Annotated in this window: 39 protein-coding genes (1 of these 39 running past the window's edge); 15 read left to right on the top strand and 24 right to left on the bottom strand. The window is 49.5% G+C overall.

The window, feature by feature from the left end:
- Together LQZ19_RS11265 and efp are read left to right on the top strand one after the other, a co-directional pair.
- The coding region (locus LQZ19_RS11265; protein ID WP_411047763.1) for a hypothetical protein at positions 1–211 on the top strand (211 nt) is incomplete at its 5' end.
- A gap of 104 nt (positions 212–315) precedes the next feature.
- Entirely contained in the window at positions 316–879 is a 564-nt protein-coding gene (efp, locus tag LQZ19_RS11260) for an elongation factor P (RefSeq protein WP_411047762.1), read from the top strand.
- Positions 880–936: 57 nt separating this feature from the next.
- Here the strand turns inward: efp and LQZ19_RS11255 are convergent, their stop codons facing one another.
- From LQZ19_RS11255 to LQZ19_RS11220, 8 genes are all read right to left on the bottom strand, one after another.
- On the bottom strand, positions 937–1,344 hold the full coding sequence (locus tag LQZ19_RS11255; protein WP_411047761.1) for an FMN-binding protein: 408 nt from the start codon (positions 1,342–1,344) through the stop codon (positions 937–939).
- Complete coding sequence (locus LQZ19_RS11250) at positions 1,341–2,036, bottom strand: ABC transporter ATP-binding protein (protein WP_411047760.1); 696 nt, start codon at positions 2,034–2,036, stop codon at positions 1,341–1,343. The genes LQZ19_RS11255 and LQZ19_RS11250 overlap by 4 nt, the downstream gene beginning before the upstream one ends.
- Positions 2,037–2,060: 24 nt before the next feature.
- A complete protein-coding gene (locus tag LQZ19_RS11245) occupies positions 2,061–3,203 on the bottom strand; it encodes an ABC transporter permease (RefSeq protein ID WP_411047759.1) in 1,143 nt (380 codons plus the stop codon).
- The gene (locus tag LQZ19_RS11240) at positions 3,193–4,479 is read right to left on the bottom strand and encodes an ABC transporter permease (protein ID WP_411047758.1); all 1,287 of its coding nucleotides are present in this window, start codon (positions 4,477–4,479) and stop codon (positions 3,193–3,195) included. Before LQZ19_RS11240 ends, LQZ19_RS11245 begins: the two co-directional genes overlap by 11 nt.
- A 1-nt stretch (position 4,480) precedes the next feature.
- The gene (locus LQZ19_RS11235; RefSeq protein ID WP_411047757.1) at positions 4,481–5,731 is read right to left on the bottom strand and encodes a Fe-S-containing protein; all 1,251 of its coding nucleotides are present in this window, start codon (positions 5,729–5,731) and stop codon (positions 4,481–4,483) included.
- A 103-nt stretch (positions 5,732–5,834) separates the two neighbouring features.
- On the bottom strand, positions 5,835–6,416 hold the full coding sequence (locus tag LQZ19_RS11230; RefSeq protein WP_411047756.1) for an iron transporter: 582 nt from the start codon (positions 6,414–6,416) through the stop codon (positions 5,835–5,837).
- 63 nt (positions 6,417–6,479) lie between these two features.
- Positions 6,480–7,682 (bottom strand): FTR1 family iron permease, encoded by a 1,203-nt coding sequence (locus LQZ19_RS11225; protein WP_411047755.1) that lies wholly within the window; start codon positions 7,680–7,682, stop codon positions 6,480–6,482.
- A gap of 147 nt (positions 7,683–7,829) precedes the next feature.
- The gene (locus tag LQZ19_RS11220) at positions 7,830–9,062 is read right to left on the bottom strand and encodes a cation:dicarboxylate symporter family transporter (protein ID WP_411047754.1); all 1,233 of its coding nucleotides are present in this window, start codon (positions 9,060–9,062) and stop codon (positions 7,830–7,832) included.
- Between the two features lie 86 nt (positions 9,063–9,148).
- Between LQZ19_RS11220 and pyrE the strand changes: the two genes are divergently transcribed.
- Both pyrE and LQZ19_RS11210 read left to right on the top strand, forming a co-directional pair.
- Entirely contained in the window at positions 9,149–9,736 is a 588-nt protein-coding gene (gene pyrE, locus LQZ19_RS11215; RefSeq protein ID WP_411047753.1) for an orotate phosphoribosyltransferase, read from the top strand.
- A 68-nt stretch (positions 9,737–9,804) separates the two neighbouring features.
- A complete protein-coding gene (locus tag LQZ19_RS11210) occupies positions 9,805–10,590 on the top strand; it encodes an HAD family hydrolase (RefSeq protein ID WP_411047752.1) in 786 nt (261 codons plus the stop codon).
- On the opposite strand, the gene LQZ19_RS11205 is transcribed toward LQZ19_RS11210, so the two are convergent.
- The 3 genes from LQZ19_RS11205 to LQZ19_RS11195 all read right to left on the bottom strand — a co-directional run bounded on the left by LQZ19_RS11205 (position 10,559) and on the right by LQZ19_RS11195 (position 27,596).
- The gene (locus LQZ19_RS11205; protein WP_411047751.1) at positions 10,559–25,342 is read right to left on the bottom strand and encodes an OmpL47-type beta-barrel domain-containing protein; all 14,784 of its coding nucleotides are present in this window, start codon (positions 25,340–25,342) and stop codon (positions 10,559–10,561) included. The two genes, LQZ19_RS11210 and LQZ19_RS11205, sit on opposite strands and share 32 nt — an antisense overlap.
- Before the next feature lie 3 nt (positions 25,343–25,345).
- The gene (locus tag LQZ19_RS11200; protein ID WP_411047750.1) at positions 25,346–26,812 is read right to left on the bottom strand and encodes a hypothetical protein; all 1,467 of its coding nucleotides are present in this window, start codon (positions 26,810–26,812) and stop codon (positions 25,346–25,348) included.
- 343 nt (positions 26,813–27,155) lie between these two features.
- Positions 27,156–27,596, bottom strand: coding sequence for a prepilin peptidase (locus LQZ19_RS11195; RefSeq protein ID WP_411047749.1), 441 nt, complete (start codon positions 27,594–27,596; stop codon positions 27,156–27,158).
- A gap of 173 nt (positions 27,597–27,769) precedes the next feature.
- Here LQZ19_RS11195 and LQZ19_RS11190 point away from each other — a divergent pair, with 173 nt between their 5' ends.
- The 10 genes from LQZ19_RS11190 to LQZ19_RS11145 all read left to right on the top strand — a co-directional run bounded on the left by LQZ19_RS11190 (position 27,770) and on the right by LQZ19_RS11145 (position 37,200).
- Positions 27,770–29,746 carry a type II secretion system protein GspD gene (locus tag LQZ19_RS11190; RefSeq protein WP_411047748.1) on the top strand — a complete coding sequence of 659 codons (1,977 nt, stop codon included), beginning with the start codon at positions 27,770–27,772 and terminating at the stop codon, positions 29,744–29,746.
- On the top strand, positions 29,743–31,248 hold the full coding sequence (locus LQZ19_RS11185) for a GspE/PulE family protein (protein ID WP_411047747.1): 1,506 nt from the start codon (positions 29,743–29,745) through the stop codon (positions 31,246–31,248). Before LQZ19_RS11190 ends, LQZ19_RS11185 begins: the two co-directional genes overlap by 4 nt.
- A complete protein-coding gene (locus tag LQZ19_RS11180) occupies positions 31,232–32,275 on the top strand; it encodes a type II secretion system F family protein (protein WP_411047746.1) in 1,044 nt (347 codons plus the stop codon). Before LQZ19_RS11185 ends, LQZ19_RS11180 begins: the two co-directional genes overlap by 17 nt.
- A 14-nt stretch (positions 32,276–32,289) precedes the next feature.
- Positions 32,290–32,733: a type II secretion system major pseudopilin GspG gene (gspG, locus tag LQZ19_RS11175; protein ID WP_411047745.1), complete on the top strand. Its 444-nt coding sequence runs from the start codon at positions 32,290–32,292 to the stop codon at positions 32,731–32,733.
- A 164-nt stretch (positions 32,734–32,897) separates the two neighbouring features.
- On the top strand, positions 32,898–33,407 hold the full coding sequence (locus tag LQZ19_RS11170; RefSeq protein WP_411047744.1) for a PulJ/GspJ family protein: 510 nt from the start codon (positions 32,898–32,900) through the stop codon (positions 33,405–33,407).
- On the top strand, positions 33,404–34,441 hold the full coding sequence (locus tag LQZ19_RS11165) for a hypothetical protein (protein WP_411047743.1): 1,038 nt from the start codon (positions 33,404–33,406) through the stop codon (positions 34,439–34,441). Before LQZ19_RS11170 ends, LQZ19_RS11165 begins: the two co-directional genes overlap by 4 nt.
- Positions 34,441–35,574: a PilN domain-containing protein gene (locus tag LQZ19_RS11160; protein ID WP_411047742.1), complete on the top strand. Its 1,134-nt coding sequence runs from the start codon at positions 34,441–34,443 to the stop codon at positions 35,572–35,574. Before LQZ19_RS11165 ends, LQZ19_RS11160 begins: the two co-directional genes overlap by 1 nt.
- 103 nt (positions 35,575–35,677) lie before the next feature.
- Positions 35,678–36,064, top strand: a complete 387-nt coding sequence (locus LQZ19_RS11155) for a hypothetical protein (protein ID WP_411047741.1) — start codon at positions 35,678–35,680, stop codon at positions 36,062–36,064.
- Positions 36,054–36,530: a hypothetical protein gene (locus tag LQZ19_RS11150; RefSeq protein ID WP_411047740.1), complete on the top strand. Its 477-nt coding sequence runs from the start codon at positions 36,054–36,056 to the stop codon at positions 36,528–36,530. Before LQZ19_RS11155 ends, LQZ19_RS11150 begins: the two co-directional genes overlap by 11 nt.
- Before the next feature lies 1 nt (position 36,531).
- Positions 36,532–37,200 (top strand): tetratricopeptide repeat protein, encoded by a 669-nt coding sequence (locus LQZ19_RS11145; RefSeq protein WP_411047739.1) that lies wholly within the window; start codon positions 36,532–36,534, stop codon positions 37,198–37,200.
- A 9-nt stretch (positions 37,201–37,209) separates the two neighbouring features.
- Here the strand turns inward: LQZ19_RS11145 and LQZ19_RS11140 are convergent, their stop codons facing one another.
- The 9 genes from LQZ19_RS11140 to LQZ19_RS11100 form a co-directional block, all read right to left on the bottom strand.
- Positions 37,210–37,590: a PG0541 family transporter-associated protein gene (locus LQZ19_RS11140; RefSeq protein WP_411047738.1), complete on the bottom strand. Its 381-nt coding sequence runs from the start codon at positions 37,588–37,590 to the stop codon at positions 37,210–37,212.
- A complete protein-coding gene (locus LQZ19_RS11135; RefSeq protein ID WP_486401705.1) occupies positions 37,587–40,844 on the bottom strand; it encodes an efflux RND transporter permease subunit in 3,258 nt (1,085 codons plus the stop codon). Before LQZ19_RS11135 ends, LQZ19_RS11140 begins: the two co-directional genes overlap by 4 nt.
- A 17-nt stretch (positions 40,845–40,861) precedes the next feature.
- A complete protein-coding gene (locus LQZ19_RS11130) occupies positions 40,862–41,833 on the bottom strand; it encodes an efflux RND transporter periplasmic adaptor subunit (RefSeq protein WP_411047736.1) in 972 nt (323 codons plus the stop codon).
- Positions 41,830–43,263, bottom strand: a complete 1,434-nt coding sequence (locus tag LQZ19_RS11125; RefSeq protein WP_411047735.1) for a TolC family protein — start codon at positions 43,261–43,263, stop codon at positions 41,830–41,832. The genes LQZ19_RS11130 and LQZ19_RS11125 overlap by 4 nt, the downstream gene beginning before the upstream one ends.
- Before the next feature lie 152 nt (positions 43,264–43,415).
- Positions 43,416–44,621: a TetR/AcrR family transcriptional regulator gene (locus LQZ19_RS11120; protein ID WP_411047734.1), complete on the bottom strand. Its 1,206-nt coding sequence runs from the start codon at positions 44,619–44,621 to the stop codon at positions 43,416–43,418.
- Between the two features lie 295 nt (positions 44,622–44,916).
- Positions 44,917–45,402, bottom strand: a complete 486-nt coding sequence (locus LQZ19_RS11115; RefSeq protein WP_411047733.1) for a cob(I)yrinic acid a,c-diamide adenosyltransferase — start codon at positions 45,400–45,402, stop codon at positions 44,917–44,919.
- A gap of 15 nt (positions 45,403–45,417) precedes the next feature.
- Complete coding sequence (locus LQZ19_RS11110) at positions 45,418–46,275, bottom strand: class II fructose-bisphosphate aldolase (RefSeq protein WP_411047732.1); 858 nt, start codon at positions 46,273–46,275, stop codon at positions 45,418–45,420.
- 22 nt (positions 46,276–46,297) lie between these two features.
- Complete coding sequence (locus LQZ19_RS11105) at positions 46,298–47,482, bottom strand: ADP-dependent glucokinase/phosphofructokinase (protein WP_411047731.1); 1,185 nt, start codon at positions 47,480–47,482, stop codon at positions 46,298–46,300.
- Positions 47,483–47,508: 26 nt separating this feature from the next.
- A complete protein-coding gene (locus LQZ19_RS11100; RefSeq protein WP_411047730.1) occupies positions 47,509–48,189 on the bottom strand; it encodes an RluA family pseudouridine synthase in 681 nt (226 codons plus the stop codon).
- 94 nt (positions 48,190–48,283) lie between these two features.
- On the opposite strand from LQZ19_RS11100, the gene LQZ19_RS11095 reads away from it, so the two are divergent.
- The gene (locus tag LQZ19_RS11095) at positions 48,284–49,369 is read left to right on the top strand and encodes an Ldh family oxidoreductase (RefSeq protein WP_411047729.1); all 1,086 of its coding nucleotides are present in this window, start codon (positions 48,284–48,286) and stop codon (positions 49,367–49,369) included.
- 12 nt (positions 49,370–49,381) lie between these two features.
- On the opposite strand, the gene LQZ19_RS11090 is transcribed toward LQZ19_RS11095, so the two are convergent.
- The 4 genes in view from LQZ19_RS11090 to LQZ19_RS11075 are tightly spaced (at most 15 nt apart) and all read right to left on the bottom strand, a layout consistent with a single transcriptional unit that may run on beyond the window.
- A complete protein-coding gene (locus LQZ19_RS11090; protein ID WP_411047728.1) occupies positions 49,382–50,218 on the bottom strand; it encodes an L-ribulose-5-phosphate 3-epimerase in 837 nt (278 codons plus the stop codon).
- Complete coding sequence (locus LQZ19_RS11085; protein WP_411047727.1) at positions 50,215–50,928, bottom strand: L-ribulose-5-phosphate 4-epimerase; 714 nt, start codon at positions 50,926–50,928, stop codon at positions 50,215–50,217. Before LQZ19_RS11085 ends, LQZ19_RS11090 begins: the two co-directional genes overlap by 4 nt.
- 15 nt (positions 50,929–50,943) lie before the next feature.
- Positions 50,944–52,449: an FGGY-family carbohydrate kinase gene (locus LQZ19_RS11080; RefSeq protein WP_411047726.1), complete on the bottom strand. Its 1,506-nt coding sequence runs from the start codon at positions 52,447–52,449 to the stop codon at positions 50,944–50,946.
- 11 nt (positions 52,450–52,460) lie between these two features.
- Positions 52,461–52,531, bottom strand: partial view of an alcohol dehydrogenase catalytic domain-containing protein gene (locus LQZ19_RS11075; RefSeq protein WP_411047725.1) — the 3' end only. It continues 1,006 nt past the right edge of the window; the window shows 71 of its 1,077 coding nt (coding positions 1,007–1,077); its start codon lies beyond the right edge, outside the window; it ends in the stop codon at positions 52,461–52,463.

Below are 52,531 nucleotides of genomic sequence, written 5' to 3'. Positions count from 1 at the left end.
CACGGAATACGATGTTAAGGCCTTCCTACACCTCCCTTTCCCGTACGTGCCGATAAAGGCGGGCGTGGTGAGGGGTGCGTCCGGCTTCATGTATATGGAATTCTCTGCTTGCGGAGACCCGAAGGGGCTCCGCAAGCAGGCTCTACATGCACATGAAGCCGGGCGTACCCCTCCCCACGCCCGGTTTGCCGACAAATCCCGGGAAAAATAGGGAGATACGCACGAAGAGGGCTAACATCAATATTCCCCTTCCCTAGACGAAGTTCCCCAAAACCTATACAATACTAGAAATTAAGAGATTTAAGCGAGGATTTTATGATACGAGGCGGAGATATAGTCAAAGGCAGCTGTTTGCTCCAAAAGGGCCAGCCTTTTCTGGTGGTGGAACGGGAATTTCATACCCCGGGGAAGGGAACCGCCATTGCGCGGGTAAAAATGAAGAGTATTAAGGACGGTTCGGTACTGACCATGACTATCCCTACCCAGCAGGAGGTTGAGGATGCCACGGTAGATACCCACACCTGCCAGTTTCAATACGCGGATCAGGACAATTTTCACTTTATGGATAACGAGCACTTCGACCAGTTTGAGGTACCTATCAGCAGTATGGAGGACAAGAAACCCTACCTCAAGGACGGGGATTCTTACGAGCTTACGGTCTGGGAAGGCAATGTTATTGATATCAAGATCCCCTATAAGGTGGTCTTTACCGTGGCGGAATCGGAAAATTACGTCAAAGGCGATACCGTATCCGGAGCTACCAAACCCGTCATTACCGAGACCGGTTTGACCGTCCGGGTGCCCCTGTTTATTAAGCAGGGTGAAAAAATCCTGGTCAATACCGAAACCAACGAATACGTGGAACGGGTGAATAGTTAAGGCGCTTGTTGAAGTTTGAAGCCTGGGGAACCAGGAATCTTAGTTTGGGGTATATAATTATTTTCCCGCTTCATTCAGGGCATTTTCCGCCGCTTCAATAAATTGATTGTAGGCAATGGTAGCTCCGCTCACCGCGTCCAGATGCTTCAAGCTCTGCTTTTCCAAAAATTGCAGCCTATATTGTTCCATGGCCCTAATCGCAAGCTGGGCCTTGTCATAAAAATCTTGGCTTGATATTTCCCCGTTGACCTTTCCGTAGTTTTCATCCTTTATGCTCCCATCCTTTTGGCGGGTAATAAATACACAATCAGTAACCTTGCTATCTTTCAGGGTAAGGGCGATCTCTCCCCAGGCGCCGGTATCATCCACCCCGCTCTTCCCACGGTAAGTCCCGTCTTTATACACAGTCTTACCACAGGCAAAAAACAGTAAAGCTGCGGCACAAAGTACAAAAATCTTTTTCATAATAAAATCTCCTTCTTAGCGCTCCCCTCTTTCTCATTATCAACAACCCTGGCGACCCTTCCATGTTCCAGTACCACCGTGCGCTGCGCGTCCTCGGCAACCTCGGGATCGTGGGTAACCACAATCAGGGTACTGCCCTCCCGGTGAAGGGTCTGGAAAATTTCCAGGACCAGGGATTCGTTGGCTTCGTCCAAATTGCCCGTGGGTTCATCGGCCAGGATCAACATGGGGTAGTTGATTAACGCCCGGGCTATGCAGACCCGCTGCTGTTCTCCCCCGGAAAGCTGGCTGGGAAGGTGCCTGGCACGATCCGCCAAGCCGACCCGGTCCAGGGCTTCCAGGGCTTCCTTTTCATCGGGCATGGAGTGGTAGTACTGGGCAACCATGATATTTTCCAGGGCGGAGAGGTACTTTACCAGGTGGAACTGCTGGAAGATCAATCCTATCTTATCCCGCCGGGTAGTGGTAAGGTTTTTGGAACTCTCCTTAGCAATATTAATACCGTCCAGGATAACCTCCCCCGTGGAGGGCTTATCCATGCACCCTATGATATTCATCATGGTGGTTTTTCCGGAACCCGAGGGGCCCATAATGGCAAGCCATTCCCCCTTCCGTACTGTCAGGTTGACATCCTTCAGGGCTTTGAGGTTCCCGTAAATTTTTGAAACATCCCGTAACTCAAGTAAATCCACTTATATTCCTCCAATGTTTTAGCCTCATTCGCCTCGTAATACTATTGCGGGGTCAACTTCGGTGGCGCTCCGTACCGGAATTAGACAGGCCAGACCGGTGATAAAAACTGACACAATAATGGTGAAGGGCGTCATCTGGGGTATAAAACTGATAGGCCGGTTAAATACATTCATTGCCACCGCCTGGGCAAAGATAAAGCCGAAGCCGGCTCCCAAAAGGCCGCCCGCAGCGCCCAGAAACGCCCCCTCCCCCAGAAATTCCAGAACCAGGGCAGAATTTGCCGCGCCCAGGGCTTTCCGCAGCCCTATTTCCTGACGGCGTTCGGCTACCACAGCCATCATGGTGGTGGCCACACAGATCATGGTAAGCAGTAATACTATCAGGGTGACCAGGTATACCAGACCCTGGAGTTTGGTAAGTACCGCTCCCTCGGACTGGGTAACCCGCTTAACCAGCCGGGCTTCAACACCGGGAACACCGGCGCTTATCCGGTCCGCCAGAGCCTGGAGATCCTCACCGGAGGAACTGACACTACATTCCACCACATCAATCCTGCCCTGCTCGGCCATCATGTCTTCAAAATCAGGCAGGGACATAAAGATAAAAGCTTCCTCGGTCCCGCCGGTTTGGACTATACCGGAGACGGTAAATTCCCGGTTTATCCCCTGCCCGCGGCTATCGGTTCCGGTAATAGTAAAGGAACTTCCCTGAACAAGGCGGATCATCTCGGACACCTGCTGTCCAATCAGGGCTTCTCCTCCCCGCTCCGGCCACCGGCCGGATATGAACCAGTAGGGGCTTGCCTTACGGGCTTCGTTCAGATCCGTCCCTGCGGCCATGAAGGGCTGCTCATTGATCTTCACCATCCGGTAGCTGTAGGGGGCAGCTCCAATAAGCTCCCCCGCAGGGAGATATGCCACAGCGGCGCCCACGGTTTCCATGGTCAACACCGCCTCGGTTCCTCCGGGAACAATAACCATATTGGCCCCATAGGAGCGGAATTCCCGGCCCATTTGCCGGGGGATATCGTAGTAAACAGTGATAAGCCCTGACAGTATCGTTGCGCCTATGGCTATGGCCAGCAATGCTACCAACATCCGGGATCTGCGCCGGATAATGGAACTAACCACCATTTTGATAAAGAAACGCTGCCTTCTACCTGCCATGGAGAACCTCCGCAGGGCGCAGGGACAGCAGCAGCCGTATTGAGGGGATACTCCCCGCCAGGGTGACCAGGAGCACCAAAACCGCTACCAGGGGTATCACCATGGGTTTTATATCTATTGACTGGCTAAACACGGACTGGCCGATGATCTGGGCAAAACCAAGCCCGGCAAAATAACCCGCCGCCCCGCCTATTATTCCGGTAATAATGATCTCCGTCAGTATCAGGGCTGTTACCGGGCCGTTGTAAGCTCCCACCGCTTTGAGGAGGCCTATTTCATTGGCCCGTTCCATAACACTGGTGGTAACCAGGTTGGAAATGCCCAGAGCTGAACCGGCCATGCTCAGTATCGTAATAAGGAGCATCAGCAGCTGGGTCTTTTTCAGGATAGCCCCTTCGGATTCCGCCACCATACGTATGGGCTTGGACACCGCATCATTGATCACCTCGTCGATCTGGTAACAGATGGCGCTGACGTAGGCGGTACAATACCAGGTCTCCCATTCTTTGATAGAAAGACTGTTTGGATCCTGTCCTGCCCGGCGGGAAAGCTCGTTATCCGGGGTAGTAAGGGCGCTGACTTCAACACTGCTCACCAGGCCGGGCCTGCCCGCCAGTTCCTGTGCGGCGGCCAGGGTGGTGTAGATCCATCCGTCTTCGTCCCCCCCGGCGTTAAATATCCCCCGTACCAGAAATGTTTCGGCCCGGTTCAGCCCCCTGAGGGTGATGGTATCCCCCAGAGCGATATTATAGCGATGAGCCGCCAGACGTCCTACCATAACCGAGCCGTCATCCCCATCGTTGAGCCAGCCGCCGCTGCCCGTATCCCACCAGGCCTTCATGTTCCGCACCCCCGTATCCAGGGATTCCCCGGTGGGAAGATCCAGGTGATGACCAAACCAGGTTCCTACAACCTTAACGTCATCAGTATTGCTGTTGACCTTCACCCTGGTATTGAGATAAGGGGCAAAATCGACAATATTAAAGGCCCAGAATATGGTTTTTATATTGCCCAGTTCCGCTTCCTGTAAATACTTATCCGATACTCCGCTGCCATCGCTGACCCCGTAGAGATCGTCCAGCAAAGATGCGCCCCTGGGAACCACGTTGATATTTGCGCCGTAGGTCTTGAGTTCCTGGTTTACCTTGTCCCCCACATCAAGCATCACATTCAGCATTGCTGTGGCAAGAGACGCTCCCAGGGCAATCGTAAAGGCTACCATCAGCATTTTCCCTTTCTGCCGGAAAATTGCTCTCCGTACCATTCTCCAAAACATACTATTTGAACCGCCCTTTTTCGTTTTCCAAATCCCCGGTACGAACCACCATTGATCCCCCGCGAATGGCGTAGGCGAGGGGTACCGGATTACAGCCTCCCTTAAAACCAATGGTAGAAATATTCATCACCACATCACAGAGCCGGCAGATAACCTGGTTCTTCCGTTCATAATACCCCGTGGCGCCGCATATATCACAGGCGTCAAGGCCGACCCCATAGGTAATCTCGTTTTTCCGTATTACGATGAACCGTACCTCGGTATTATCCGATGCGGTAAGCGCAAAACGATGAAGATGCCCGTCATTGACCTGTTCAATAGGGATGATAATCTCATCCCCTACTATGCTCATAGGTTCCGCAGGAGAGAGGGTCACCCCCCGCTCCGCATAAGATTTGATCGCAGTAAGGGTAATCAGGGAAACCCCAAACCCCAAGGCCACCGCGAAACTCCAACGCCGGTTCCGGCGCATGGCAGCCCGGATCTTCCGGTGTTCCGCAGGGTTATTATACTTTTGGCTGGAATGAAAACTCGCCGCAAACAGGATGACAGGCAGGAGAAAACCTATCGCCATGATCAAATAAAGAAAAAACACATTATTGTTAATCACCACAACAATTATTCTGAATAACCAGCGGACCATGGGTATGACACGCCGGGCAAAAAGAAACTGTATAATCGACGCTAACTGATTTACCATATTGACCCCAAGGCCGATGGTAAGGAATAGGCTTAAAAGTTTGTCCGGCAGGGACATACAGACGTTAAAAAGAGCAAGGGCGGTAACTAAAACAACTCCAAGACCCGCAAGGAACCCTATGGTTTTAAAAAGAAAATCCGTACTAAAGATACTTTCCCCCGCCAAAAGGAATTCCGTTGGGTACAGAAATATTGTGGGCAGGACGTAAAAAAACAGTGCCGCGGTAAGGATGGCGCTTGCATAATCCAGAGCCCGGCGGTGCAGTTTTGGCAAACGTTTTTCCAACGCTCCCCAGTGGAGCAGGATAAGGATGATCCCCGTCAATATGGCGATGGACAAAGCCCAGGTATTAAAAAAACCCCGGTTAATGAGGGCGGTGGTACGCCGCAGAACCGCAAGGATCGCCGATGCGCTTACCCCGGCTATACTTCCGGCGGCCAACCACTTCTTCCGGTTGGGATCTCCCCTTTTGAAAATAACCGCAAACAACAAAGCCGTAAGAACTGCCGTTACCAGCAAAGTCTGCACAACCTGAATGAGATACCTAAACATGCAACCCCTTTTTTTCCCCGCGAATGCTCAAACGGCAAAGGACTTTAGCGGTGATATGGTATCACCTCCTAAAGTCCTCTGCAAATACCCTAAAACAATTCTACTACCACTGTGGCCCCGTATAGGCTACATTCCATTCCGCCACAAGGGGTTCGCCCCAGAAACGGCCGGGTACACCGGTGGTCTTGTCAACGTGGAGTACAAAGCCCTGGGCTTCGGGGTTCTGGATGAGGAATCGGACCTTATACTCGCCAATGCCGTTCAGCTTAATATTGGCGCCGTAGTGGGGGCCGTCGCTGGCGTTCATGGGCATAAATGTCCCTTCGCTTTTCCAACCATTGGCCTGGGAAATCTCATACCGGACCGTAAGGTTGGGAACAAAGTCGCCAACCCCATAGCCCAATTCGTTTTCCAGGGCGGAGATATCCGCTTCAATGTGTATATCCGACTGGGACGCAGGAAGTCCCGCAGAAGCCGGGAGCATATCCACAGGCTGGAAATACACACCCGCCACATTGAGAGGCCCTAATTCGTGATCATCCCCCAAAGGGAATTCTTCAAAACCGGCGACCTCGCCGGGGGCAACCGTGCTGGCAGGCTTTTTTCCCTGCTGACCGCCGCCGGCAAAGGCAAAGGCGGTACAGCCCGCAATCAAAAGAAGTACCATCAGTTTTCTGATATTCATGTACTCTCCTCCTAAATTCTCTCTCTCATGGCCTAACGGCCCGAGTTAATACCATTGTTAATCCTAGACCGCAGCCGATGGACGGAAACGCTTGTTCCGCTTGAGCTGTACCACAAAGGTTATGATGGTAGCGGCGAGCAGCAGTATCTGTGGGATAAGGGTTTCCAGGTTAGGATAGATACCCAGGATATCCACGGTGCCCACAAAGGAAACCGGGGTGACCCCGATAAGATTCCCCTCCTGAAGTTCCTTGATGCCGTTACCGAGAAAGGTGACCGACATGAGGAAGAGCAGTACGCTGGTACCCAGGAAAAAGGGCTTCAGGGGCAGCCGGAAACTTACCACCCGGATGAGGATGTAGATCACCACCAGGAGCACGGCTCCGATACCCAGACCGAGCCATACCATGTTGATGTAGCTTTGGGTTTGGGCCAGCAGCGCCTGGTAAAAGAGAATAGTCTCAGCCCCTTCCCGAAAAACCGCAAGAAATGCCGCAAAGGCCAGGGAGAACATACTTCCCTTGGTAATGGAACTTTGAACCTTTCCTTCTATGTAGGAAGACCATGCCTCGGATTCCGCCTTAGACACCATCCAGTTACTTACATAGAAAAGGACTACAACCGCCACCAGCATAGTGGCCCCCTCCAGTATCTCCTGGCCCTGGCCGCTGGCGTTACCCGTAAGGGCGTTAAGGATAAAGGCCATTACCACGCTGAGACCCAGAGCCAGGATTGCCCCCCAGTAGACCGGCTTGGTACTTTTTTTGTTTCCGCTTTTTAAAAGGTAGGCCACAATGGCCCCCACCACCAGGATCGCTTCGAAGCCCTCCCGAACTATGATTAGCAGGGAACCCAGGAACACACCCAGAGCGCTCTCCTCCTTACCGTCCAATTGGTTGGCATCCTCCCTGAGGTACTGCACCAAAAGGTCCAGAGCCTGCTTCACCTCATTATTTGGGGCATGGTTGGTCATGGCTTTTTTGATAAAACTGAACTGGTACTCCACCTTGGCAGCCCGGGCCCCGGAAATATAGGCCATCACGGTCTTTTCAAACCCGAGTTTTTCATAATATCCAAAATAGGCCGTATCCACCTGTTCCTTGGCAGTTTCAGAATCCCCGGTCAGGTAGGTTTCATAGGATTGGTTTATCACGTCCCGCATGTTATCCACTATTTCATTCCAGGATGCAAAGGCCGCAAACGCAGGGGAAGACACCAAACTTATCATAAGCACTACCAAGATAGACAGAACTAACTTTTTATGCAAAACCATGCTCCTTTTGATAGATAACTCTTACACTGTTAGTTAATACTAATTAAATGAAAGATAGCAGAGACTAACTTTCATGTCAAGAGATTTCCGAAGAAAAATTTAAAAAAAATGTATAACGCCGGTTTAGCGTATGTTTTGGTCCTAGATAAAGTGCCGGGGTTCCCGATCCTCCTGGAAACCGCTGCCCCGGGCCAGGGCGAAACTGGCAAAACAGCTTATCATCACATCCAGGAAGGCGCCGATGGCAATAAGGTAGAAGGCCATGGGTTTGAGGATGAGGTAACCCGCTTCATAGCCCCGGCCGTAATCAAGACAGAGCGCCGCCAGGGCGGTATAGGCGGCATCCCCGGAGTGGCGGGCCAGGAGGAAGGATATTAACACCGCCCGGATGCCTATGGAAACCACATCCATCAGGGTAATCCCCAAACTGGAATAGGATTTGATGATCACAATAAATGCAGCGGCAGCTACCATGGCGCTGCCCGCACGGCCAAAGGCGGCAAAGAGGGTCACCGTAACGGTATTAGAACGGCGGCGGGCGCCAAGATTTTCCTTAACATGCCTGATAATCACCGGGATGGAAAAGTTGATATCCCCGGAAAAAAACGAAGCCAGAGCGGGACCCAGAGAACCGTAGAGCTGAACCCAGGGATTAACCTTTGGTTTGATAAAGTAGAGAAACAGGGGCAGGATGATAAAGCCTAAAGCCACGCTGAAAACAGCCAGGAGCAGGATGAGATCCTTAAAAACATCGGCCTGGAGGAGTCCGTGAAACCGGATCGCCCAATAGGCTGCAAGGACAATGATAATCAACCCCAGAATTTCCGAAAAAAAGGACGCCACATGATAAAAAATCCGCGACAGGGAATCGAGCAGGGAAATCACCGGTTTGGTATAATTCCGGTCATAGGAAAGGCCCATGCCAAGGAAAAAGGCAAAGACACAGAGGGGTAACAGGTAGACCCCGTCGGAAAACAGGGCGGAAAACATGTTTGAGGGGAAGAGTTCCAGGGCCGCTTCGGACACATTAAGGGAAATAAGCTCTACCTGCTCATCAATCTGAATCGGGATCCGGTCCGGGGGGAAAATCATGGTTACCATGATCCCCGAGGCAACTACAAAAACGGCGCTTCCCAGGATCAGCAGGAAGGAACGGAGGATAAGACGCCAGAACTGGCCATCCTGACGGAGCTCGTAAATCGCTATGGTAAGGGAAAAAATGAGGATAGGAACCGTGCCGTACCGGCCTATCCTGATAGCTATCCTTTCGAGCCAACTCAAAATTGAAAGGATACGTTGATTGTCATTAGGCAGGAGGTATCCAAGGAGGACTCCCAGGAGGGAGCCGATTAACAGTTTAAGCCAAACCTTCATTGATAGATCATACTTGAAGGCTTCACCTGCGTCAATTGTGTCAATTAAGCTTGCGGCGGAAGCCCCTTCCCGAGTATATTTTACCTATGAAAGATACCATCACCTTACTAAAAGAGTCCGAAGCCATGTTGGAGGGGCATTTTCTCCTCTCCTCGGGCCGTCATTCGGACCGGTATTTCCAGTGCGCCCGGCTCTTGCAGTACCCGGATCGGGCGGCGGAAGCTCTGGCGGGGGTAGTGGAACGGTTAAAAGCGGATATCAGGGCGGGGAAACTTGCCGTGGATGCCATTGTGGGTCCCGCCATGGGGGGAATCATCGTAGCCTACGAACTTGCCCGCCAACTGGGGCTGCCGGGCTTCTTTACCGAGCGGGACGATACCGGCGCCATGACCCTTCGCCGGGGTTTTGAGATTAAGCGCGGCGCAAGGGTGCTTATCGCCGAAGATGTGGTTACCACCGGAAAATCCTCCGGGGAAAGCGCCGCGGTTCTGGAAGCGCTGGGGGCAAAAATAAGTGGCTTAGCCTGTGTGGTGGACCGCCGGGCTGCGGGGGTCCCGGTTTCCTGGCCCCTCTACGCAGCCTGTACGGTTGAGGTGGGAAACTGGGAACAGGATAACTGTGAACTCTGTAAAAAGGGCATACCGGCGGTAAAACCGGGGTCCCGAAAACTATAGGAACCAATGCCGGAGCCAAGGGCATTTATCTTAAAAAGAATATTATTAAATAAAATGGAAGGATATGTATGAAAAATTCGTTAAAGGCTATTTTCCTGGATATAGATGAAACCCTGGTTACCAATGAAACCGGCCCTTTCCCGGAGGATGTAGAACAGATTGAGGAAGCCCACCGCCGGGGCCATAAAATATTTCTCAGCACCGGCCGGGGCCTGGCCCATATTCCCGGGATATTAAAGGATGCTCCCTGGATAGACGGCATCATCGCCGGCGCCGGCGCCCAGGTGGTAATCGGAGACCGGACCATTTATCACAAGTGGATACCCCAGGAACTTCTTCCCGCCATATGCGCTCTCTATTTTCAATTAAATAAATTCTGTGTATTTGAAGGGGCAAACGGGGTTTACGGGATCAAACTTCCGGAGCACTACAATACGGATGAAAAAATATTTTCCGTAACTAAGAAAGACGATTTTCTTACTAAATACTCCGATGCAATAATATCAAAATTAACCATTGAAGGCGAAATAAGCGAAAAGGAACGGAATTTTTTAAGTGAGTATTTCCAGCTTAATACCTTTCCTCCGGTTTACTTTGAGGGGATAATCCTTGGGGAAAGTAAATCAAAGGGGATGTCCATAGTCCTTGAGACCCTGGACATCCCCCGTGAAAACAGCATAGCCATCGGCGACAGCAGAAACGATATCGACATAATCTGCGCCGCCGGCCTGGGTATCGCCATGGGCAATGCCTGTGCGGAGCTGAAAGCAGTCGCCGGAGAAATCACCGGCGACTGCGGAAAGGGCGGTGTCGGTCAGGCCATTAAAAAGTTTGTCCTGGAACAGCAATTGTAAAATCCGTTGAAATGTCGTACACCTTTTCTATCCGGTATTCTACCTCGCCATCCGGTGTGTAGAGTTCCAGCCTGAAACGTAATGGAACTGAAACATCCTTTTCAATAGCTTCTTCGCCGGAATCCGGTGGCGCCTCGTAATGGTTCCCTTCCAGGGGCATCCAGCCGTCACCGGCGTTTACAAACCACCTTTTGCGCAGAGGCATGCGGCGGCTGTACTGCCAAGGCTGAACCAGAGCCTCCAGAGTAAAGATCTTCGCGGGAAGTGCCGCGGTTTCCGGATAAATCAGTATATCTGCGCCTATGCTTCCCTTCTCCTGCACCATGATAAGGGGCTGAACAATACCAATGGGGGCGCCGGATATTTCTACCCAGCCGGAAGGACCATAGCGTCTCATATAGACTGCAGCGCCGCCGGGATAGTACTGCCGGTTGATATCCACCCTATCCTCCACAAAAGCCCAAGATCCGGGAACCGCAGTATTCTGAGGCAGGAAAAGATAGACCACCGCATTTCGCTTTACCTGGAAACGGATCCGGGCGCTTTCGTCAAGTTCCGCATCCCCCTCTTTCCAGAGTATATATTCTGCTCCCAAGGTATAGGAGGGAAGTTTTGTTATAACCCCGTCATCAACGGCGTCTATCAGGGGCATTCCGTTCCGGGCATGGCTCATCACCGTTCTGGGCATACCGTTTATCAAGGGCGAATCAATAAGAACTACCTCGCTGATATTCGCCGCGATCACCACGCTGCTGGTTTGCCAGGGGCCAATGTTTCCCGCACGGTCCCCTGCCCGGTAGCTGACTTGATAGGTCCCGGGTTCCGTAAACACCAGCGGTTCCCGGTACTGTTCCGTACCGCCGCTGTTGATCCGGTATTCAATAAACGCTGTACCCGACAAGAGATCCCGGGCAGTAATAGTCAGTTTGGCCATAGCCTGATCATAAACCACCAAAGCCTCCGCATAGGGCGGTTCAAGATCAATTCTAATATCCCGCCGCTGTATTTCCTCCCGGTTTCCCGCTTTATCCAGAGCATACCAGGAGAAGTGGTGTATCCCCTGATCCGCCAGATATATTGGTCCCGAGTAGGCTGAAACCGAAGTCCAAATCCAATCAATTCCGGACATATCATCCAGGGTATCCAAGGTGATCGTAAGGGCTTGATTATACCAGCCGCTTTCCGGCTCTTCGGGGGACAGGGTAAGAACGCTTTCCGGCAATCCCGTATCAACCTTAAACTGACGCTGAACTTCCGCTCCCCTAAGGCCGCGGCTGTCCACACCATAGGCGATGATACGATGCTCCCCGTCTTCCGGCAAAAACTGCTCCGGCGCCTTCTCCCATGGTCCGTCATTAAGCTGCATCAGGGTCCTGGCGACATAGGTTTCCCGGTCGGCGCCGGTAATTTCAATCTCCGGTGTCCGGGTGTACCAGCCATCGAAACCCAAATCCCCGCCGTTCTCAATCCGTATTGTCGTTACCGGCCCATAAACATTGGCAGGGCCATTAAAGGCCCGGATGGTACCATCCGTGTCCGCCGCAAAAATACGTTCATGATAGAGAGCAAAATTGTTATACCGCTTCTCGTCCTGCCAAATCACACCGCCCGTATACCGGTTCAAAACCATTAGACCATCCCGGCCGGCAATTACCGTTTTCTCCAAACCGTTTGCAGGAACAGCGCCGTCTATCCGGCGTGTCCATTGGAGTTTCAGATCCTCCCGGTCATAGGACAGGAGAATTCCCTTATCCAATACCGATACCCCTTCATCGGTCAAGGATATTATGACCCCTGAATGATGGGTATAAGAAATCCGCCGTGTTTCCGCCATTTCCCTGTCAAAGAGGACTAGAGAATTTTCGGTGATCACCGCACCGCCGCAGATATCCGCAGCCGCGACGAGGATCTTCTCACCCGCATCCCAGGGTTTACCGGCGCCGTAAAGGGGAACCAGTTTAGTATCGTCTATGGCGTAGGCGGTACCGTATCGCCATAGTATCGGAATCTTAGTTTCTGTAGTCTTTTTCTGTTCTTCAATTAAAGTTCCCCGTTCTGCGTTCCTAAAGAAGCGCCGATCCTTTGTTTCTTCAATAATAGTAGTACCATCGGTACTAATTGCCTGAATCTCCTCCCGTGACCAAAGCAATGCGCCGCTATGGAAATTCCGGACTTCAAGAAGTCCCTCCTCTGTTAAGGCATAGAGCCTACTGCCTGCGTAGAGTACTTTTTTATAGGCGCCCTGTATGTTCCAAACCAGGCCGCCGTCTCCTGCCATTAGGGCGGTAAGATTTTTATGGCCAAGAACAATAATTTTATTCTCCGCTCCCAGGAGCTGTATAACCGTATCCTTCCCTTCATAGATCCAGGCGGTATCATCATTGGCGGGAAGATCCGTTCTTACCGACGATATCTGTCCTCCGTCTTTCCCTTCCTGCCCCCAAACCTCTTCCCATATCTTTATGGTAAAAGAGCGTCCATCCTTCCAGCCCATCCTATCCCGTGCCTCAATATCTACCCGATATTGACCCTGTTCCAGGGGCCGTCCGCTTATTATTCCCCGGGAAGTCATGGTAAGTCCCGGAGGTAAGCCGCCCTGTTTCACTTGATACTCAACTTCTCCCCCGGCATTCCGGCTTGCAAGTTCGCCGTAATAGCTGACCTCCACTAACCCATCGGGAAGCCGTGTAGTAGTAATGCTGAACGAGCTGCCGATATGTACCGCTATTTCCGCCGTGGATTCAAAACCACGGCTTGTACCATGGATGACAATATTCCAAACACCATTTCCCGCAAACGGTTCCGTCCGGATACGCAAATTTACCCGGGCATTGGGTTTCAGCTCTTCCCTGTCAAGGGACGCAGTAAAGGGCGCGCCGGGCTCGCAGGTGACGCTTAGCTTAACCGTATCCGTGTATCCCGTTATCGCAATGGGGAGAATTTTTTCTTCCCCGGCATTTAATTCCAGCCGTTCAGTGCCGGGATGCATATCAAAGCCCCTATCCTTTACCGTAAAGGTAAGGGCATTACTTTCACCCCCCGAAGAACGTACATGAATTTTACCGCTTAATCCGTCGTCGGGAACAACAAAAATCAATTCCCCATCGGACCACCGGGAGACCGGAACATCCTTCCCATTAAGAAACAGGGTTCCCGGTGACCCAAGACCATATCCGTAGATGTGGATTTCGTCGCCCGTATAGGCCGCCCTGGGAACTACGCTTGTAAGAGCGGGAACAGGGGGAATATCCCGTACAAGGGTAACTAATTCAAAAACCTTGCCTCCTTCGGCCTCGATGTGGGAACTATAGGAACCGGGCATGGTATTTTCCCTGACATAAATCTCTATAACCCCCGTAATGTTTTCCGCGTTGTTTTCCGGTGCTTTTACGGTAATTACCGGGAGGAAAATTTCCAGCTCATCAGGTTGATCCAATACCCTGAAAGACACGGTCCCCTCAAATCCGTTCACAGAACTTAGCCCCAGGGCATAATCCGCTTTCCCGCCGGGAATGGTTTCAGCGGTCCTGGTATAAAGGGATAGTCTATAACCGGGCAGTAAAACTGTTATGGGAAAAACAGCCCTGTCACCACCGGGGCCCCGGATGATGATTTTACCCTCTTCCGTACTGTTTTGTTTTAGTCCGGTTCCCGATCGGGGCGGCAGTACTACCCGCATTGTTCCTGAGCTTGTATCGGTTCCATCATTCAGGATTATCAGTTCTTCATCTTCCCAGAATACCCTGGTTCCGGGTACAAAACCACTCCCATATACGGTAAGAATATTTTCACTTACTCCGCTTATTGCAGAGGGTTCCACCGCGGTAATATCAGGTACGGGCCAACTAATTTCCACTTCAATGGTAAATGGACTGTTCAAAGCGCTATTAGCTTCGTTAAAAAATTCGCAGGGATATTCATAGAGACCGGGCCCCATAGATTCGGGAATACCCATATACCAGGGTATATCCACGGTCGTTTCACTTACCTTAACCGGAGGCGCAAAATGCATGTTGAAGGACTGATTTTGTTCCGGACCGGTATAGCGGACCCCTATATACCCGGAAGCATCAGCGCTTTCATGGAAATTTTCTATCCCGGCCCTAATGGTACCTTCAATAAAACTGCCGACAAAACCACGTTTCCGGAAACGTTCCGTCAGGGCAGCCGGACGATTGAAGACCGGTTTTTCCTGACCGGGCCGGAAAGATATCTGATCCGACCATGACCCCTCCTGATACTTATTATCCAGGGCGGTAACGGCGAAGGATATTTCCTGATCCGGCGTATACCCCGGAAAGCTGAGGGCAGTTATATTACCCACGTATACAATAGATTCCGTTTCTTCCCCATTGTCCCGGATTTTAACTTTGTACCCTTCGGTGCGTCCGCCATTAGTATTTTGCCAATGGAGTGTCAGAATTCCAGGATCTGTTTCTGCGATCCGCAATTCTCCGGGCGCCAAAAGGGGTAGTTCACCCCTGTCCAGCAAAATTTTCCCCGGAGCATAAGCCGTGGGGGACAGATATTCCTCCGGTCCTTCAAGCTGCGCGTAGATAAAGTATTCCCCGTCATTAAGATCCTGTACCGGAACCATCAGGTCAAATTGGCCATCGGGATCGATAGCATAGGTTCCCAATTCCATCCCCGGAACTTCCATCTCTTCCCGGGCAAAAATACGGATCTCCGTTTTACCCGGCTCCGTTATCCCCCGGACCCGTACTGTACCGTTTACCCGTTCCGGTACAGCAAGCGCCGGTTCCCGAAGCTCCAGCATTGGCATGGCCATACTGCCCAGGGCGCTTAACTGATAGGCGTCTTCTTCAAGTCCGCTTACCCGCAGCTGCCAGATCCCCGCTTCCGCAGAATGGATAACTAAAATAGTACCGTTTTTCTCAACGATCGTTTCAGTCCCCTCATACCCTTCACGGTATTCAATTCCCGATGGGGAACTTACCGTTAACTGAGGAGCCCCTTCAATATACTCAAGCAAAACGATGAGCCTATCAAGGCCGCTGTCCGGTATTTTTCCTGTTCCGTCATATTCTTCATAGAGCATACCGAGGGGTGCTGAAAAATCCTTACCCTTTGACGGAATAAAGAACCGGTAACTAACATCTTCGCTGCCGCTCCGATCATTACGATCCAGAGAATTAACATCCCGATCTCCAAAACCCCGGACATTTTTGATCCAGTCCGGTTTTTCTATTTTGTAGCTTGATAGGGTACCAAAGTCAAACTTTCCCGGCCCTACAAAAACGCCCACGGTACCAACAATTGGTAAGCCCACAGTTCCCTTGAATCCCGCTCTCCCATTAGTAAACAGTCCGAATTCAGCGTTTACCTTTACAAGCCACATATTGCTTGAAGGAATTTTTATAAACCAACTATCGATAATTGCACCCTTACCTATACCGAATTTTACCGATCCCTGACCGGAGAAAACCGTTCGCCCGGATTTATCAAAGACATAAATAGTAACCCCTCCTTCGGCAAAGGCAAGCTGTACATACACCTCTCCCACAAATCCCTTCGATCCCATTGCGGCGCTTAACCTGGCATTAATATCAAGTTTTCCCTTCAATATCATGGCTTTACCCTCAAAGGCCCAGGTACCGTTTTTTATATCAACCCAGGCATTGGGAGTCATATCAAGAATAGTACCGCCATAGGCATCACCCACATGCAGCCCCACGGCTATCCGTGGACCCGTATCGTTGAACAAACCCCTGCCTGGTTGGGGTACCTCATTGGGAGGACCATAAGCAATACCGCCGCTAATACCATTAAGGAATAAGCCCGAAGTACCCAGCGGAATCCCTCCTGTGGCCAGAACATACGAAAAATATGCCTGCTTAAGGCCTATAGGATAGGTTGGGCTTATTGTTGCAAACCCAAGAACAGCGGTGATATTTCCCGCTCCGGGAATAAGGACGGAACCACCACCTTCCAGAGTATATCCTTGATGATCATTAGAAAAATTAACTTTTACATCATTAAAGGTCAAAGCTCCTACACTGAAATTTGGCAGCTTAAATGCGCTGCCGGAAATCTGTAATCCCTCTAAAGCGGATACTTTTACTTTGTTCAGGGTAATCTCGCCCTTACCAACAAAATCCGGAAACTTTAGGGTTGCCTTGGAAAAACCTATCTTGTTTTCGGAAAACTCAAGTGATGGTTTATCCAGAACCAATTTAAATCCGGCGATTTCAGTTTCTAACTTTGAAATCTCTATATCCCCCAGAAAAGCGCCGTCGCTGGGCCTAATTTTGGCATTTTTAACGGCGATATATTGGCCCCCAAAATCACCGAACCCCAGGGGCAGCCGGATTTTACAGGACTTTAGGGTTATCAGGAACTGTTCCACGGGATCCTTTTCAAAGAGAAGTTCTTCAATACTTGCGGTAAATCCCGCAAGAGTCATGGACCATCCCCCAATTCCGCCCTTGATATCTTGTATGGTACCATCCCACCCCATCTTAAGGGCTGACAAGGTTATCCGGGTATCGGCTATTCCGTTTGGATAGTAAGATGGCAACGTAGCGCTGCCGCTGATACTTATTCCGGATTCACTGAGATTCAGGCTGCTGAAATTTACCCGTATCCCCCCAAGGATGGAAAAAATAATTTCCGAGTTAAGACTCACATCAAATGTATTCAACCCGGTACGGGTGGATAATTCCAGGGTTCTTAAAACCATTGACGAATTCCTGATACCCTCAGGCAGTCCGGTATTACTAAACTGGATACTGCCGCCTATATTAATCAGAAATTCCTGCTTGGAGCCTTTTCGGAAATTTATACTTCCATTGGTCAGATCTACCATTCCGAATATTTTGGCATTTATACCGGAGGCGGTGATATTTACATCCAGTATATCACCGTAGGTATTTATGGTTAATTTCTGTATCCCCACAGAAATTCCCCGCAGGCCTGTGGGAAAGAAATCCGGAAACGACAGTTCCCCTCCAATGGATATTTCCATGGGCTGCCCCGCCGATTTAGAAATACCTACCATTCCGTTTCGTAATTCCATGGAACCGAATAATTTCTCAACCGGCAGGACCCCGGAAGCGGATACTGTTTTTAAGCCCGATACAGTATCAAATTCCATGGTTATTGAAGTCCGCAGCCCTCCTATACCCTGGGGAAATTTATTTTCCGGAAATATCACCGTTCCCGCCAAATCAAAACTCACCACATCGGATTTCAAAGATGACTCAATAACCACATCGGATAACTGCAGTGATCCAAAGGCATCATAGGGCTTGCCCTTTTCTGTGGAATATTTTGCAGAGAAGGCCTGAATGGTACCATCAAAATTTATTTTAAAATTACTAATTTTAACTTCCGTCGCACGGAGAGAATCAGGAAAATAATCCGGAAGAAGAATATTACCCGATAGGTTTACAAAACCTGTTTGTTTCGCTTCGTTCCAGTCAATACCTATGGAGAGCTTAGAGAAAACATTTCCCAGAGAGTTGGCGGTTGGCAAAACTACTGAAGCTTTTAACCGGGTAATTACCCTGTCGGTGATATCATAGGTAAAGGTTTCTATCTTCAGGGCGGTTCCCGCTAAACCCGCGGGCATGGAGGTATTCAGGGTGATATTACCACCTATGTCTATTATCAGGGATTTCTCCCCTTTCTTTTGCAGGGCAATATGTCCCTTCTTCAATACTATACCATTCACCCCCGGGATAATACCTCCCTCAAGGCCGCTCAAAGAAATATCTATTGTACCAAGGGTTCCATCAGAAAGTATTTCAAAACTGTTGACATTTGCGGTTTTTCCGGCGATAAAGGCCGGCAGTTCCGGGTCGGAGAAATGAGCGGAACCGATAAACTTAATAGCCAATCCTGATTGGATTTGTATCTCATTCAGGGTGAAATCAATCCCAATGAAATTCATTGAAATATTTGTATTAATAATAATATCGGAAAAAGCAAACTCTCCGGTTAGCGGGTTAAATTTAACCTGATCTACACGTGCATCCTGAACCGTATATTCCTGGGGAAACAGTAGTTTTACCGCTTCTGCTGTTATCCATGGCTGTCCCAGAGAAAAAACAACCCTAACATCCCGGAAGAGCAGGTTCCAGACACCGGTAAAAGGTACCGTATACTCCCCATTCAGGCACACATCCAAGAGCAATATATCGCCGCCGAGATCTACCCTGAAATCCCGGATCTGTATTTCTCTGGCAGATAATTCACCCGGCATAGTTTCGGGAAGACGAATACTACCGGCGAAGCTTACCTCCTCATTAACAATAGAAAAATTATTCAGCGTAAAATTCATATTCCAGAGCGTAAAGGGGCTTATTTCGGTATTCCCTATACTAACTGCACCGGTGTTTGATATCCTCAGGTCCCGGACACCGATGTTTATCCTTTCCATGGACTCCGGCAGAACAATAGATGCCTGTTCTGCATGGAGACCAAGTTTATCCAGCGTGACTTCCTTCATGCTAAACGTAAAATCAAGGGCGGTAAATTCAAACTGATCTATCTTCTTTTCTATCCAAAATCCTCCATCGGTTTTGAAACCCACCGTATCAAAAGTAAAGGACTTACCTCCCAGGTAGGCAGGCAAAACAATAATCAGCCCTGCTTCCATCCCCTCACCGGAGAATCGTGTTTCGGTTATCTTCGCTACAGTGCCAAGGAGAGCAATCCCAAGATCCTGTGCCTGAACCACCTCCTGCAAAAGCTGCCCGTCAATGCTAAGAGGCACCTCTCCGATATTGATTTCTATTTCCCGGAACAGGATCCGGTTAGTTCCAATCCGTATTCGGTCAACATCAATTTCGATATCCCTTCCGCTTATGGACCAATCGCCAATTTGGTATACAAGCTCTGTATCCATGGCGGTTCCACTTACGCTGTAATCAGAAAGTATTCTGTATTTCCCGCCGGGAATTGAAATATTCTGACCGGGCCATTGCAGAGAAAGCACCCCTTCAATGATAATACCTTCATTTTCAATTCTTGATTTTTCAACCCCTATCACATAACCATTGGATGCGGTAAAATTAAATTGCCGCTCTTCATTATTTCCCGCAAGAACCTTGCCATCGGAATCAAAAATAACGCTGCCAAAAAGAATATCCGGCCCGTTGATCTCCTTCAATGAAACAATGGGATAGCTTATTTCAAGGACATAGTTTCCATTCAGGATCTTCATCAAAACCCCATCTGCGGAAAGGGATATATTTTGAAAGCGAAAAACGTCCCGTATTCCGTCCAGGGTACCGCTGGTAAAAAGCCCATCCGTAGAAATTCTGGTTTCCGGAAACTCAATACTAAGCCCGCCAAGTTTCCCCGGAAGCCGGAGTGATCCCCGTCCCTTTATGCCCAGCCCGTCAAAGCTAAAACCTTCATAGCGAACCTCCCAGCCTGAAGTATAATATTTAAAACTGCCCGCGGATAAACCTTCCGTGGCTATGCCCCGGTAATCAAAACCCATTCCCGTAAAGGTAATATCGCCGGGATTCAGGTTTAGGACATTTTCTATCCTTCCCCTTCCTATTCGTATCTGTCCCCCATCAAAGCTAATATTTTCCGCCTTAATAAGGTTACCGGCTATGATAAATAGTTTTTCCCCCCCGTACTCCCCGGTCACGATGCCGTTAGGATTAAGTTTTATTCCGGGAAAATCCCAATACCCCATACCTGCCTGATCCGTGATACCATTTCCAAGCGGAAGAACGGCGTTGCTAAAAACCCCGTCGGCGGTAATCCTCCCCGCGCTAAACTGAATTTGGCTGCCATATCCCGGATCACCAAAAAACGCATCCCGTATTATTCCGTTCTGCCAGACTTCATTTTTTCGATTATTTCCAAGACCTAATCCGGTAATTACCTGCTGATTATCCCAAATATCAATTGTTCCTTCAGAGATAAGTATACCATCCCCGGTTAACCATGCTTTTCCTGCACTTACCAAGAATCCGTGAATGTCCGTGGTAAACCCTGTTATCCCGGCTCCGGCCTCCCAATCAATACCGCTGTTAGTAAGAATTGTGTTTTCCGTTCTATAGGTACCATAAACTTCCGAACTGACGGTCCCCGATACAAGCAGATTCCCCCGGATATCAAATTCTGTTTTTATTCCATCAAATACCGCACCGCTGGGACTGGTAATTTTAATAGTGTCCGCATAAAAATCCGGACCCTGATGCACAAAACCATTCCGGCTGTCGATGGTAAAATTCCGTATCCTTAATTCTCTGGGTTCATATCCAACGGGCAGAGATAAAACCGCCTCATAAATATCCAAATAACTGCCGCGAATCCCCCCTCTTTTCACAACGTACACCGCCTTCCCAAGGGTAAGATTCAGAGATTCTGCCGCCGGTATATCCAGAAGAGCGTTAAGATTCCGGCTCCCCTCTTCCATAGAACTATCCTTAAGCCTGATACTACCACCTTCTACGGACGATTCCAGATAAATTAAGCGGTCTGTCAAATACTGTTTGTTAAAGGAAATTTCATTTCCGTAAAACCACTCTTTTCTTCCCCGTAAAGCCAGGGACTCAACCCCTGTCAATGTAAATCCAGGGGTTTCGTCTGCGGTACTAGTGATATGTACCGGGATCCCAATAGCAGCGCTCCCTGAACTAAGCTGGATAAGCGGCGGAAATCCTATACTGAAGGGTCCCAGGTGTACTGTTTTTTCCTGTTGAAGCCCGGCGATAACCATAGGCCGAGTATAAATCGCATCCCCAAGGCTTATCCCCCCGGTACGGTTAAAACTTATCCTTTCTCCTTCCAGGATAAATCCGCCGACCCTGAGTTCATACCTTCCCTTACCGGTCTCTCCATTTTCAATGGCGCCGTCTTTTATATTTATCTCCTCAAGGGGTATTTTCCCCATGGGCTCCCGGGTTTCCATTCCATCAATAACGGTGATTGCGTAAATTTCAAGTGTACCGGGGATCTGTAGGGTAATATCCTCAAAGGAAATTCCCTCCGGTCCAATACGTTTCTTTCCGGAAAGTTGATATCCATTAATATTTTCCAAATAGGGTATGGCATAGGTATCGGGGATAACCGCACTACCGGTAGTGCATAGGGCATAGATTTCCGCCTGGTTTCCGGCGCTGTCATACCCCCGAACTACTACCGTATATACCCTGTCGTCATCCAGGGGAGTAACAATATACCCGGTTGTTTCAGGTCCGACAGTATAGGTACGGATACGTTCCTCATCGGTGACAAATATGGCAATATGATCCATACCCGATTCGCCATCCCTTAATACATCCCAACTTATGCTCTTACCTTTACCCATATAATCTTCAACATCGGTGATGGTAATATAATTACTCTCAAATTCCGGAGGAGCAAAATCGTATCCGAATGATGTTACGCCAAATTTCCGGTTTCCCGCATAATCAATGGCCCAGACTCCAATTTGTACTCTCCCGGATTTTTTCCCGCCCAGGATATTCCGGAGATCCACCGGGACCTCCGTATCAGTAGTACGATTCCAGAAAAAAATATCCCAATCCTCCCCCTGGGGTTCCTCCATGGGTTCATCCTGCGGCAGAAGAAGATACCGGTATTCGGCAACACCGGTCATGTCCGAAGGTTTATTCCATCGTATCAGGGTGTTCCATTGATTATACCAGCGTAAACTTTCTACCTGTGGAACCGTCTGAATCCGCAGTTCTCCCGGCGCTTCCGTATCTATCCTAAACCGGTATTTTGCCCAGGAACCAGGCTTGGTGTTCCCGCCAATACACTGCACAAATAAATTGTAGAATTCGTTTTCCCTATTATCATCCAATTCAATAGAGAGCTTCCCCTTTCCCTCCTGATCTATTTCTGTAGTTTGCCCTTCCCGTACAAGCTCCGGGAATTCTTCGTAACCATTCCGAATAAGCAGTTTTTCTACTTTCCATTGGTACCCACTGATACCTGATTTCATTTCAAAGGCCGGAAAAAAATTAAATTCCGCCCGGGACAAGGAACCTGCCTGTTCAGGCCTATCTGCCTCTGCGTGGGTAGTGCTTCGTATCATTGGAGAACCGGGACTGCGTTGATCCTGTAATACGGTAAAATTCAGAATATTACTCTGGTTCCCGGCGCCATCCTCAGCACGGATATAGATATAGTTAAAGCCGTCACTTAGATTTCCTATGGTGAATTCGTTTTCTGCGGATTGCCTTTGGGATACAAAAACCGGCGTTTCGGCAGCATCCTGTTTGACATCCCAGAAATAGGATTTGATAAACCCGCTCTGCATTTCTGAATTATGGATAAACCGATCCTCACCGATAATTTTTACCAGGACTTCGCCATAGCCGATATAATCGTCCTTCCCGATAATACGATCCCTGTTTAGAGCATCCCGTAATTCAAAGCTCCTTAAATCCGGCGGGGTTCTGTCTATGATAAATTGATAATCCCCGCTTTCCCCGGAATTGCCAACCTCATCCACGGCGCCGGAGCGTATGGTATGGAATCCTTCGGCATAAGAATCAAGGGGAATGTCTATGGATTTCCAATGAACCTTATCAAGAACTGTTTTGACACCCTCAAGCAGGTACCATTGACCGCTTATTTCCGTAAGATTGTCCCTTACATCAATTGTCAGCGAAAGTTTTTCTGCAATCCCATATTCCGGAAAATGCAGATTTATTTCCGGAGGACTCTGATCTATACAGATAACAACTTTTTTAGTAGTACTGTTACCCGCAATATCCCGCAGGGTAAATTCCCGCTCATGTAAACCCTCAGGAAGTTCAATGGTATATCCATCGGCGCTGGAAACACCACCTGTCGAGGCGGACCAACAATTTCTATCCAGGCCGCTGGCCTTATCTGTCCCGGTTATCGTTACATAAGCGGCGCCGGATTTTATCACCAGAGGGCTTATCTCCGGAGGGCTCCTGTCAAACTTATAGAAAAAGACTCTTTCACCGATATTATTTGCATTGTCCACAGCTTTAATCAATACGTTATATATCCCATCCGGCGCCGCATCACTGAAAACAATTCCGTTTTCCGTAACAGTATACCCGTCAATTGCGGATAAAAATCCGTTGGGAAGTATGACGCTTAATTCGACAGAATGTGTCTTTACCCCGCTTTCCGCATCCGTAATAAAATATTCAAAGCGATCCCGCTTAGTCCAGGAGAGCTCCTCCACAGTGTCTCCCAGCGTTGAACCGGCCCGGATATCCGGCGCTATCATATCTATAGAAAAAGTAATGGCCTGTTCCCTGACATGTTCAAGGTTATCCGTCCCTGATATTTTTACGACGTGGTCACCCTCCGAAAGGAAAGGGGCGAGAATAGACATTTCGCATACAGACCCCGATACTGATCCTTGGAATTTGGTTGGCTGCCCTTCATCCAGGGTATATTTCAACGAATCATAATCAAAGCCGCAGCCTGCATCATAAATATCCGATATCCTTATCGGGATTATCCAGCCATTACTCTCTTTACGGGCACACCCGTTAATGGAAAGAACAAATTCCGGAGGAAGTGTATCTATATTAATCTTCCCCTCTGCCCTTGCTTCATTCCCGGCTTTGTCTATGGCCCTTAAAATAACCCTATTGCTTCCTTCCCCGGAGACAGTTATCTTCGGTGAAAAATTGTTAGCATCTAAAGAGATCCATGAAGCGCCATCGTCCCGAGAATATTCAATTATTGCCAGCCCGGGGAATATGTCGCGTGCAGAAAATTGCAGGATTCTCCCCTGGGGAATTGCAGTCCATCTATTATCCATGTCTCCCGACACTACATTCACAAGCGGGATTTTTCTATCAATTCCACAAATTATGGACGCGCTTCCAACATTCCCGATACCGTCGCTTACCCTGAAACGGACTTCATGGGACCCTTCCTTAGTAATGATCGTTTTATTATTAAGTCTGGTCTCGGGGCTCCATGACTTACCAGAGTCTGTCGAGAACTGCCATGTGTCCGGAATTATACCCATCAATGCATCATATCCAACGGCAGTCAGTTCCACCCCAGACCCATTGGTAAATCCACTTGGGGGATTTGCCGTGATGGTTACCACTGGTCCAGTCAGGTCAGTCGTTGTGGAAATAGTTCTTGTTGCCATGTTATTTACATTATCCTTGACAGTGATTTTAAAATTTTGGTGTCCTTCTACCAAGGGGATCTTATTACCGTATTCCCGGCCTTCATCAATTTCCCAAGCTTTCCAGGAAGTTTCGTTTACCCCGGATAAATCATCGACGGCATTCAAAGTGAATTCTTCAGACTTAACATTAGTAATAAAACGATCGGATACGAGAAAACCCCTATTTGTAACTATAATAGATGGAGCGCTGTCATCACACCCTATATAGTAGGTAAACCCATATGAAGAAAAACTAGTTAAATAGGCTTTTGGTTCAACAAATATTCTAATGAATGCGTTTTTTGGCAAAGAAGGAAATGAATAATAAATTGCAGCACCGGTATGATAATAAGTATCCACGCATTGACCGGTATCTTGATCAAATATCTCTATTTTTGCAGGTATGGTGTATTCACTTAAATCCATCTCGACATTTATATTCAGAGATATATTACCGCGGGGGTTACTGTGAAGAACATCATATTTTTCTTTATAAAAAGAAGCATCTCCTGTCGCAGTAACAGTAAGCGTTAAATAACCGTTAATAAATTTATCAACCAAAAACTGATCGGCCATGGCTGAAACCAGGAAACCAAAAAGAAAGAACCATATAAAAACTGCGGATCTAAGCTTGTTTTTCATTTTCTACTCCTCCATGCGGTACAGGGCAATTTCATTTCCTGCGTATACCGCCAGACAGATCGATCCATTAATTCTGCGGCTCCAGGTATATGTACTTATCTCCAATGATTGTTCCCTGCCGTTTTTATCATCGATAATTACAAGCATATCCGGAGAAACCATGGTGATAATTTCATTTTCCATATAGAAGGGATTGAGTAGGATGTTTTTCTCCCCTTGAAAAAATGATCCCGGAGGAGCCGGTATTTCCCGTAAAAGTTTCCAGTCCTCATTTTCAAACCTGAAAAAAGCAAGAGCGCTATTTCCCCCATTACCCCTAAGGACGCAAAACCGGGGCGAGAGAAACCCGGCGGTATAGAACATCCGGGCCGGTTCGTTCAGGGTTTGTATGGGGCCTTCTTTTTTAAGCCTCCCCTCTAAGTCAACGAGCGCAAAACGCCAAGTTCTATCGTAATAATATAGAAGGGAAATTTGATTATCGCCGGTAAAAAATATATCAATAAGGGAAGCGCCGGGCAGGGCAAACAACTGCGTTAATACCGGAATACCCGATTGTTCAAAGGATACCCTATAAATAATTTCTTCCGTATCCGTATCGCCTATCAATAGACCCGGGATATACCTTTGTACCTTCAGGGGGGCATCAAAATGTAAATTCCGGACAAAGCCCCCGCCGCTGATCTGATATACGGACACATTTTTGTTATCCAATACCGTAAAAGCCGGGTTTCCATTCGGAGACTCAAGACGATCGATCCGGGGCATTGTCTGATATGGCCCGGTTTTTTCCCGGATCAGCAGCCCCTGTTCCCGAATCAAAAAGAAACTTAATTCCCAATGATCCTCCCTGAATACCCTGTACCATCCGTAGTTTGTTTTTCGTTCCCAGTCATGAAAAATCTCAAAATCCTCCACCTTCTCGGATCGAAGGGAAATCTCCCGAGATGTAGTTATCCTATCATTCGCACCGCCCCCTGAAATATAATTAAGCCTGCCGTCTGTATGGGTAAAAATCAGGAGCCCATCGTCATTGGAAGAAATAAGAGAATAAGCAGTAATGGCGGCGGGGCTTTCTGTTTCTCCCAGGGGGTAATAGACCAAGTCACCCATATAGGAAAGGCCGAAAAGGTAAATCCCCTCAACGCCTTCCCTGGTACCAATGAAGGCCGAGTATTGTTCGGGGCCTCCGCTTACCATGGTAAGATCCCGGGCCTTAAGCAAATTCCCGTCAAATCCATCTATTATATAGGGTTTGAGTTCCCCCCCTTCACCGCTCTTTAAAGCCCGGAATTCCCCGTCAGCAATATAGAGGATATACATTCCTCCACGAAAATCCTGAATTAGCTCCAGGGCGCTTACGTCTCCGCTTTCCGGCCGGGAACCTACCGGCAGCGCTATCAGGGCGTTTTCCTGTCCGCCCACTATCAGACCGGTGATTAAAAAAACAAAACCCGCAATAAATCCTTTCATATCAGCCTCCCAAACGGACCTTTGGCCCGGATTTAAAATTTGTTAAGGGAATGAGTTTTTCCCCTTCCCGGGTATTAGTGATCGTTTATGGATTTTGCATTAGTCAAAATGAAAAAAAATGAAAAAAAAGTGAAAATTGCCAGGTTTGCCGCAGGTCACTGTAGTCGTATTCCATGCCCTGATGTTCTGGGTGGTAAAAAGCCATAGGAAAGGAAGAAAAACCGCAGAGATCACAGAGAAGGAAGATGTGGAAGCCCCTCTTCCTCTGCGGCCTCTGTGTTCTTCCCTCTGTGTTCTCTGCGTTTAAATTCTTCATTCCTAATTTCTAAACGCCTGGCGCCGTTTACAAATGGAAAAAAAGCGATAGGATGTAGGTTTCAATGACCCCCAGGGTCAGAAAGGGAGCGAAAGGTATCGGCCGACGGAATGCTTCCTTGCCCCCGCGGCGGAGGAACAGGATGGCCAGGATGCCCGAAAGAGCGGCGCCGAGAAAGGCGATACAGGCCCAGGGCAGACCGCAGCAGAGTCCAATCAGAAAAGCGAATTTGACATCCCCCAGGCCAAGGCCCTTGGTAATACTGCGGGTAATAAGAAAGAAAAAAAAACTAAGAAACGCCGCGATCACCCTATTGGGCAGGGTTCCAATTTCTACAGTTAATAGAAGGATAAAAATCGCCAACAGGCAGGGGAAAATGAGTTTGTCGGGAATACGATAGGTCCGGAAATCTATCCACGAAATGGGCAGGGCAAAGATAAGAAAAAGCAGAAGTACCGAAATCGTCATGCAGCCACCTCGTTTTCCAAGGTACTATACTTTTTTTTAAAAAGAAAACAAAAAATACACTTTTTTTTAATTTTTTTTTCAAATGACTAAAGCAAAATTCAACGTTCTCACCCTAAAGGGGGTATTCCGGCGGAATTATACGGCCGGACATCAAAGAGGATACGGGTGATATCATGAAGCAAAAGAATTTTTTTCTTATACTGACGGTACTATTCCTGAGCCAGGGACTGTACGGACAGCGGATGAAGAGTATGGATTTCCGGAACCAGCAGATAACGGATATCCTTATGGCACTGGCGGAAATATCGGGAACCTCCATTATTGCGGATGAAACCGTGGGAGGCTCCGCATCATTTCATTTTACCGATTCCGAATTTGAGGAATCCCTTGAAATTTTCCTTTCATCCTACAATCTTTTCTATAAAAGGGATGGAAATACCTTCCGTGTCTCCCGCATACAGGGAACCCTGGATGAATCGACCGGACTGGTTACCATGCGGGCCAGGGACGTGCATGTAGAAAATCTGATACGGACCCTGGCAAAAATCTGTAATACCACGATCCTCCATGATCCCCTGCCCCGCATAACCCTTTCGGTGGATATAGACGGCCTTGACCCGCCTAAGGTTCTGGATATTCTTATTCAGCGCCTGGAGGAGTTTACCCTTGAAAAGAACGATGCCTACTACTATATCCATCACACCGGATCCGGCGCTGCAAGGATTTCCGCTTCCTCCGCCCAGGGAATAACCCGGGATGGAGATACCTATTCGGTCTCCCTGGGAAATACGCGGTTTCTTGAGCTCCTTCCGGAACTCTTTAAAAAAGCCGAACGGGAATACGCTATCCTCACCAAAACAGATACTACGCTGGAAAATCTTTACTATGCGGGTAAAGATTTTGATACCCTGCTGCGTATTATTCTTGAACAGGGAAATGCGGATTATGCGGTACATAACAATATCTACTATATTATTGAACTGCAGCGCAGGGATGTTATCAAAAAATTAAAGGAAACCAGAATTATGCCTTTAAACTATCTCCAAGCCCAGGAACTCCCCGCCATGCTGCCCGCAGATATGGGAACCGGGAACAATATAAAAATTGATAAGAAAACCAATACTGTCATTGTTACCGGAACTCCGGAAGAAATAAATCCGGTTATTACTTTTATTGAAAGGATCGATAGACCGGGGGAAAACTATCCTATCACCCTGAAATATATAAAAACAGAGGAACTTTTTAAAGCCCTTCCCCCCTCGGTCATAAAGGAAGAACTTATCGATTCGGGATTTCCTAACCTTGTTTTTTATACCGGCCCAAAGGAAAAACGGGAACTTTTCCTAAAGGACCTTGGGATTATCGATAGGCCTAAACCGCAGATCCGTTATGAACTTCTGGTTATCGAATACATGAAAAACAAGGAAGCCCGTGTAAGCAGAGGTTTCCAGGTCAGCCCCGCCGGAGAAGACAGCGGCACATCCTTCCTTGGGAACCTTTCCAATGTTATGAACCTGAGTTTTGATGTGGTAGCCCAGTTTGGTTACCAGTTCGCCACAAACCTGAGCGTCCAGCTGGGCGACAACACCGCCGAGGTATACGCCAATACCACCCTGAACGGTATCTCGGGCCAGGAAATTAAGTTTCAGAACACCGATACTTACCGTTACCAGGAATTTGAGGTGGACGCCGATACAGGAAATATTTCCCGCACCGGCGTAACCCGGGAAATTACCTCGGGGCTCATCGTTGCCCTGAACGGCTGGATTTCCGGGGATGATATGATCACAATCTCTATTAATGCCGTAGTATCAAAGCAGAATAACAATGCTTCAAACGATTCAACTGCCCTGCCTACAACTTCTGAAAGGGTGGTGAATACCCAGATCCGTACACCCTCAGGGAAACCGGTAGTACTTAGCGGTTTGATGAAGGAGGATACCAACAGGAATATCAAGAAGATACCTCTTTTGGGCGACATTCCTTTTTTAGGAAGACTCTTTAGGGATCAGACCGATACAAAGGAGAAAACAGAAATTGTCATCTACATCGTCCCCTATCTTTCCCGGGATACTACAAATGAAGAACAGGACAGCTCCCTCAGGCTGGAACGGTACTATCACGGTTTTGTAGAGGGGTACCTTAAATGAAACTGATGAGCATGGACGACTATGGTCCCATCCCCGAAGGCGCCTCCCAGTATCCAATAGAATTTATTGAAGCCCGGGGATTTATCAAACTCCGGGAGGACGAAAACCTTGTGGAAGTTGGATTTACAGAAAAGGCAGATGAGACCATGAAGGACAACCTTCGTAATTTTCATAAAAAGCCCGTAGTTTTTATACCCATGGATGCTGCGGAACTTTCAGCCTTTTTGGGAAACAGAATGGGAGAAGCGGCGGCGGATGAAAAGGGGGCTCCCGCCATAGATGACCGGGTATTGCTGGACAAACTGGCCAATGACGCCCCGATTATAAACCTGGTTAATTCCATCTGCATAGATGGTATACGCTGCGGCGCTTCGGACATCCACCTGGAATCCACCGGAGAAGGGCTCCGTGTTCGTTACCGGCAGGACGGGGTTCTGCGAACCGTAAAGACCCTGGAGGGCAGCCGCTTCCCGGCAATGTCCTCCCGGATAAAAATAATGGCCAACCTGAATATCCTGGAAAGGAGACAACCACAGGACGGGCGGATCACCGTAAAGCTTGGGGATGACCAGGTGGACTTCCGGGTATCCATTGTACCGATAGCCGGGGGGGAATCAATTGTCCTGCGTATCCTGGGAAGAAAAGCCGCGACTTCACTGGAAGAACTTGGGTTCAGCGTAACACAGCTTGGCACCCTACGCCGGCTGCTCAGGATGCCCCATGGACTGCTCCTCCTAACCGGTCCCACGGGAAGCGGTAAAACCACCACCTTGAACGCCATGCTGCGGGAACTTGTGTCGGATACCTTAAAAATAATAACCATTGAAGATCCCGTAGAATTTCTGGTGGAGGGGGTCAATCAAATACAGATCAACGAACAGATCGGCCTTGGTTTTGATGTGTTACTCCGGCGGGTTTTACGCCAGGATCCCAATGTGATCATGATTGGGGAGATCCGGGATTCCGCTACTGCGGAGATTACCCTCCGGGCGGCCTTAACGGGACACCTGGTACTGTCCACCCTCCATACCAATGATACCGCCTCGGTCATACACCGGCTGATCAACATGGGCATTGAGCCCTACCTTATCGCATCGGTGCTCCGCGGAGCGGCCGCCCAGCGTCTGATCCGGCGTATCTGCCCCCACTGCGTAGAGGAACGTCAAGCCGCGCCGGAGGAACACCGGCTCCTGGAGGCGGCGGGAATCACCGCAGAGAAACTCTACCAGGGACGGGGCTGCACCGCCTGCGGACACACGGGCTTTTCCGGAAGAATTGTGGCATCCGAATCGTTCGCCGCCGACGCCGGACTGGAAGAGCTGATCCTTAACCGGGCAAATATTAACGTCCTTTCGGCATACCTCCGAAAACAGGGTATGAGAACCCTGCTGGAGGACGGACTGGAAAAGGCCGTTCTGGGGATCACCACCCTTGGAGAGGTGGAACGGGAAATAGTACTTTCCGCAGAGGGGGATAATACTATCAATGAAAAAAAACTATGAAAAGACGGTTCTGGAATTTACGGAGATGATGGAACTACTTCTGGAATCGGGCTTATCCATCAGGGATGCCCTGGAAGCCTTCGTCATTATTAACAGTAATTCTGATACATCCTCGTTGGGAAAAATGCTGCTGGAATATATCCATAAGGGCGCCTCCTTTGCCCAGGCAGTGGAATGTTTGGATGATATCTTTCCGCAGATTTACCGGGGGATGGTTAAGGTGGGGGACGCGGTAGGTTCGGTGGAACGGATATTTCCCCGGCTTAGTAATTACCTCAGGGACAGAAAAAAATTACGGGACAAAATTTCAGGCGCCTTGGCTTATCCTGTGCTTGTCCTTATCGTCGCTTTTTTGGGAACCCTGGGCTTGATATTTTTTGTAATGCCCAAAATGGAGCTTATCTTTTCCGGTTTTGGAGGAGATGCGGGAAACAGTATACGCCGTAATGTGCGTACCATAGAACTGGGGCTTATCATCCCCGCATCCTTCGCCGTTTTTCTCCCGGGCGTCCTGGGAATACTCCGTAAAATGGAAGCGTCCTATTCGGATATTAATAGTTTTATTGATCGCCTGTTATTAAAACTCCCCCTGATAGGTGGATTTGTAACATCCTGGGAAAGCTTTAACTTTACCTTTGCCATGGAAGTACTAACCGCCAGCGGTATATCTGTTGAGGACGCAATCCTGGAAGCGGCAGAGCTGGTCTCCAACAAACTTTACCGTCAGTCCCTGTTCCGGGTACGGGAACGAGTATTAAACGGAGGGAGCCCTGCCCGTTCATTCCTGGAAAACGACATTTTTCCCCCTTGTCTGGGGCACTGGATCGCTGTTGGAGAGCGGGCAGGAAAAACCGAACAGGTATTCGCCCAGATCCGTTCCTATTTTCAGGATGAGCTTGATAGGAGGACATCCAAATTTATTTTGCTTATAGAGCCCGCATTAATTGCACTTGTTGGGATACTGATTCTCGGTTTAGTAGCAGGAATATTACTTCCATTGTTTTCAGTATACGGAACTATTTTATAGACAGGAGGAATTGTATGAATAAAAAAGAACCGCAGGAAGACCCCCAGGGAGGATGGACCTTTATTGAAACCCTGATAGTGATCGGTATCATCCTGATCTTAACATCTTCCGTTGGATTTACTGCGGTAAAGTACCTCGACAGGGCAAAGGTGGTAAGCGCCCGGAGCCAGATAGAAACCTTCGCCCTGAGTATGGACGCCTATTTTTTCGACTGCGGCCATTACCCCCAGGACATCCAGGGCCTCGGCGCACTATGGGAAAAACCGGATTCCGGCGCCCTATTGGCCTCCTGGAACGGACCCTATATTAACAAACCTGTCCCCAGAGACCCCTGGGGCAATGAGTATGAATATATCATCCCGGGATACAATGATATGCCCTATGGTATCCGTTGTTTCGGCAGGGATGGAAAGGAAGGAGGAACCGGTAATGATGCGGATATCTGCTCATGGGAATGAGAGCGGCTTTGTATTATTGGACGCCTTAATCTGTCTGTTTACTGCGTCGTTGATACTTTTACTATTGTCAGGCAGCGTTTCTACTATTTCAAATTATTCTTCAAATATAATTACAAATAGTATTAGTATTATTGAAGAACGAAATGGTATTATTGGAGAAGCGTATGAAAAATAATTCACAAGGAGGTTTTACATTGATAGAAACACTGGCTGCATTAGGCGTAGTCAGCCTTATTATGACTATCATTACTATTTCCCTGTCCTCATCAGCTGCGGCCATGGAAAAATCAAAGGACAAGGCTCTGTTAGGGATCAAACTTCTCAGGGCCGATTCGCTGATTCGCGACAGGATTGGCGCAGTGGCCGTCCCCTACTGGGAATTGCCTACCCTGGAAGCGGATAAATATTCGGTACGGATCCCCTGGTACCGGGGAGAACGGAACGGCTATGTACAGCTCCTGGTAGAAAATGGTGCCCTGATTATGGAGACCGAAGGTAAAGGCGAAAAGGAAAGGGTTGTGCTTATCTCCGGGCTCGACGAAACAATTCTTTCCATACTCCGGGATGAACAGCATATTCCTTACGGCATAGACATTACCTATTTGCATAAGCAGAAAACGTATCATACCATGTCGGTTTTTTCCACATCCTCTCTTATAAGAGGCCGTCCATGAAAAAATCAATTGCCGCTTGGGAAGCAGGATTTGTATCAATAATATTTCTCTTTTCCCTATTCTTCCTGTCTATCCTTTCGCTTGGGATGACCATTTATATTTCTTCGACAATTACGATTGAGGGTTTGGAAAAGAATAATACTTCCATCATGGTTGAAATGAATAAGTTCCTGGAGGATATTATGGAAACCCTTTTGTCCGATCCCAGCCCGGAAACAAATGGTATTGACGATCCGGTCTGGGCATGGAATGGGAAGAATATACGGGGTTATACAATTTCTCTGGCGCCAATTTCGGACAGGATAAATCCAAATTTGGTACGAAAAAACGTTTTTGACAAAACCCGGCTTTCCCTTCTTTTTCGCCCGGGGAAAAATGCGGATGAACTGCAACAATTCCGGGAAGATTCCGGACTTTTTCTTGGGCATGAAGCTTTTCAGAATTTTTTTGAAGATGGGTTATTTAAAAAATATTTTTCCCCATATGGCTGGGCAAACATCAACCTTACCGATGAATTCGCAGCCCGTCAGTTGGGAACATCCATTACGGAGGACCCCATTAAAGGGGAAGCTCTTCGGGAAAAAATACGGACACTCCTCATGGATCAGCAACTCTTGGATCGGGAAAATCTCTCTACATTTCTTGGGGCATCCCTGACGGAACTCTATCCCTTTATTAACGCTGAACCACTGATGAACATTAACTTTGTGGACCCCCTGATCCTGGAAGAACTTATCGCCTACCCCGATTACCATATACGGCGCCCGGAAGAAATTACCCGCGACATATTAGCCAAACGGAAAACGGAAAGTCTTAACACAGAAAATATATGTACAATTCTTGGAATTGATAAATCAAATCCGCTCTTCCATTATTTTGGCTCCATAACATGGTTCTGGGAAATCGCCATAGAAACAAAAACTGAGGGCCGGAAAGACCATTCCCTCAGCGCCGTAGTATGCAGACTGCCCCCCGGGGCATATCCGGTAAATTCTAAACCGGAATATAAAATTATTGAACGGAGGTTTAAATAATGCCACCCCTGCCTATTTTTAATGAACATGCCTTTTTGATTTCTCCATTGGAAATTCCGGTATACATACTGGAATTACCGCCGGCCCCTAAGGGTCCGCTGCCGGAGGAGACATTCATTGAAGGAGAGATTGGTAACCGGCTAAAGGCTCTGTATCCCGGAACACCGGCAGACACAGTTATGGACTATAAATTATACCTCCCGGAAAAAAAGGGAAAGAACCGTCAACTTAATACCGCAGCGGTATTCGTGTGTACCCGTCCGGTACATGAGATTTACAGAAACCTTAAACGTCCCCTTATTCCCGGGATTGCCCTCATGATAGAGTGTATGCATATTTTTAATGAAAAAACCATGTTCACCATCATCTGTACCCCGCAGTGGATCGAGGCCGCTTTTTTTGAGAGCGACGTGATCCGCCGCTATGGATCATGTCCCATGGGAACCGATGGGATGCCCCTCACTCTGATAACTCCCTTTCTGACCGGGCCTGAGTCCAGGGACATTCCGGTGCTTCTTATTATTGCCGGTACCGATGAAAAACAGAATGGAAATACAAAAATAGTATTGGATCAGCTTTTTAACCGGGTAATTGACGTCGGTATTGACGCAATTAATATAAAAACAAAAATAAAAAAATTAGGCGTTTTTAGCGATAGTAAAGGCCGATCTCTAACCCGTAGGAAAAGAAATATTAAGTTACTGGCCGCTTTTAATTGTATATCCATATTAATATCCCTGCAGTTAGTATCTACAATAAAAAACATGGAGCTGTCCCGGTTTGAAAACTACTATCTGGAGCAAAACCGGAGACAGGATGAAGTAAAAAAGCTGGAAGAGGAAATAAAAGAACTACTATCTCATCAAACACAGAGAAATCGGGCGCAGGATTTTTATCCCTACGGGATTATTTCAAAAATCAGAGACTGCCTTCCCGGGACCTGGATAAAGTCTTTGGTAATACAGGAGGAAAATTTTAATTTGGAAGCCGAGGGACCGGATTCAATCGGGGTATTACAATTAATGCAGGCGTCGGGTTATTTCAACGGATTAACCATCCGCCAGGCGTCGCCATCAAAGAATTCGATGGAACAATTCACTATTTCGGGGAAGGTAAAAGATTATGAAAAATAATAATACTAATTTTCTAACTTCTTTTTGTTGGCTATTCATTTCCATAGTTTTTGTAATTATATTTATTGGTAAAATTCGGGAAATTCGCGATACCCGGGGGTCCATGGGACAATACCGTAATGTGTTAAAAGAAACACAGGCCCTTCCCCTGGGTTATCTTTCCGGTCTGGATAATCAGGTAAAAAAACTGCGGAACCTGGAAGCATCCGGAGAAGAGTTTAAAACCAAGAACCCCCAGGGTCCGGAAGAACATATTGGTATGATACGCGATTTACTGCGGGCCCATAACATCAACGTTGAACATTTCAAGACCATCGGAAAGGAGGAAATCACGACATCTGAATTTATCCTAAACTGCGAAGGAGTTAATTTCTTTAATTTTTTGAGGGAGGCGCCGAAATTAAATATTCCTCTGAACTATATCAGTATCAAACCGGCTTCCGGTTTTTCAAAAATCAACGCCACTGTGAGGTTTATCCATGTACCATAAACTGTTTATCGCCAAAATAATACTTGCCCTTGGAATCCCGCTATTTCCCCTATGCGCCCTGTTTTATGTTTCGCAAAACAGGGCATCCATCCCGCAGGTAGAATTAGTGGAAAATGTAATTATTCCTGCTGCCTTGCCGGATATACAGGAGTATGAGCGGAACCATATTAGCGCAGATCAGCTTGCGCTTATTTTTCATCCGCCAATCAATAAGCCGGCAGCGAAAGTTTATGTACCGGAAGATCCGGTTCTTGAGGACCGAAAAGCCGATCCCATTCCAATCCCGGTTGACGAAAAATTCAGCTACCTTGGATTAATACGTGAAACCGATAGCCGGGAATGGTTATACCTGAAGGACAGAGAATCCGGCAGGATCGTCTCAATAAACACAAATCCGGTATCGGAAGACACAGAATACTCTGTGGTTGATATAGATGGCATACAATATTTTATAAGGAGAAATTGACATGAAAATTTATTTAATCTGGTTAGGTATCATTATGACAGTTTTCTTTTCCTGTGCAACAAATCAAACTCAGAAAAGAACATCCCAGGGTCTGTACGGCATGATCTACGATGGAGATAACAGGCCGGTCAAAGAAGTTAAAATATATGTAGACGATAAATTCGCCGCCATTAGCGATATCCACGGCCATTTTTCGCTGCCCAGTTTAAAGTCCGGTGAAGAGTACCGCATCAAAGCTTGTAAAGAGTATTACGAGGCGGTAGAATTGGCGTTGGATTATCTGGATCCGCAAAACGTACTATATATAAGCATTTACCATGCGGATCAGCTTTTAAACCAGGCTGAGCAAGCTTTGCGGAATAAGGAATGGGTACAGACGGAATCACTTTTGTCCAGGGCCGAAGATGCCCACGGGGATTATCCGTCCATCCAATACCTCCGGGGTATCCTGGCATTCCACAAGGGTGAATATGACAATGCACTGGGTATTCTGATTAGCCTAACAGAACAAGAGAAGGCTTCATACCTCTATTTGTTTATTGCAGACCTGTACCAATACTACACCGGAGACAAGGATCGCGCTCTACTCTTCCTGAACAAATTTCTGGAATTACGGTACGATACGGAGGTAGATAACCGGATCCGAAACTTAACCGGATCCGGCGCCTAGCCTTTCTATTTATTCTAACCCGACCAAGCTCACCAGCCCTTCGGCGCCCTCCGGTTCCGGGGGCGGGGCTTCTTCGGTCGGAGCCGGCAAAGCTTCCCGGGGCTGGGAGTCGGCGGAACGGAGGCCGAAGAGTTTTATTCCCTCGCCGGGGAAACGCTCCTTAACCTGGGTAACCGCCCGCTCTATGCCGCGGGCTTCCTCTTCTTCGCACCATATCACCAGAACAAAATTTTCCTCCGGCCAAATGGCATCCCCCATCTTGGGGCCGGATCTGCCGACCCCCATAACATTGGGATATCTGGTGTAGTACTTACCCACATTCTCCAGAGCAAAGGCTTCCAGGATGTTCTCCTCAACGGAGTGGTTCGCAATAATCTCTATCCGGATCATATTCCAGCCTCCGCTTCCTGAACCTTAGAATCCGGCAGGATTTCCAAGGCGGTCCTTGCCGCATTTTGGGCCTTAGCCTGCTTTCGGGTTAAACCCTGGGCAATCCGGTTCCGGCGCGCTTCGGCTCTGGCTTCCCGTTCATCCGAATGCTTGTTCATGATGTAATACACCGTGGGCATCAGGAAAAGGGTCATGATAGTTCCAAAGGCAAGCCCCCCAAGAACGGTCTTTCCTATAGGGGCTGTCATTGCCGAACCTTCACCGGGGACGAATGCCATGGGGGCGAGCCCCAGTATGGTGGTCAGGGTAGTCATCAGGATGGGCCGGAGACGGTTCCCCGCGGCCTCCACGCAGGCATTGTGCAGGGAAAGGCCCCGCTTGCGCAGCAGGTTGGTATAGTCAACCAGGACGATACCGTTATTAACGATAACCCCCACCAATACCAACAGTCCTACTGCGGTAAGGATGTTAAAGACCTCTCCGGTAAAGAAGTATATCGCCACCACCCCGATAAGTGAAAGGGGAATGGTAAAAAGGACAATGAAGGGATCCCTGAAGGATTCAAACAAACTCGCCATAACCCCGAAAACCAAAAATATGGCTACGATAATGATCAGGATAAACCGGCCCATCATCTTCATCATCTCAGAGTTACCGCCGCCGTACTCAATGATCACATCCTCGTCTGCGGGGATTGCCCCCTGTATCAGGTTACGGACCTTATCGTCCAGATCGTTAAGCTTGGCCCCGGGAACGGCGCCTGCGGTAACATGGATAACCCGGCTCTGATTTTCACGTCTGATAGACATGGGCCCCGTGCCTTCTTTATAGGAAGCAAAGTTAGAAAGCGCTACCCGTCCGCCCGACATCTGACTGTTCACAAAGATATGATCCAGCGCCGGCCTGGTACTCCGGTCCGCTTCTGCCAGAACCAATACCACATCGTAATTGTTACCGCCGTCCTTGTACCGGGTGGCGGTAATGCCGTCCACCGCAGCCTTTATCTCATTACCAATAGTGTAGGCGTTCAACCCCATGGCGTAGATCCGGTCCCGGTCAAGCTCAATCTCTATCTGGGGCATCCCGTCCTTAAGGTCAACCTGGGGCTCCTTCACCTCGGAAACATGGTCCCGCAGGAGCTGGGCAATTTGTTCCGCCATGGCTTTGCCCTTAACTAAGTCGTCGGTACGGAGGGTAATGTCAACAGCGTTACTGCTGCCGCCCATACCGCCGCCCATGCCGCCGCTGGAGAAATTAAAGGAAACCCCGGGGAATTCATTGAAGTGGGCCCGCATCTTTGCCTTGATATCCTCGGCGCTGTCAATCCGCTCCCCATATTTGAGGAGGTTAATACGCAGGGAACCGCTGTTGCTTGAGGAACCGCTGAACATATTGCCGCCCCCGGCGTTCAGGATGATCCGGTCATAACCCTTGGCTTCCTTCTTCACTATATCCTCAAGCTGATGCAGGGTGGACTCCGTTTCCGTCAGAGGACTTCCCATGGGAAGGGTGGCGGTGATGCTCACTGAATCCGCCTCTTGGTCGGGCATAAAAACCCAGCCGATTATGGGGACCAGCATGATGCTTCCCACTAACAGTACGACTAAGACCGCTATGGTGATAATTTTATGCCGCAGTACCCGGTCCACGGCTTTACGGTAGACGTTATCAAGGCCGTTGAAAAAATTCCCAAAGGCCCGGTCAATCGCAGAGAACAAACGGTTGTTCAGGGGTTTTTGTTTCCGGGTTACCAGGGGGAGGTAATGGCTGGAAAGCACCGGTACCAGGAAGATGGCCACAAAGAGAGATGAGGTCAGGGATATAACCACCGTAAAGGCCAGGCCTGCGAACAATTCCCCCGCCATTTCCAGCATACTCTGGAACATTACCAGGGGCGCAAATACGCAGATGGTGGTTAGGGTGGAAGCGGCAATGGCAACGATCATTTCCGATGTGCCCAGTATTGCTGCGGGTTGGAGCTTGGCGCCCTTTTCCCTGTAATGGTAGATATTCTCCAGAATAACGATGGAGTTATCTACCAGCATACCGACCCCCAATACCAGCCCCGCCATGGTCATTAAGTTCAGGGTAAGGCCGCAGAAGTACATCACCATAATCGTAATGATGATGGACACAGGAATACTGATGCCGATAATTAGGGTCGGCTTTATGGATCTGAGGAATATAAAGAGTACGACGATCGCCAGAGCTGCCCCGGACAGGGCGGTAGAGGTTACCTCGTTAAGAGAATTTTCTATCTGATCCGTGTTATTAAAGGTTTCCAGGATCTTAATATCCTGTGGTATCTCACGGGCAATCCGGGTAAGCCGGGCCCGTAACTCCTTGGCAGTCTGGACCGAATTCTTTCCGCTCTGCTTCTGAACCATGAGCATCACCGAAGGCTGCCCGTTCACCAATACGGTGGATTCCCTGTCCTTGTAGCCTTCGAAAACATCGGCGATATCCCGAAGATATATCGTACGGGGCAGTTCCACCTGGCCGTTCACCACACCGCCGCCTTTATAGGAAATCACCGTATTCCGAATCTGATCCAGGGAGGTGTATTCACCCATGGTGGTGAGGATGTAGTTCATCCCCCCTTCGGTGATGGACCCCGCGGATACCTGGGAGTTGTTTCCCGCAAGCATGGTCTGAATCTGGGTTACCGTAAGGCCGTATGCCTCAAGCCGGTTCTGAGCCATCTCTACCCGGATAATCTTCTCCCGTCCGCCGTTTACCGATGCTGTGGCTACACCGGGGGTCTGCTCTATCCGGGGTATAATGGTATCTTCGGCGATTTGCCGCAGTTCCTCCGGGGAGCGGTTACCCGTAACCTGGAGTCCCATGATGGGCATCATAGAAGGATCAAACTTGAAAATCATAGGAGCTTCCGCCCCTTCGGGCAGAACCCGCCGCACCCGTTCCAGAGAGTCCCGGACAGAGTTGGCGGCGTCCGCCAGATCCGTACCGTAGGTAAATTCCATGATCACCATGCTGGTACCTTTGGAGGAGGTGGAAGTTATTTCCTCAAGGCTGGAAACACTGGAAAGGGCCGCCTCCAGAAGCCTGGTTACACTGCGTTCTACCTCCTCGGGGCCGGCCCCGGTATAGGAGGTATATACCACCAGGTAGGGAGGGTTTATTTCGGGAAACAAATCGATGGGCATATTTACCAGGGCAAAGCCCCCTAGCCCGAGGAGGAGCGCAAAAATAATAAATATTGTTGTCGGCCTTCCGACCGCTAATTTAGCCATACTCATGGAATACCTCCTTAGTTGGCAGCGCCCAGGGGCGCAACTTGTTCAATCACGTTGATCCGTGAGCCATCCTCCAGCAGGGTTTGACCCCGGACGATAATTTCCTGATTGGGGGTAAGCCCCTGCTGCACTTCCAGAACACCGTCCACCAGGATGCCCGGGGTTATTACCTGCCGCCGGGCAATGCGGAAAGCGGGGTCCGTAGGATCCGTGGCTACCGTAAACACATAGTTTTCGCCGGAACGCTGGATCATGGCGCCGCCGGGGATCTTCACAATATTACTTTTTTCTTCGGTGATGATCCGCACCTTGGAGAACATTCCTGCCTTCAGTTTCGAACCGGGGTTCTCCACATTAATCCGTACCTCCATGGTCCGGGAAGCGGTGTCCACCACCGGGGATATCTCAGTAACACTGCCCCGGAAAACTTCCCCGGGCCAGGCGTCCAGGGTAATCTGACAGGGCTGCCGCAGGGCTATCTTGGAAATAAACCGTTCCGCCACGTAGAGCTTGATCTCCAGGGCATTCCCCCCGGCGATCCTGGCCAGGGGCACCGCCTGGCTTATGGTCATCCCCAATTGGGCGGGCAGGGCTGTTATAATCCCCGCAATGGGCGCCCGGGCAATATTAACCTGATAGGTCATCCCCGGTTTGGAGGGGTCCACCGCCGCCACCGGATCGTTCCGGCTAACCCGGTCACCAATGGCAACGTAAACCCGGGTTATCTTCCCTGCGGCGTCGGAATAGGTGTCCACCGAAGTACCGGATATGATGTCCCCGGATAAGGCAAGGTAATCCAGAATCTGCCCCTGGACCGCCAGGGTGGTATTCACCGCAAATACCGGAACCGCCGGCGCCGCAGCTGCGCCGCCGGGACCTGCCTGTTTCTTTTCCCGAAAGGCCTTGATCTGGCTGCATCCCGAAAAAACCATGGCTATGATAACAAGCGACACAACGATGGCGCCCTTATACTGTATTCTTTTCACTTTGTGTTTCCCCCATTGCTCAGGGTTCCGAAGGGAACCCCTATGGAATATTCCAGGTCGATAAGACCGGTAAGATAGTTAAACTGTTGTTCCAGCATCTGCACCCTGGCCTGACGCCGGGACAGATCCGCATTCTGCACCTGAAGTAATTCCTGGAGCCCCGCCCGGTAGGCCTCTTCGGTCAAGCGGTAGGTCCGTTCCGCCAGGGATACGGTCTCCGCCTGTGTTTCCGCCAGGGTCTGTGACCGCTCAAGGGAGAACACGGTATTGTAGATTTCAATCTCCGTCCCCCGTATGGCCTGGGCAAGGCCGATGTTCAGGGTGCGCAGATTATTGTCCATATCCTTTAGTCCCTGGCCTTGTTTGGTAAAGGAGAAAAGGCTGTTCAGGTTCATACCCAGGGTGATAGAAAAGGCGCCCCGATCCGTCCAGTTGTCCCCATCGGTCCAGCTGTTATCCCAGGGTCCCAACATGGTGGGCGAATAATTCCAGGCGAAATTGATATATGGGGTATAGCTCTGCATAGCCTGGGCTTTCCGGCCGCTCTCCAGGGCAATAACGGACTGCCGCAGTTCCATAATGTCCGGTTTTCCCTGACTGGCTTTGGCGATCAGATCCTTCACTTCCAAGGAAATATATTGAGGGTCCCCCTCTATGGGCACAAGTTCAAACTGGGTATCATAATCCAAACCAAGATTCATGGCAAAGTTTGCCAAGGCCAGTTTAAGGCCATTTTCAGCCTGAATAATGGACGGCTTTAAATTGTCCCTGGCTACCTGGGCTTGGAGCAGGGTAAGCTGAGGGGCAAGCCCGCTGTTATAATTCGCCAGGGCCATGGCAACCTGACGCTCCGCATTGGTAAAACTGCCCTGTAAGAGACTGATGTTCTCCTGGAGCAGAAGCATCTGGTAGTAGGACTTCCGTATATCCCGTTCCATCTGGGCTTTAGCCTTGGCGTAGCTAAGAAGTCCGGTCTGGTAGTCCATCCTGATACTCCGGATACCTTCGATTAGCGCAAAGCTAAAGGTGAGGGAAGCGGAAAAGTTCCCGTTTAAGCTCCACTGGGGTGTGGCGCCGACGGTCCCTATCCCCGGAATGGTCATCCCTGCGGACTCCTCATTACTCCGGTTAAGGGTTCCCCGCACATCAAGCTCCGGCAGGAACTGGTTCCACACCAGATCGGATTTCCGCTTCTTGGTATCCAGGGCTATCCGGGAAGATTCCAGGCTGAGGTTGTTTCGTACGGCCAGATCAACCGCCTCGTCCGGGGTGATACGCCGAACCGTTTGGTTCGCAGCCGGGCTTTCAGCGGAACTTTCGGCTTGACCAAAGACCGCTGCGGCACATAGAAAAAAGGCTAGAACTAAGCCGGGGGAATGCGGCAGCCGCAAAAGGCGGCGGCCGGTACCGGCACGACGGGGGTGTTTCATTTTAGAACTCCTTCTCTATTGATCGGGGGAACGTGCATAAGCACCGAATCCTCAGGATCAACCTGTATTTCAAGCCCGCTATCCGCGCGGCATCCTACGGCTTCTTGCCGTTTTTTGCTATACATTAGAATATACTGCTTTTGGTTCATTTTTTACCATCCCTCTATTCCTAAAACAATAAATTTATATAGAATTTGAAAGCTTTTATTAGACACATCCGAAAAAGAAGTTCCCTCGGGCCTCCTCATCAGGGTGTTAACGACGAGAAAGAGTATCCATCGGGACAGGGTTTCCCCTGAAAGTTCCAGTCCATCCGGGTTCTCCCCGGCGCCTTCCAATTTGATATCCGCGAAGATCCGAAAAATCCGCGGCGGCACCGTAACCCCCAGGTCCAGCCTCCGGGTCCTGATCCAATCCATGGTGATAAGGATCTCCGGCCGGGATCGAAGATAATTGGCTAAAGCCACTATGGCCAGGTAAAATTGCTCCTGCGGCAGCTCGGAACGGCTTTGCTCCAACTCGGCGTAATCCACTATCCTATCGAATTCGGCGATAAACATCCGGCCCAGCATATCCGCCTTGCTTTTGAAGTGGGCGTAGAGGCCGCTTTTGGAGAGCCCCGAACGCTGGGCAACCATATCCATGGAAGCATTCCAGGGTCCCGCCTCGGCAACCGCCCCGGCAACCGCCTTGAGCAGCCCTTCGTTCTCCCCCTCCGGGGGAATCTGATGGCCGCCGGACTTCTCCAATTTTTCAAAATCCAAGGCATTCACCAGGTTTTTATCAAAACCAAGCCCATGGGAAATAACCCCTTCGGCAAAGGAAATAAATCGCTGAATTTCTTCGGTGGTGGGGTCTCCGGTTTTTTCGTGCCTGCTTTTATGAAAAAGGGTAACCAAAAAGAATATGGCGGTGACGATTAGCTGGGCCTTGCTGGGATGCTCATCCCCGGCATCAAGGAAAAACCAGTGTTTCTTTACATCCATTCCGCGGATCGCAAATTGCCGCAAAATATCCTTATCCCGGTTTTTATCACCATAGACCTCGATTAAAGAAAAAATGAAAATATACTTATATCGGGCGTAATATTCGGCGAAATTCCGGGCCATGAGGAGTATCCCCTGGTTAATATCCCGGCTTTCCAGGGCTTTCTCGTAGGATGCCTTCATAAAGCCCACATAGTGATCGCAGTAATACCCATACATACCATCCAGGAGGGCGCCTTTGCTCTCAAAATGACGATACAAAGCCGGCTTGGTAACCCCAAGGGCTTGCGCAATTTGAGAAAGGCTGGTAGTTTTAAATAGTTCCTGGCCCCAGACCTGGAACGCTGTTTCTATTATATCTGTTTTATTCATTGGTATTACCGTATGTTACCGAACGGTCGTTAACATATACAATAACAAATCTCAAAACAAAAAGCAACAGGGTTTTTGTAAATATTTCCTGAAAATATGTAAATCGGCAAAAACGGGCGGAGGGAGGGGCATCCCCGACCGAGCACGCAAGTAGAGTCTGCTTGCGGAGCCCCTGCGGGTCTCCTCCAGCAGGGAATTCCTTATGTGCTCGGTCGGGGATGCCCCTCCCTCCGCCCGCCGGTGCTTATTGCATGAAGAGGAAATGTTTCCCGGGTGAGTTCACATGCCGGGTAAGCTATGCGTGCTCTTCTGAGCGGGCGAGCAGGAAGAGTAGATCTGATAGGCGGTTTATATAGCGGAGTAGATGGGGCGAGACTGGGGACTGGCGGTTAAGGGTTACTAGGCGCCGTTCCGCTCGGCGGCATACGGTTCGGGCAATGTCGAGTTTCGCAGAAGCGGGGGTTTTCCCCGGGATGATGAAGCCCTGCATGGGGTACTGTTCCTCAATTTCGTGAATCAACGCGGTGAGATGGTCCGGGTCAATGGACGTCTCCGCTTTAGAGGGGCCAAGCAGCCCGGGGGCTGCAAAAAGGTCCCTCTGTACCGATTCGATAAGGGTTTTAGTCCGTTCAAGGCGCGCGGCGGCCTTCGCATCCCCTAAAAAAGCGTTAAGCTCATCAAGGGCGCCAAGAAATTCAACCTGGGGATGATCCTTCGGGACTGAAGTTCCTGAAAAAAGCTCCGTGCTGCCGCTATCGCCAAGACCGGTGGAAATACTCATACCGTCACAACTAAATTAGGCCTTATGGTCACTCATGCACATGATGATATGCTGCTTGGCAATCTCTATCATCTTTTCCTTGGTCGGGGTCAGCATCTTCATAAGATCCCAGTCCCCGGGGTTTTTCTTCAGGGTTTCCGCCAGGACCTCAATACCGCCCTTCCGCATCACGGTACTAAAATTTATCTTGGATACCCCCATGTTAATTGCCTTCCGCAGATCCTCCTCGGGAATACCGGTACCGCCATGGAGTACCAGGGGAACCCCGGTCTTTTTTTCAATTTCCGCAAGAACATCATACCGGAGTTCCGGCTTCCGCTTGTAAATACCGTGGGCGTTTCCAATGGCCGCGGCAAAACAATCAACCCCGGATTCCTTAACAAAACGCTCGCACTCACCGGGGTTTGCAATACCGATCATATCATTCGCCTTCCCTTCGGGACCATCGGCGGCCTGTCCGATAACTCCCACTTCACCCTCAACGGATACTCCGCAGGCATGGGCTGCCCGTACCACTTCTTTGGTAATAGCAATATTCTCCGCCAGGGGAAGGGCGGAACCATCGTACATAACGGACTTGAACCCGTAGCTAAGACAGCGGATAGTCTCTTCATAAGTCGGCCCGTGGTCCAGGTGAATCCCAACGGGGATTGCTAATTTATCCGCCAGGATACTTACTATGGCGACAAAAACATTTCCGTCCATGTAATCAATTTCGCTTTTCGCCGCTTCGACGATCACCGGGGACTTTAAATCAGCGGCCGCCGTCAGAATTGCCTGGATATATTCAAGATTGTTAGTATTAAAGGCAGCAACCGCATAATGGCCTGCCTTTGCCCGATCGAGTAACTCTTTGTTTGTTACAATACTCATAAAAACTCCTGTGGTATCTATTTTAGTATATCAGTGCCGGCAGAAACCCGCCGACAAAGGTATCTCCAAGACCAATGGTGGTAACGTTCTTTTCCAAAACCGAAAAAGAGGGAACACAACACACCCTATTCCCCAAAACAGCCTGAATCGCCGCCGAAAAAACCCATCCCGGTTCTTCAGCAGGTAATTTTCCTGTTTCCTCGTACTCTTCCCGGGTAAAATCATCGCCAAAGCGAAACCTGGCGGTGGCAAGGGTAATACCCCCGGTAAGCGCCCTTTTATAATCCACCGCATTTGTTCCGTAGGCCAGGGCCCAATACCGGGTATGTACCACCAAAATCTCAGCGGGAACCATGACATGAAACGCTTCCAGGGCTTTGCTTACCGCCGCCGCATCGGTCCAGGAAACGGGATGACCCAAGTATCCTTCAAATTCATCCTCATTAAGGCTATAAATATCAATATACCTAAGAAGATAGTCTCTTACAATACAGCTCATTTCAGGATGATGATACCCGGCGTCCTCAAAAAAAATCCGGACCCTTCCGGCAAGGGGTTTCAGAATACCCTGTAAAAAACTCAGCCGGTCCTTAAGCAAAGCCTCATCGTCCATGCAGTTAAAGCCGCAAAGCAGAAACACCTTTGCCCCAATCAAAAGGGATGATAGATCCGGGTGAAGCCGCATCAGGGTGTTATCCGGATCGTAGGTATAAATTATCCTGTTTGCCCGGCTGGTTTCAATACAAATATCATTCCCCTGAACCCGGGTGCCGGCGCAAAATTGAACGATCAGATGGGGAAAAGAACTGATTTCATCGTTACTGCACAGGCAGGTACAGTCGGTGGGTACCAGACGCTTAACATGCTCATTCATGGTAACCAGGTGTATCGCCGAAGTATACCCAAGTTTCCTCATGGCAATGGCGGCGCGGACCGCAGTACCCCCCAGGGTGATCTTCTTCTCAAAGTTACGGGAAAAGTCTTCAATAAGGTTAGGGATGGGAACAAGCCGTTCACCCCCTATCCCATTTTTCAAAAAACCAAGGATGGATATGAGCAGATCCCTGGGGCTCCTGATTTCGGCATCCAAGCCAAGATCCGCATCGGAGAGCCTATAATCCCTTATCATTCCTTCTATAATAGAAGAATTCCAACAAATTTCGTAATCCGTATTGTCACCAAGGCCTAACACAATCGACTCAGCCATAACAATATAAGCATAACAAAAAATATTTATTCTGTCTTCAGGGCTTGCTGAAACGTAGGGGGCGCCTTTACTTCAAACTCCACGACACGCCCGTTTTGGGGATGATGAAAAACGATGCGTTCTGCGTGGAGGCAGAGCCGGTTCAGGGGGTTGGTCTTTGCCCTGTATTTCTTGTCCCCCGCCACGGGATGGCCCAGCCAGTCAAGGTGGGCCCGGATCTGGTTGCGCCGGCCGGTTTCCAATTCCAGGGAGAGCAGGGAAAAGCGGCGGCCGGTTTGGAGGGCCTTCCAATGGGTAATAGCCCGCTGCCCGCCGGGAACCACTACCACCCTACCCCGCGGGTCCTCCCCCAGGGGCGCGTCGATGGAACCCTGGGTTTCGGTCAATGCGCCCTCTGCCAGGGCTATGTAACGCCGTTCCAGTACGGTCTCGTCCCAGTGTTCCATGAGTTTCCGCTTGACCGTATCAGACTTGGCAAAGATCATGACCCCCGAGGTTTCCCTGTCCAGCCGGTGTACCACCGCAGGCCGGCGCTTCTCGCCCTTTTTACGGAGGTATTCCGAAAGTATCCAGTAGGCTGTTTTGTCCCGCTCGGCGCCTGCGGCAATGGAGAGCAGCCCCGCCGGTTTATCCACAACCAGGAGATCCCGGTCTTCGTAGAGAAGTTGTAAACCTTGGCTTAGACGGCGGGGATAGGTGGAACTCATTCGTAAATAATACTATTAAGCTGAATCATCCTAATGTCAAGTAATAGTTTGACAGCCTTCGCAGCTTACTTTATGATAGGTAGCTGGAACCACCATGGCGGAGTATACCGAAATTCCTTATCCCCGGTTGTGGGATTTTTGCAGCAGACTATTCCCAAGCTACGGCTTCAGCGCAGAAGAAGGTAAAACCATTGCGGAGATACTTCTACGGGCCGATTTATTCGGGATAGAGTCCCACGGCATCCACCGGCTGGTCCGGTATGATGAGGAGATTAAAACCGGTATGGTTACGGTCCGGGCAAAACCGGAAATCATCCATGAAACACCGGTCTCTGCGGTAGTGGACGGGCATAAAGCCATGGGGCAGCTTACGGCGGTCCGGGCCATGGAGTTGGCCATTGAAAAGGCTTCCCACTCCGGAATCGGCATGGTTACGGTGCGTAATTCAAATCACTACGGTATAGCGGGGTATTATACAGGACTCGCCCTGGAAGCGGATTTTATCGGCATAACCATGACCAATACCGAGGCGATCTGTGTGCCCACCAACGGTAAGCGGGCCATGCTGGGAACAAACCCCATCGCCTTTGCCATGCCCGCAGATCCCCTGCCCTTTTCCTTTGACGCCTCCACCACCATGGTAACCCGGGGGACCATGGAGGTATACCAAAAAAGCGGCAAGCCCATACCGGATAACTGGGCGGTGGATACCATCGGGCATCCCACCACCGACGCCGGGGAAGTTGTCAGAAACATCATCGGAAAATTCGGCGGGGGTATCGCCCCACTGGGGGGAAGCTCTGAAACAGGGGGGGGACACAAGGGCTACGGCCTGGCCACCATGGTGGATATCTGCTGCGGAATCCTTTCCGGGGGCCTCACTTCGAATCATATAAACATAAAACCCGGGGAAACCGGGATTTGCCACTATTTTGCCGCCATTGATTACGGTATATTTGGTAATAAGAAGGAACAGAAGCATGCTCTATCCGTTTTCTTAGAAGAACTGCGCTCTTCCCCAAGGGTAGACGGAAAGGACCGTATCTATACCCACGGAGAAAAGGCCATGGAAACCATGGCTGCCCGCATTAACGGAGTCATCCCGGTAAATGAAAAAACCCTGGGGGAGATGCGGAACATCGCCTCCCGGCAGGGTGTGGTATGTGATATAGCCCCTTGAATAGGCCCCCGCTTAATTTGTAAATTGGCTGTCAATAAAAGCTTTCGCTGTTTTTATGGCCTCCCGAAAATCAGCCTCGCCGGTATACCAGAACTCGGTAACAAAGGTGCGGACGTTTAGTTCCAGGGCGGTTTTGAGAAGGACCCTAAAATTAACATGGCCGGTTCCATAGGGGATCTCCCGAAATTTGCCGGGAACAGATTCCTTTAGATGCAGGGCGGCGATTGATCCCCTGCCCTTACGCAGATCTTCTACTTCATCGGTTCCATAGCTTTTCGCCGCATTGGTAAGATTGCCGCTGTCGGGATACAGCTTGAGGTAGGGGGAATTGATCCGGCTAACGTAGCGCATGGCCTTTTCCACGGTGTTCATAAATTCAGTTTCCATGTTTTCAAAGGCAAGGATAACACCCCTGGCAGCGGCCATTTGTACGGATTGGAGGATACCATCGTAGAAAAGCTCCCCCGTTTGGGGTGTTGAGGGATCGTAATAAACATCGTAGCCCGCCACCTGGATGATCCGTATGCCCATATCGCAGGCAAAGTTAATCGCATCTTCCATGATCTCCAGACTCCGCATTCTTACTGCAGGATCTTCGCTGCCCAGGGGATACTTCCGGTGACCGCTTAAACTCATGGTCCTTATGGGAAGCCCCGTTTCATAGCCTTGCCTCAGCAGTTCCAGCCTTTCCTTCGGGGACATTTTCAGCCTGGCAAGTTTCTCGTCGGTTTCATCAATACTTATCTCAAAAAAATCATACCCGGAAGATTTGGCGGTTTGGAGTTTTTCCTCCCAGGAAAGATCCTTGGGCATGGCCTTTTCGTAAATACCTATCTGGTAGGGCTTCATGCATGTTCTCCGCCGGACTTCTGCCCGTAGTAAGCGTTTGCACCGTGTTTACGCAGATAATGTTTATCAAGCAGGGTTTGCCGGATTTTGCCGCCCTTAGGGTCAAGCAGTAATACAAAGAGGGCCATCCTTGCAGCTTCTTCCTGCACCACCGCATTGTGGACCGCTTCAAAGGGGTCTTTCCCCCAGGCAAAGGGGCCGTGGCTTGCCACAACAACCGCCGGTATTTGGGTAAAGGAGAGTTTCCGTTTTTCAAAAGTTTCGAGGATCACCTTTCCTGTTTCGTGTTCATAGGCGCCGTTTATTTCCGCGTCGGTCATTTGCCGGGTACAGGGTATGTCGCCGTAAAAGTAATCCGCGTGGGTGGTGCCCTGGGCGGGGATATCCATATTTGCCTGGGCAAATATGGTAGCATAACTTGAATGGGTATGGACAATACCGCCTATATCGGGAGAAGCCCGGTAGAGAACCAGGTGGGTTGCCGTATCCGATGACGGGTTCAGCTTACCCTCAACAACCTTGCCATCCGGGTCCACCACAACCATGTGTTCTGCCTTCATATCATCGTATTCAACACCGCTGGGCTTAATAACCATCAGTCCGGTTTTACGGTCAATGGCGCTCACATTACCCCAGGTAAAGGTAACCAGATGATGATCCGGCAGCATTTTATTTGCCGCGCACACCTTTTCTTTCAAGTCTTCCAGCATATTTTATGGTACTCCTTATTTAAAAATATCCCACACAGCGCCAAGGGCATCGCGGATTGCGGAATACTTTTCATACTTTTTCTTATATATCCCGGCCCTATCGGGATTCGGGTTTACCCTTCGTTCCACCCTGACCATGGAGGACACCGCTTCTTCGTAGTCCTTGAATTCCCCCGCCGCTATGGCCGCCGCCATGGCGCAGCCCAGGGCGCCCAGTTCTTTCACCGCAATGGTCTCAATGGGGAAACCCAGAATGTCGGCGAACATCTGTACCCATACCACGGAATTTACCGCTCCGCCGGCCATGCGTATCGTCTTTGGGGGCGTACGGGTTTTAAGCAGCCGGTCGATATGGGTCTTATGGGAAAAAACTACACCTTCGTATATGGCCCGTATGCAGTGTATCTTTTCGTTATAGGAACTGAGTCCCACAAAGGAGGCGCGGCCCAGGGGATTATCGTTGGAACCGTAGAGGAAGGGCAGGAAGTATACATCACTGTCTTCGGGTTTTAGTTTTTCAACTTCCCCGTCAAGATACTCGTAGAGTTTCCTCCCTTCGGGTATTTCGTGTTTGTCGATAAAATGTTCGGTGAACCAGTCCAGGTTCCCCGCGGAGGTGGCGCTGCACTCCTCCACCAGAAAATATCCCGGAATGGCAAAGAGGGAGTTCATGCCTATGCTGCCGTCGGTTACCGGCGTTTTTGAGGGGTACTCGTTTATGCTCCAGGTACCGGCGATGGTACAAAAGTCCTCCGGGGTGGTAACGTTCATGGCCACGGCGCAGGAATCGATGTCAAACATGCCACCCGCCACCGGCGTACCCTCCCGCAGCCCCGTCAGGGCCGCGACCTCCGCAGTTATGCTGCCGCACTTTTCGTAGGAGTACCGTATGGGGGCGAGTTTATCGTATATCTCTCCTATACCAAAGCCTTCAAGCATATCCTTATCAAAGCGCGCATCAATGATATTCATAAGCCCGGAACCGGAGAAGTCGGTGGCCTCGGAATAGGCTTCCCCGGTCAGCCTGAAGCGTATGTAGTCCTTTACCGAAAATACCCATGCGATATTATCATAGGACTGCCGGTCGTTATCCTTTAACCAGGCCAGCAGTGATATTTCCTGGGAGGCGAGGATTTTCTGGCAAAGCCGGGGGTAGTATTTCTGCACTACCCCCTCTTTGTACCATTTTTCAGGATAGGCCCAGGCCCGGCCGTCGGTGGAGACTATGCCCTTATAGGCCGGCTTACCGTTTTTTCCCCAGGTATACAGCCCCTTACCGTGGCCGCAGACGGAAACCCCAATGATGCCCGCAGGATCGATAGACGCGGCGGCCAGGGCTTCCCGTATGCAGGCGCAGTTATGCTGCCACAGTTCTTCTGAATCCCGCTCGGTAAAACCGGGCGCAGGGCTCTGAACCGGGGTATGTATGCCCTTGGTAATAATTTCTTTTCCGTGAAGGTCAAAAACGGCAGCCTTGATCATGGTGCCGCCGTTATCAAGACCAACTACATATTTTGTCACACTAAACCCTCTCAGGGAATAAAGGCTATTTTAAAATCCCCATGTTTGCCGGTGGCGTATTCGTAGGCTTTTTCCCATTCCT

Origin of the sequence: Treponema primitia (assembly GCF_046533075.1) — a bacterium.
In the GTDB taxonomy this organism is placed as follows: Bacteria; Spirochaetota; Spirochaetia; order Treponematales; family Breznakiellaceae; genus Termitinema; species Termitinema primitia_B.
This window is presented reverse-complemented; position numbering and strand designations above follow the sequence as displayed.

Excerpts from the sequence above, each read along its gene's own strand:
- efp (WP_411047762.1), top strand. The coding sequence starts at position 316 with ATGATACGAGGCGGAGATATAGTCAAAGGCAGCTGTTTGCTCCAAAAG.
- LQZ19_RS11255 (WP_411047761.1), bottom strand. The coding sequence starts at position 1,344 with ATGAAAAAGATTTTTGTACTTTGTGCCGCAGCTTTACTGTTTTTTGCC.
- LQZ19_RS11245 (WP_411047759.1), bottom strand. The coding sequence starts at position 3,203 with ATGGCAGGTAGAAGGCAGCGTTTCTTTATCAAAATGGTGGTTAGTTCC.
- LQZ19_RS11240 (WP_411047758.1), bottom strand. The coding sequence starts at position 4,479 with ATGTTTTGGAGAATGGTACGGAGAGCAATTTTCCGGCAGAAAGGGAAA.
- LQZ19_RS11235 (WP_411047757.1), bottom strand. The coding sequence starts at position 5,731 with ATGTTTAGGTATCTCATTCAGGTTGTGCAGACTTTGCTGGTAACGGCA.
- LQZ19_RS11230 (WP_411047756.1), bottom strand. The coding sequence starts at position 6,416 with ATGAATATCAGAAAACTGATGGTACTTCTTTTGATTGCGGGCTGTACC.
- LQZ19_RS11220 (WP_411047754.1), bottom strand. The coding sequence starts at position 9,062 with ATGAAGGTTTGGCTTAAACTGTTAATCGGCTCCCTCCTGGGAGTCCTC.
- pyrE (WP_411047753.1), top strand. The coding sequence starts at position 9,149 with ATGAAAGATACCATCACCTTACTAAAAGAGTCCGAAGCCATGTTGGAG.
- LQZ19_RS11210 (WP_411047752.1), top strand. The coding sequence starts at position 9,805 with ATGAAAAATTCGTTAAAGGCTATTTTCCTGGATATAGATGAAACCCTG.
- LQZ19_RS11205 (WP_411047751.1), bottom strand. The coding sequence starts at position 25,342 with ATGAAAAACAAGCTTAGATCCGCAGTTTTTATATGGTTCTTTCTTTTT.
- LQZ19_RS11200 (WP_411047750.1), bottom strand. The coding sequence starts at position 26,812 with ATGAAAGGATTTATTGCGGGTTTTGTTTTTTTAATCACCGGTCTGATA.
- LQZ19_RS11195 (WP_411047749.1), bottom strand. The coding sequence starts at position 27,596 with ATGACGATTTCGGTACTTCTGCTTTTTCTTATCTTTGCCCTGCCCATT.
- LQZ19_RS11190 (WP_411047748.1), top strand. The coding sequence starts at position 27,770 with ATGAAGCAAAAGAATTTTTTTCTTATACTGACGGTACTATTCCTGAGC.
- LQZ19_RS11185 (WP_411047747.1), top strand. The coding sequence starts at position 29,743 with ATGAAACTGATGAGCATGGACGACTATGGTCCCATCCCCGAAGGCGCC.
- LQZ19_RS11180 (WP_411047746.1), top strand. The coding sequence starts at position 31,232 with ATGAAAAAAAACTATGAAAAGACGGTTCTGGAATTTACGGAGATGATG.
- gspG (WP_411047745.1), top strand. The coding sequence starts at position 32,290 with ATGAATAAAAAAGAACCGCAGGAAGACCCCCAGGGAGGATGGACCTTT.
- LQZ19_RS11170 (WP_411047744.1), top strand. The coding sequence starts at position 32,898 with ATGAAAAATAATTCACAAGGAGGTTTTACATTGATAGAAACACTGGCT.
- LQZ19_RS11165 (WP_411047743.1), top strand. The coding sequence starts at position 33,404 with ATGAAAAAATCAATTGCCGCTTGGGAAGCAGGATTTGTATCAATAATA.
- LQZ19_RS11160 (WP_411047742.1), top strand. The coding sequence starts at position 34,441 with ATGCCACCCCTGCCTATTTTTAATGAACATGCCTTTTTGATTTCTCCA.
- LQZ19_RS11155 (WP_411047741.1), top strand. The coding sequence starts at position 35,678 with ATGGGACAATACCGTAATGTGTTAAAAGAAACACAGGCCCTTCCCCTG.
- LQZ19_RS11150 (WP_411047740.1), top strand. The coding sequence starts at position 36,054 with ATGTACCATAAACTGTTTATCGCCAAAATAATACTTGCCCTTGGAATC.
- LQZ19_RS11145 (WP_411047739.1), top strand. The coding sequence starts at position 36,532 with ATGAAAATTTATTTAATCTGGTTAGGTATCATTATGACAGTTTTCTTT.
- LQZ19_RS11140 (WP_411047738.1), bottom strand. The coding sequence starts at position 37,590 with ATGATCCGGATAGAGATTATTGCGAACCACTCCGTTGAGGAGAACATC.
- LQZ19_RS11135 (WP_486401705.1), bottom strand. The coding sequence starts at position 40,844 with ATGGCTAAATTAGCGGTCGGAAGGCCGACAACAATATTTATTATTTTT.
- LQZ19_RS11125 (WP_411047735.1), bottom strand. The coding sequence starts at position 43,263 with ATGAAACACCCCCGTCGTGCCGGTACCGGCCGCCGCCTTTTGCGGCTG.
- LQZ19_RS11120 (WP_411047734.1), bottom strand. The coding sequence starts at position 44,621 with ATGAATAAAACAGATATAATAGAAACAGCGTTCCAGGTCTGGGGCCAG.
- LQZ19_RS11115 (WP_411047733.1), bottom strand. The coding sequence starts at position 45,402 with ATGAGTATTTCCACCGGTCTTGGCGATAGCGGCAGCACGGAGCTTTTT.
- LQZ19_RS11110 (WP_411047732.1), bottom strand. The coding sequence starts at position 46,275 with ATGAGTATTGTAACAAACAAAGAGTTACTCGATCGGGCAAAGGCAGGC.
- LQZ19_RS11105 (WP_411047731.1), bottom strand. The coding sequence starts at position 47,482 with ATGGCTGAGTCGATTGTGTTAGGCCTTGGTGACAATACGGATTACGAA.
- LQZ19_RS11100 (WP_411047730.1), bottom strand. The coding sequence starts at position 48,189 with ATGAGTTCCACCTATCCCCGCCGTCTAAGCCAAGGTTTACAACTTCTC.
- LQZ19_RS11095 (WP_411047729.1), top strand. The coding sequence starts at position 48,284 with ATGGCGGAGTATACCGAAATTCCTTATCCCCGGTTGTGGGATTTTTGC.
- LQZ19_RS11090 (WP_411047728.1), bottom strand. The coding sequence starts at position 50,218 with ATGAAGCCCTACCAGATAGGTATTTACGAAAAGGCCATGCCCAAGGAT.
- LQZ19_RS11085 (WP_411047727.1), bottom strand. The coding sequence starts at position 50,928 with ATGCTGGAAGACTTGAAAGAAAAGGTGTGCGCGGCAAATAAAATGCTG.